Source organism: Parafrankia colletiae (genome assembly GCF_001854655.1).
Taxonomy (GTDB): domain Bacteria; phylum Actinomycetota; class Actinomycetes; order Frankiales; family Frankiaceae; genus Parafrankia; species Parafrankia colletiae.
This window is the reverse complement of sequence record NZ_MBLM01000146.1, coordinates 1-57,671: the sequence shown is the minus strand read 5'-3', so window position 1 is coordinate 57,671 and position 57,671 is coordinate 1. Positions and strand designations below refer to the sequence as shown.

The following is a 57,671-nucleotide window of genomic DNA, read 5'->3' as shown; positions in this document are numbered from 1 at the left end:
CACGGGCGGTTCGCGCCTCACGAGGCCATCCGGATCGCCGGCTCGCTGGCCGAGTTCGAGCCGGGCTGGGTGGAGGAACCGGTACCACCGGAGAATCTCAGGGCGCTGGCCAAGGCCGCCGCCGGGATCAGCGCCCCGGTGGCGACCGGGGAACGCATCCACGACCGCACCGAGTACCGGGAGCTGTTCGACCTCGGCGCGGCCGACATCATCCAGCCCGACATCGGCCACCTCGGCGGCATCAGCGAGACCCGCAAGCTCGCCGCGACCGCGGAGACCCACTTCACGCTGGTCGCCCCGCACAACGTCGGCGGCCCGGTCCTCACCGCCGCCAACCTGCACCTGGCCGCCTGCACCCCCAACTTCATGATCCAGGAACACTTCAACGACTTCGCCGACGAGGAGGTCAAGCTGGCGGCCCCGGGCCTGCCGCCGGTGGTCGACGGCTACTTCGCCCTGCCGACCGAGCCCGGGCTCGGCGTCACGCTGGACGTCGACGTCGTGGCCGCGCACCCCTCCCGCGGTGCCCACTTCGACCTGTACGCCGACGGCTGGGAGCTGCGTGGCTCCCGTCCGGCGCGTCACGGCTGACCGTGGCCGGTCGCGCGGTGTGGATCGACGCACCGGGGCAGCTGGTGGTACGTCCGGCGGAACCGGTCGCCCCCGGCCCGGGTGAGGTGCTGGTCCGGGTGGCCCGGGCCGGCATCTGCGGCTCCGACCGCGAGGTGCTGCGCGGCACCCGGCCCGCCGGATTCGTGCGGTACCCGGTCGTCCCGGGGCACGAATGGTCCGGGACGGTGGCGGCGGTCGGCCCGGCGGGGAACGCGGCGCTCGTGGGCCAGCCGGTGGTCGCCGAAGGCTTCCGGTCCTGCCGGGTCTGCGCCGCCTGCCGGCGCGGGGACACCAACCTGTGCACCGCCCCTTACGACGAGACCGGCTTCACCTGCCCCGGCGCCTGGTCCGACCACCTGGTCGTGCCGGCCCACCTCCTGCACGTCCTGCCGCCCGGCGCCGACCTGCGCGCGGCCGCCGGCCTCGAGCCGGCGGCATGCGCCGCGGCCCTGTGCCTGCACGCCGCCGCCGTGCCGGGTGAGCGGGTCGCGGTGGTCGGCGCGGGCACGCTCGGCCTGCTGGCCGCACAGCTGCTGGCGGCGGGCGGTCCGGGCGAGCTCGTCGCGGTGGATCCCCGCGCTGGCCGCGCCGAGCTCGCCGCCCGGTGCGGCGCCACGACGTTGCTGACGCCGGAGGAGGCCGCCGGTGACCGGTGGGCGCGGCGGTTCGACGTGGTGGTCGAGGCCGCCGGCGCGCCCGGCAGCGCGGCGCTGGCCTGCGGGCTGGCCCGCCGCGGCGGGCGGGTGGTGCTCGCCGGTCTCGCCGCCGACGGCGACCATCCGCTGCGCGCCCTCGACCTCGTGCTCCCGCAGCTCACCGTGCACACCGCCTTCGGGGCACCGTCGCGGGCCTGGACCCACGCAGTACGCGCCTTCGCCGCCGGCCACCTCGACCCGGCGGCACTGATCACCCACGAGCTGCCCCTCGACGACGTGGCCGAGGCGTTCCGCCTCCTCGCCGACGACGCCGGCAACGCCGTCAAGATCCTGCTGCGGCCGTGAAGGTCATCCCGCGGCACACGACCTGCCGCGACACCGCCTCGTGAACGGAAGGAAGGCTGTGGACACCGTCACGACCGACATCGAAGGGCTGCTCGCCACCGCCGCGACGGCGGCCCACCCGTTCGGCACGCTCGCGCCGGCCGTACGCGCGTCGATGCTGCGCGCGGTGGCCGCCGCCCTGGACACCGCGGCCGACGACCTGGTCCCGGTCGCGATGCGCGAGACCCGGTTGCCCGAAGCGCGCCTGCGCAGTGAACTGATCCGCACGACGTTCCAGCTCCGACTGTTCGCCGACCTCCTCGACGACGGCGGGTACCTTGAGGCGACGATCGACCTGCCCGACCCGGCCTGGCCCACGGGGCCGCGCCCCGACCTGCGCCGGATGCTGATCCCGCTCGGGCCGGTGCTCGTCTTCGCGGCCTCGAACTTTCCCTTCGCGTTCAGCGTCGCCGGTGGGGACACCGCCGCGGCGCTCGCCGCCGGCTGCCCGGTGCTGCTCAAGGCCCACCCCGGCCACCCGGAGCTCTCCCGTCGCACCGCCACCGTTGTCGTGGACGCGCTGGCCGCCGCCGGCGCGCCCGCGGGGACCTTCGCCCTGATCGAAGGTGACGAGCCGGCGCGGGCCGCGCTCGTCGACCCGCGCGTGCGGGCCGGTGCCTTCACCGGCTCGGAGCACGCCGGCCGGCTCCTGTTCGACCTCGCCGCCGCCCGCGACGAGCCGATCCCGTTCTACGCCGAGATGGGCAGCGTCAACCCGGTCTTCGTGACCGAGGCCGCCGCCGCCCGGCGCGGCCCGGAGATCTGGGCCGGCTACGTCGACTCGTACACCCTGGGGACCGGCCAGTTCTGCACGAAGCCGGGCCTTCTGTTCGCCCCGGCCGGCTTCGCCGAGAAGGACCTCGTCCGGCTGGTGTCCGCGCGGCCGGCCACCTCGCTGCTGGGGGAGCGGATCGAGGCCGGCTACCGGGACACCCTCGGCGGGCTCACGGGTCATCCCGCGGTGCGGGTGCTGGTTGCCGGGGACGGGACGACGCCCGGAGCGGCGACCGCCGGAGCGGACGGGGCCACGCCGGACGGGGCCACGCCGGACGGAGCGACGCCGGATGGAGCGACGCCTGGCGGGGTCACGCCGACGCTGCTGGCCACCAGCATCGCCGACTGGCTGCGCGACCCGGACGCGCTGGCGGTCGAATGCTTCGGCCCGACGTCGCTGCTCGTCACCTACGCCGACCCGGTCGACCTGCTCGCGGCGGCCCGGGCCCTCGGCGGGCAGCTCACCGCCACCGTGCACGGTGAGGACACCGACGACGGCCTCGCCGCCGACCTGTTCGCCGAGCTGCGGGAACGAGCCGGGCGGGTGCTGTGGAACGGATGGCCGACCGGCGTGTCGGTCAGCCCGGCCATGACCCACGGCGGCCCCTACCCGGCGACCACGTCGCTGCACACCTCGGTCGGGACGACGTCGATCTCCCGCTTCCTGCGACCTGTCACCTACCAGTCGCTGCCCGCGCGCCTGCTGCCCGAGCCGCTGCGCGACGACAATCCGTGGGGGATCCCCCAGCGCGGCCGCGGCGTCTGACCGGTGGCCACCGACCGCCCTGAGCAGATCACCGACCCGGTCGCCTTCCACGGCGAAGGCCCGGTGTGGAGCCCGGACTGGGGTGGGCTGCGCTGCGTCGACCTGCTGGCCGGTGACGTCCTCGCCGTCGACACGGCGACCGGCGCGGTTCGCCGCGACCATGTCGGTGCCGTGGCGGCGGCCCTGCGACCGCGGGCAGCGGGTGGAGCGGTGCTCGCCCTGGAACGGGGCTTCGCGCTCATCGACCCCGCCGGCCCGGACGACCCGTCCGGGCTGACCGCCGGTAGTCGCCGGTATCTCGGCGATCGGTGGGGCGCCGACGCGGGGATCCGGATGAACGACGGTGGCTGTGACCCGGACGGCCACTTCTACTGCGGGTCCATGGCCTACGCCGAGACGGCCGGGGCGGGCTCCCTCTACCGGCTCGCACCCGACGGCACTGTCAGCGTCGTGCTGACCGGTGTCACCGTCTCCAACGGGCTGGCCTGGAGCCCTGATGGCGCGCGGGCCTACTACGTCGACTCCCCGACGTCACGGGTGGACGTCTTCGACTACGACTCGGAGCGGGGCCTGAGCAGCCGGCGGACCCTGGTCACCATCCCCGACGGCGCGGGTGCGCCGGACGGGCTCACCGTCGACGCCGACGGCTATCTGTGGGTGGCACTGTGGGGCGGCGGCGCGGTCCACCGCTACTCACCCGCCGGCCGCCTCGACGGGATCGTCCCCATCCCGGCGCCCCGCGTGACGGCCTGCACCTTCGGCGGCGACCGCCTCGACACGCTCTACGTCACCACTYCCCAGGTCGGCACCGACCTCACCCGGCATCCGGCCGCGGGCGCGGTGTTCGCCTTCGCCCCGGGGGTGCCCGGCCGGCCGGTGCAGCCGTTCACGGGTTAGATCCGGTGGCGGGCGGTTACGTGGCCGGCCCGGGCGGCGGAAGACTGTCCGGTTCCGTTAGCCTGGTGTTGCTTCGCACACCGTTCTCACACTCGTAACGCGCGCCCGGCGAGGTGCCTGTGCCACTGCCCCAGCGGAACGTTCCCGGCGAGGATCGGCTGACGTGGCTGAGTGACCAGCTCCGGGTCCAGGGAGCGGTCACGATCACCGCCGCGGCCGCGGAGCTCAACGTCAGCGAGATGACGATCCGGCGGGACCTGGTCCAGCTGGAGGAACGCGGGGTGGCCCGCCGGGTGCGCGGCGGGGCGCGGTCCGTCGGCCCGCGCAGCTTCGCCCAGCGCCGGGATCGGATGGCGGGGGCGAAGGGGCGCATCGCGGCGAAGCTCGCCGGTCTCGTCCCTGACGGGGGCGCGGTGGCGTTCGACGCGTCCTCGACGGTCATGCGGCTCGCCGGAACGCTGACCAGCGCGGACGATCTGCTTGTCGTCACGAACGGGCCCGACACGTTCGGTGTGTTGCGCGACAGGCCGGGGATCTCGGTCCTGCTGACGGGCGGACGGCTCGATCCCCGGACCGGCAGTCTGGTCGGCCCGCTGGCAAGCCGGGCGGCGGCGGACATCACCGTGCGGCGGCTGTTCGCCTCGGCGGCGGCCCTCGACGAACGGGCGGGGCCGCTGGAGGAGACCCCGGAGGAGGCCGACGTGAAGCGCGCGCTGGCCGTCGGCGCCGAGCAGGTCGTCCTGGCCGTCGACTCCTCGAAGCTCGGCACGCGGGCCGTCGCGCGCTGGCTCGACTGGGAGCGCGTCGACTGGCTGGTGACCGAACTCGACCCGCAGGACGACCGGTTGGCGCCGTACCGGCGGGTGACGCGGATCCGGTGACGCCGCCGCGCCGGCCGGCGTGCGGCTGAGTGTCCCTCCTTCTCGGTTCACGAACGCCCTCGGTTCACGATTGCCGGCCTTGCGAGATTGTGTGACAATTTACAAGATCTCACAGAGGCCGGAGGGGTTGGCGGCCGGAAGGGCTGGCAGCGATGCGGGCATTCAGCCAGACGACAGAGGACCTCGCTCGGCAGGAGATCGAGCTGCCCTCGTGGGCGTTCGGGAACTCCGGGACGCGGTTCAAGGTGTTCACGCAGCGTGGCATCCCGCGTGATCCGTTCGAGAAGATCGCGGACGCCGCGCAGGTGCACCGCCTGACCGGGCTGGCGCCGTCGGTCGCGTTGCACATCCCCTGGGACCTCGTCGACGACTTCGACAAGCTGGGGGAACACGCGCGGGACAACGGGGTCCGGCTCGGCACGATCAACACGAACACGTTCCAGGACGACGACTACATGTTCGGCAGCCTCTGTCACGTCGACCAGCGCGTCCGGGCGAAGGCGATCAGCCACGTCCTCGGCTGCGTCGACATCATGGATGCCACGGGCAGCCGCGATCTGAAGATCTGGCTGCCCGACGGGCTGAACTACCCCGGCCAGGCCGACCTGCGCGACCGCCAGGAACGGCTCGCCGACGCGCTGGGCCAGATCTACGCCCGGCTGGCGGCACACCAGCGGCTCGTGCTCGAGTACAAGCTGTTCGAGCCGGCCTTCTACGCGACCGACGTCCCCGACTGGGGCACCGCCTACGTCCACTGCCTGGCGCTCGGCGAGCGCGCCGTGGTGTGCCTGGACACCGGCCACCACGCCCCGCACACCAACATCGAGTTCATCGTGATGCAGCTGCTCCGGCTGGGGCGGCTGGGGGCGTTCGACTTCAACTCCCGCTTCTACGCCGACGACGACCTGATCGTCGGCGCCGCCGACCCCTTCCAACTGTTCCGGATCATGACCGAGGTCGTCCGGGGCGGTGGCTGCGACGAGAGCAGCGAGGTGACCTTCATGCTCGACCAGTGTCACAACATCGAGGCGAAGATCCCGGGCCAGATCCGGTCCGTGCTCAACGTGCAGGAGATGACGGCCCGCGCGCTGCTCGTCGACCGGGCGGCGCTCGCCGAGGCGGAGCGGGCCGGGGACGTGCTGGCCGCGAACGCCGTCCTCATGGACGCCTTCTACACGGACGTGCGCGCGGATCTCGCCGCCTGGCGTGAGTCGCGCGGGCTGCCCGCCGACCCCCTCGCGGCGTTCCGCGCGAGCGGGTACGCGGAGCGCGTCGCGGCCGAGCGGGTCGGCGGCACCCAGGCAGGATGGGGCGCGTGAGCGGGAACCGGACCGTCGCCGAGCTCCTCGCCCGGTCGAACCGGCTCGGAGCCGACCCGCGCAACACCAACTACGCGGGCGGGAACACCTCTGCCAAGGGCGTCGAGACCGATCCGGTCACCGGCCGCGACGTCGAGCTGATGTGGGTCAAGGGGTCGGGCGGCGATCTCGGCACGTTGACCGAGCCCGGTCTCGCCGTGCTCCGGACGGACCGGCTGCGCGCGCTCGTGGGCGTCTACCCCGGCGAGGACCGCGAGGACGAGATGGTCGCCGCCTTCGACTTCTGCCTGCACGGCCGGGGCGGCGCCGCGCCCTCGATCGACACCGCCATGCACGGGCTTGTCGAGGCCGCGCACGTCGACCACCTGCACCCGGACAGCGGCATCGCCCTCGCGACCGCCGCCGACGGCGAACAGCTCACCAAGGACGTCTTCGGCACGAAGGTCATGTGGGTGCCGTGGCGGCGACCGGGATTCCAGCTCGGCCTCGACATCGCGGCCGTACAGCGTGACAACCCCGGCGCCGTCGGCTGCATCCTCGGCGGGCACGGCATCACCGCGTGGGGCGACACCAGCGAGGAAGCCGAACGCAACTCCACCTGGATCATCGAGCGGGCGCGGCTCCACCTCGAGCGGCACGGGCGTCCGCGGCCCTTCGGGGCCGAGGTCGACGAGCGGCGCGCGCTGCCGGCCGCGCAACGGCGCGCGAAAGCGGCCGCGCTCGCCCCCCATCTGCGCGCGGTGGCGTCGCGCGACCGCCGCATGGTCGGCCACTTCATCGACAGCGACGTCGTCCTGGAGTTCGTGGCGAGCGAGAAGCTGTTCGCGCTGGCACGGCTCGGGACGTCCTGCCCCGACCACTTCCTGCGGACGAAGGTCCGCCCGCTGGTGCTCGACCTGCCGGCCTCGGCGTCACCGCAGGAGTGCGTCGGTCGACTCGCGGAGCTGCACGAGGCCTACCGAGACGACTACCGCGCCTACTACGAGCGCCACGCGACCGCCGACTCGCCGCCGATGCGCGGGGCCGACCCGGCGATCATCCTCGTGCCGGGCGTGGGCATGTTCTCCTACGGCAGGGACAAGCAGACGGCGCGCGTGGCCGGCGAGTTCTACGTCAACGCGATCAACGTGATGCGCGGTGCCGAGGCGGTCTCGTCCTACGCCCCGATCCCGGAGAGCGAGAAGTTCCGGATCGAGTACTGGGCGTTGGAGGAGGCGAAGCTGCGCCGCCTGCCGCAGCCGAAGCGGCACGCGGGCCGGGTCGCGCTGGTCACCGGCGCGGCCAGCGGCATCGGGCGGGCCACCGCGGCGCGGCTCGCCGCCGACGGCGCCTGCGTGGTCGTCGCCGACCTCGACGCGGGCAGGGCCGTGTCGGCGGCGGGTGATCTCGGCGGCGCCGACGTCGCTGTCGGCGTCGGTGCGGACGTGACGAAGGAGGGCGAGGTCGAGGCCGCCGTCGAGGCGACGCTTCTCGCGTTCGGCGGGATCGACCTCGTCGTCAACAACGCCGGCCTGTCCATCTCGAAGCCGCTGCTCGAGACCACCGAGCGGGACTGGGACCTGCAGCACGACGTCATGGCGAAGGGGAGCTTCCTTGTCGCCCGGGCCGCGGCGCGAGCCATGATCGCCCAACGGCTCGGCGGTGACATCGTCTACATCGTGTCCAAGAACGCGTTGTTCGCCGGGCCGAACAACGTCGCCTACGGCGCCGCGAAGGCCGACCAGGCGCATCAGGTCAGGCTGCTGGCCGCCGAACTCGGCGAGCACGGGATCCGGGTCAACGGCGTCAACCCGGACGGCGTCGTGCGCGGCAGCGGCATCTTCGCCGGCGGGTGGGGAGCCCAGCGCGCGGCGGTCTACGGCATCCCCGAGGAGGAGCTCGGCGCCTTCTACGCCCGGCGGACCCTGCTCGGGCGGGAGGTGCTGCCCGAGCACGTGGCCAACGCGGTCGCCGCCGTGTGCTCGGGCGAGCTCAGCCACACGACCGGCCTGCTCGTCCCCGTCGACGCCGGCGTCGCGGCCGCGTTCCTGCGCTGACGATGGCCGCCCGGGTGTTCGCCGCCGTCGACATCGGAGCGTCCGGCGGCCGGGTGATGGCCGGGCTGGTCGAGGGCGGATCGGTGTCCCTGCGGCCGGTCCACCGGTTCGCCAACCCGCTCGTCGAGACCGCGGGATCGCTGCGCTGGGACTTCGACCACCTGCACCGCGAGATGCTGCGCGGGCTGCGCCGGCTGGCCCGGGCCTGCCCCGAGGTGGAGTCGATCGGCATCGACACCTGGGCGGTCGACTTCGGCCTCCTCGACGCCGCCGGTGAGCTGCTCGCACCGCCCGTCGCCTACCGCGACGGCGCCGCGGCGCAGGTCGTCGACGACGTGCACGCCACGGTGCCACCCGAGGAGCTGTTCGCCGTCAACGGGCTGCAGTTCCTGCCGTTCACGACGCTGTACCAGCTCGCCGCACAGCAGCGTGGCCTGCTGTGGGACCGGGCCGCGCACGTCGTCCTGGTGCCCGACCTGCTGGCCTACCGGCTGACCGGGCGGCTGCGTACCGAGCTCACCAACGCCTCGACGACCGGCCTGCTCGACGTCCGGACGCGCCGGTGGTCCGACGAGCTGTTGCGACGGCTGGACATCCCGCGCGGGCTGCTGCCGGACCTCGAGACGCCCGGTACCGTCCGTGGCGTCACGGGCGCCCTCGGCGCGCCGGTCCCGGTGACGACGGTGGGCTCGCACGACACCGCCTCCGCCGTCGTCGGGATCCCGGCGACAACCGACAGCTTCGGCTACGTCTCGTGCGGCACCTGGTCGCTGGTGGGCCTGGAACTGCCGGCGCCGGTCCTCACCCCGGACGCCCGCGCGGCGAACTTCACCAACGAGATCGGTGTCGACGGCCGCGTGCGGTTCCTGCGCAACGTCGGCGGGCTGTGGCTCCTCCAGGAATGCCTGCGGGAGTGGAACAGCCCCGACATCGACGATCTCCTCGCCGCCGCGGCAGCGCTCCCGCCCGGCGGCCCGGTGATCGACGTCGACGACCCGGCGCTCATCGCACCGGGAAACATGCCGGCCCGGATCGCGGCGGCGGTGCGCGACGGCGACAGTGACGGCGGTCGCGGCGGCCGGGTGCCCCGGACGCCGGCCGCGCTCGCGCGCTGCATCGTCGACTCCCTCGCCCTCGCCTACGCACACACCCTGCGGCGGGCAGCGGATCTGACCGGGCGAAAGGTCGAGGGCATCCATCTCGTCGGCGGCGGCTCCCGCAACGAGCTCCTGTGCCGACTCACCGCGAACGAGGCGGGGGTGCCGGTCGTCGCCGGGCCGGTCGAGGCGACCGCGCTCGGCAACGTCCTCGTCCAGGCACGGGCCCACGGCGCCGCGCCGGCCACCCTGGAAGACCTGCGCGAGCACCTCGCGCGCGCATCGACCCTCCGGAGGTACGAGCCGACATGAGCGTCATGAGGCCCCTGGCGACACTGCGTTCCGTCATGCGGTTCGGCCCCGTCGAGACCGACCGCACCGAGCGGCGGCTGGCCCGGGCGGCCTCCGTGCACGACCTGCGGCGGATCGCCCGGCGGCGGCTGCCCGGCGGGGTCTTCGACTACATCGACGGCGCCGCGGAGGACGAGCGCACCCTCGCCGCGAACGAGCGCGCCTACGCCGCCGTGACCTTCCGCCCGCGGGTGCTGCGCGGCCTGCCCGAGGTCACGATCGGCACCGAGATCCTCGGCGCGCCGGCGGCGTACCCGCTCGTGCTCGCACCCACGGGATTCACCCGCATCGCCGATCCGCAGGGGGAGCTGGCCGTGGCCCGCGCCGCCGCCCGTGCCGGACTTCCCTACACGCTGTCCACCCTGAGCACGCGTTCGATCGAGGAGGTCCGCGCGGTCAGCGACGGGCGGCTGTGGTTCCAGGTCTACGCCTGGCGCGACCGCGGCCTGGTCCGGGAGATGATCGAGCGCGCCGCCGCGGCCCGGTACGAGGCGATCGTGCTCACCGTCGACACCGCCGTCTTCGGCCGCCGGGAGCGCGACGTACGCAGGGGCTTCTCCCTGCCGCCCACGATCGGCCCGGGCACGATCCTCGACGGCGCGCTGCATCCCGGCTGGACCTGGCAGTTCGTCCGCAGCGAACCGATCCGGTTCAGCAACGTCGCGGGCCGCGACGTGGGCGACGGCGCGTCACCGGTGACACTGTCCGACTACATCAACACCCAGTTCGACCCCGGCCTCTCCTGGGCGGACCTGACCTGGCTGCGCTCGGTCTGGGGCGGGCGCATCGTCGTCAAGGGCATCCAGACCGTCGAGGACGCGACGCTCGCGGCCGAAGCCGGCGTCGACGCGATCGTGCTGTCGAACCACGGCGGCCGGCAACTGGACGGGGCACCGGCCACGCTGCCACTCGTCGCTCCGGTCGCCGACGCCGTCGGCGGCCGCAGCGAGATCATCTGCGACGGCGGGGTCCGGCGCGGCAGCGACATCGTCAAGGCGGTCGCGGCCGGCGCGAACGCGGCCATGGCCGGCCGCGCCTACCTCTACGCGCTCGGTGCCGGCGGGGAACGCGGGGTCGACCGGCTACTCGCCTGGTTCGCCGCCGACGTCCACCGCACCCTGGCACTCCTGGGCGCGGCCGGCATCGCGGACCTCGGACGCGACCACATCCACGTTCCCTCCGAGCCGGYCACACCGCCGCACGCCATCGCGCTCCCTGCCACCGCGYCCCACCCACCTGCCTGACCGGCCCTGGCCCGCCGCCGGTCGCCGGTCGCCGCTCCCGTCAGAGATCGAGGTCCGATGCCCCCGCACTGGAACGCCGCCTTCATCGCCGCCCCGTCCGACCCGGCCAGGCGGGATCCCGCACCGGCGCCGTATCTGCGCAGGGAGTTCACCGTGGGCGGTGGGCTGCGTTCCGCCACCCTGCACGTCACCGCGCTGGGGCTGATCGAGGCCCACCTGAACGGCGCCCCGGTGGGCGACGAGGTCCTTGCGCCGGGCTGGACATCTTACCGGCATCGCCTGGTCGTGAGCACTCACGACGTCACCGGTCTGCTGGTGGAGGGTGCCAACGCCCTGGGTGCCGTCCTCGGCGAGGGCTGGGCGGTGGGYAGGCTCACCTGGGAGGAGGGTAAGCGGGCCGTCTGGGCGGACCGCCCGGCAGGGTTCCTGCAACTCGAGCTCGACTACGGCGACCGGGTGGAGGTGATCGCGAGTGGCGCCGACTGGCGTGCCGGTACCGGGGCGACCCTGGCGGACAGCATCTACGACGGCGAGACCCACGACGCGAGCCTGGAACCGGCGGGCTGGGCCGAGCCCGGCTTCGACGACACGTACTGGTCGCCGGTCGAGATCATCCCGCGCGACCTGAACACCCTGGTCGCGCCGAGCGCGCCGCCGATCCGGCGGGTCCAGGAGCTGCCCGCCGTCGACATCCTGACGACGCCGGCCGGGCGGACGGTCGTCGACTTCGGGCAGAACCTGTCGGGCTGGGTCCGCCTCACCGTCCGCGGGGCGGCCGGCACCACGATCGTCCTGCGGCATACCGAGACCCTGATCGACGGTGAGGCCGACTTCCGGCCCAACCGGACGGCGCTCGCGACCGACCGCTACATCCTGCGCGGCGGTGGTCCGGAGACGTGGGAGCCGCGGTTCACCTTCCACGGCTTCCGCTACGTCGAGGTGGAGGGATGGCCCGGTCGCCTCGACACCGGGGCGATGACCGCGGTGGTGGTGCACAGCGACATGCGCCGGACCGGCTGGTTCGAGACCTCCGACGAGCTGGTGAACCAGCTGCACCGCAACGTCGTCTGGTCGATGCGCGGCAACTTCGTCGGCGTGCCCACCGACTGCCCGCAGCGCGACGAGCGGCTCGGCTGGACCGGTGACCTCAACGCCTTCGGCCCCACCGCCGCGTTCCTCTACGACGTGCGCGCAGTGCTCGGCTCCTGGCTCACCGACCTCGCCGCCGAGCAGCGCGCGCAGGGGCACGTGCCGCTGGTCGTCCCGGACGTCGGAGGCATGCCGATCACGGCGCCCACCGCGCTGTGGGGAGACGTGGCGGTCAGCCTGCCCTGGACGCTCTACCAGCAGTACGGCGACCGGGAGATTCTCTCCGCCCAGTACGGGTCCATGACGGCCTTCATCGACAGCGTGGAGGCCCTGCTGGACGAGCAGGGGCTGTGGAACTCCGGTTTCCAGTTCGGTGACTGGCTCGATCCGGACGCGCCACCGAAGAACCCGGCCGGCGGCAGGACGGACGCCTATCTGGTCGCCTGCGCCTACCTGTGCCACACCACCCACCAGCTGGCGCAGACCGCCGAGGTCCTGGGCCACACCGGCGACGCAGCCCGGTACACGGCACTGCACCAGCGGGTCCGGGCGGCCTTCCGTGACGAGTGGGTCGCCCCGTCCGGCCTGGTCGCCAACGACACGGCCACCGCCTACGCGCTGGCCATCTGCTTCGACATCCTCGACCCGGCCCAGCAGGCGCGCGCCGGGCGCCGGCTCGCCGAGCTGGTCGCCAAGGCCGATCACCGGATCAGCACGGGCTTCGCCGGCACCCCGCTGGTCGCACACGCCCTGAGCCGCACCGACCAGCTCGACACCGCCTACCGGCTGCTGTTGCAGACCGAGTGCCCGTCGTTCCTCTACCCGGTGACGCGGGGCGCGACGACCATCTGGGAGCGGTGGGACGCGATCCGGCCCGACGGATCACTGCACGACACCGGCATGACGTCGCTCAACCACTACGCCCTCGGCGCCATCGCGGACTGGCTGCACCGCGTCGTCGGCGGCCTCGAACCCCTCGAGCCCGGCTACCGGCGGATGCGGATCGCCCCGCGGCCCGGCGGCGGCCTCACCCACGCCACGCTCACCCACGACACCCCGCACGGGCGGGTGCGAGTCGCCTGGCGCCAGGAACCCGACGGCCGTCGCACCGTCGACGTCGCCGTCCCGCCGGGTGCCACCGCGGACGTCGTCCTGCCGGGCCACCCCGACGAGCTGACCGTCCAGGTGGGGCCGGGCAGCCACCGGTGGGAGTACGACGTCCCGACACCGGAACGGCCCGTGCACACCCTCGACACCCCACTCAGGGAGATCTTCCGCGACTCCGCACTGTGGGCCGCGCTCCAGCCGGTCCTGCGCAGGCACCTTCCCCAGTTCGCCGACGCCGACAGCGGGACGGAACCGTCGCTGCCGAGTCTGCGCGTCCTGCTGGAGTTCTTCCCGGCGCAGGCCCCGGCTCTCGAGGCCGACCTGGTCGCGGTGCTCCAGGAGCGAACCGTCGCCGGCTGAGGTCCGGCTGACGGTACTGCGGTCGAAGTACGGCGGGCCGCGTGTACTGCGTCATAAGTAGGTGGAACTGCCTGCGGTCGGATGATGACTGACAGGCCCTGCTCGGGCAGGATTGTGCTGGGAAGTCGGATTGATGAGCACGGTCGTCGACCAGATACAGAACAACCACTGGTCCTGGTTTGCGTGAAGGGAGCGTAACGACTGTGCGCAACTTCGAGGCAGTGCAGGTCCTCCATGACTCCGAAACGTTCTCGTCCTGCATTTCGGTGACAGGTCCGTTCGCAGCCTGCTGACATGGTGCAATACCAGGAAGGGCGTACGGTTCCCGCCGTGGAGGTGTGCGTCCCCGGTGAACCCCTGTTGCCGCACGAGCCGACCGTCATTGGCCCGTACGTCGTGATGAGCCGGCTGGGTGTGGGCGGGATGGGCGCCGTCTACTACGCGCGCGACCAGCGGGGGCGGCCGGTCGCGGTCAAGGTGATCAGGCCGGACCGGGCCAGGGACCAGGAGTTCCGCCGCCGTTTCCGGCGGGAGGTCGAGGCCGCTCGCAGCGTCGCGTCGTTCTGCACCGCCGGAGTGCTCGATGCCGACCCGGAGGCTTTCGCGCCCTACCTGGTGACGGAGTTCATCGACGGCCTCCGGCTCGACCATGCTGTCACGGGCAGAGGCCCGCTCGAGTCGTCAACGCTCACCGGGCTGGCAGTCGGGGTGGCGACCGCGTTGACCGCGATTCACCATGCCGGTCTGGTGCACCGGGATCTCAAGCCGAGCAATGTGCTCCTCTCGCTGTCCGGACCCAGGGTCATCGACTTCGGCATCGCCCAGGCCCTGGCCAGCACCGGTGGCAGGCCGACCGCCTGGGGGTTCGGCTCGGCGGGGTGGATGGCACCGGAGCAGATCGCCGGTCAGCCGATCGGGACGGCGGCCGATGTGTTCGCCTGGGGTGTCCTCGTCGCCTACGCGGGCACCGGACGGCATCCGTTCGGGGACGGCGGGGATGTCGGTCTCGCCCACCGGATCACCACGGCCGAACCGGACCTGGCCGGCCTGCCCCGGCAGGTGGAGGACCTCGTCCGCTGTGCTCTGACGAAGGATGCGTCCAGCCGGCCTGATGCCCGGGACCTGCTGTTGCGCCTCGTCGAGCGCCGGCCGGGCGAGCAGTCCGTCGGTCCGTCGGTCCGGCTGCTCGGGCTCACCGCGGAGCCCGCGCAGTCCCCGGACAGCACTCCGCACACGGGGCGGCGGCGCCGGGGACGTGGCCGCGTTCCGCTGACCGCCGGCCTGGTCCTGGTGCTGGCGGCTCTCACCGCGATCGGGATGGTGGTGGCGCATCACGATGACGGGACGCCCACCGAATCTGCCGTGCCCGTGGCCAGACCGGTGACCGCCCTGGCCAGGCCGGCGGAATCCTCGGCGACACCGACACCGACACCAACCCCGAGTACCCCGCCCAGCTCGGGCGGCTTCCGGGACGGCTCCCTGCTGTTTGCCGTGGACGGTGTCGAATGCGGGGTCGAGCAGCTCGGCCTCGGGTTCCTGGCCCGCCACCCGGACGGCCAGTTCTGCCTGGTCACCCTGACGATCCGTAACACGGGCACGTCGCCTCGTGCCCTGGAGAACACCCACCAGTACGCGTACGACAGCACCGGCGCCCGGCACGGCGCCGACTACCTGTCACGCTTCTACCTGCCTGGCGAGACCATCTGGAAGACCGCCGATCCGGGTGCTTCCATCCGCGGCAGACTGGCTTTCGACATCCCGCGGGGCGCCACGCTGCGACGGCTGGAGCTCCATGAGACATCAACCAGCGGCGGCGGTTTCACCCTGATGTAGCCGGGACCACTCCGTCACGAAGAGTGGTTCGACGGGCAGGTTCTTGCTCGATCCCTATCGCTCTGCTGTCGACCCGATGCGGCGCTGTCGACGTTCCCCGTTTGTTCGGGGTTCGACTATTCAAAAACAGGAGCCGTTCATGACGGTCACCACGGTGTCGTCCCAGATGGAATCAGAACCAGCCGGCTTCAACGCGCGATATGGCGTTGTTCTGGTAGTCCTGATGTGGGCATCGCAGCTTCTGGGGCTGGTCGGCCTGCTGTCGGGAAATATCCAGGCCGAGATCGCCACACATTTCCACACAACCAGGATCTCGTGGTTCACGCTGATCACGGCGCTGGTCGGCACCTTCGCCACGCCCTTCGCGGTCAAGGCCGCGGCGATACACGGCAAGAAACGTGTGATGGTGGTCATCACCGTTCTCGGCCTGGTAGGAGACCTCATCGCCGCCCTGGCGGCGAACTACTCCATGCTGCTGATCGGACGCGGCATCGCCGGATGCTATGGACCGATCGGGGCCATCGCCTATTCGATGGTCCGTGACGTCTTCCCACGCCGGCTCGTCGGCCCGGCCAGCGGTCTGCTGGGCGGCGGTGTCGGGCTGGTCGCGATGGGGGGCCCGTTCCTGTCCGCGTGGCTCGTCGACGATTTCGGTTTCCGTGGCGCGCTGTGGTTCATGGCCGCCGCCAGCGCGGTCAGCCTCGCCGCGCTCGTGCTGCTTGTTCCCGAAAGCCCCGTGCGCGAGGAACRCACCCGGATCGACTGGCTGGGCGGGCTCCTGCTCGGCGGCGGGCTGACCGCGGTCGTCTACGGCATCGGTGAAGGCGCCGACTGGGGCTGGACCAGTGCCCGCACCTTCGTCTTCGTCGGAGGTGGTCTCGCCGCGGTGGCCGGCTTCGCCGCCGTCGAAAGCCGGGTGCCTCACCCCCTGATCCCACTTCCCCTGCTGCGGCGACGGCCGGTCTGGACCATGCTGCTGACGACGTCCCTGGTCGGAGGCGCGGCGTACGCCGTCGGCACGGTGATGTTCCTGCTCRCCCTCATGCCGGCGATCCCCGGCGTCTCCGACGGCCTGGGATTCTCCGCGACCAGGAACGCGCTGATCAACGCGCCCAGCAGCGTGCTGATCCTCGCGGGGGCGGTCGCGGCCGGGATCTTCGTCCGCAGGTTCGACGCCTGGCTCCTCCTGGCCGCCGGCGGTCTGCTCCTCGCCGGGGGATACGGCCTGATCTCCGCACATCACCAGACGGTGCCGCAGCTGATGCTCTTCGGTGCCGTGGCCGCGGTAGGCATGGGCCTGGTGGTGGCCACGATTCCCCTCCTGGTCATCCAGGCGGTGCATCCCGCCGAGCAGGCACTGGCCAACGGTGCCCAGTCCATGGCACAAGGGGTGACCCAGTCCGTCCTCAGCCAGCTGGCGTTTGTCATCCTCGCCCGGGACAGCCAGGTGGTCCATGGCACCCGTTTCTATCGCGATGCCGGATACTCCCACGGCCTGCTGTTCACCGCCGGAGTCGCCGCGACCGGGGCGGTGCTGGCTCTGATGGTGCGTAGACGCCGTGTGAAGCCGGACATCATCCCGGGGTGAGACAGGGGGCACCTGCTCCCCAGCCATGCGCCGGAGCCGGGGAGGAACCGGCGGCACGGTGATCAGGCCACCGACTGCTCACGGCAGTACGAGCGGTAGGTCGTCGAGGACTGGAGCAGTGAGGCGTGGGTGCCGGCGTCGGCGACCCGCCCGCGTTCCATCACGACGATCTGGTCGCAGTGGCGGATGGTGGCGATCCGGTGGGCGATGACCAGTGACGTCCTCCCGGACAGGAGCCGGTCCAGGGCGTCGAGCACGAGGCGTTCGCTGCCGGCGTCCAGCGCACTGGTCGCCTCGTCGAGCACCACGATGGGGGGATCCTTCAGCATCACCCGGGCGATGGCGAGGCGCTGGCGCTGCCCGCCGGAGAGCAGGACGCCGCGCTCGCCGAGCTCCGTGTGAATGCCGTCCTCCCAGGTGCGTACGAATCCCCAGGCGTTGGCCGCCTCGAGCGCCGCCTCGATGTCCTGGTCGGTGGCGGTCGGCTGGGCGAGCCGTAGGTTGCGCGCCAGCGAGCCGCTGACCAGCACGGACTCCTGGAAGACCACACCCACCGCGGCACGCACCGAGGCCTGGGTGACCTCACGGAGGTTCTGGCCGTCGATGGTCACCCGGCCCTCGGCGGGGTCGAACAGCCGGAGCAGCAGCTGGGTAACGGTGGACTTGCCGGCGCCGGACGGGCCGACGAGCGCGACGCTGCGCCCCGGGGCGATCGTCAGGTCGAAGCCGTCGAGCACCAGGTGCGACTGCCGTCCGGGGTAGGCGAACGAGACCTGCTCGAAGGTGATGCCGCCCCGGGCGACAGCCAGCGCCGGGGCCTTCGGGAGATCGCTCACCGCGGGTCGCTCCTGGAACAGCTTCGCGGCCCGTTCGCCGGCGGCCAGGCCGGCCAGCACCTCGGGGAGGCTGGTCATGACGACGGTCAGCGAACTGGACCCGCGCAGCCAGAAGCCCCAGACGGCGACGACGTCGCCGATGGAGAGCGTGCCCGACGCGCTCCGCCACGCGCCGACGAACAGGAGCAGGAACGGCGCGACGAACGACAGGTGAAAGCCGAGCGGGTCGGCGTAGCGGTGCTGGAGCCGGGCCAGGGCCTCCGATCCGGCCCGCACCCGGTCGGTGCCGCCGCGCACCTGGCGCAGGGCGTCCTCCTCGGCGTTGAACGCCTTGAGGAGCGTGTTCACGCTGAGCATCTCGGCAAGCGTTCCGGAGGTGCGGCCGAGTTCGTCGCGGATGTCGCGGCTGCGGCGGCGGAGCCGCGGGAGCACCAGCAGTGTCCACCCGGCGGCCACCGCGAGCAGGGCGAGCGCCATCAGGGCCATCCAGGCGTCGACCCAGGCGATGAGACCCACCGAGATGACCAGGACCGCCAGCGCCCACCATACCGTCAGGCCCTGCCAGACCGTCACCTCGAGGCGCTCGATGTCCTGGTTGATCGCGGCGGCGACGTCGCCGACCCGCGAGCGGTGGAAGAAGTCCATCGACAGCCGTTGGACGTGCTCGTACAGGGCACGCCGCAGGTTGTTCGCCCATCGCGTCGCGCCGCGGCGGCACCAGGTGTGGGCGAGGTAGGCCGCCACGAGGAAGGTCGCGGAGATGGCGGCCGCCGCCATGACGGGCCCCTGCCARCCGTCGTGAAGAAACTGGCGCGGGTCCTGCTGGATGCGGTCCAGCACGACCCGGAACACCGCGGGCGTGAGACTCTGCGCGACCGCGTCGACGAGGATGAGCGCGTAGCCGCCGACGAGCAGCCGTCTGCCGTCTCCGGCGTGCCTGAACAACGTGCGCAGGGCGTGCGCTCTTTCCCCAGGAGGATGACGAGTCGTCGGACGTCTGTTGCCCACCGTCACGTCCGGGGGGCGTCGTCGAGGAGGATCTGGGAGATCCGCTCACGTAGCGCGGCGAGGGCGTGACCGCCGTCGGTCGCGCCGTCGCCCCCGGCATCGTCCGCGCGTGGAGCAAGGGAGAACCCGGTGTAGAGGACGCGCCGTTCCTCGACGAGGGGCGGGGTCGACTCGTGGAGGGTGCAGGTCAGGTGCACGGTGACGTCGCCCGGCTCGGTTGGTACGGCGACGACGGGCAGGTAAGGCCGGGAACTGGCGATCTCCACCGGCATCAGCACGCGGTGGGATCCGGCGATGACGCGGAGCTGGCCGTTCGTCTCGCCGCTTCCGGTGACTGCGATCCCGGTGACCAGGTTCGAGCAGTTATAGGCGTGGCGGCCGAAGTGGCAGTCGCGGTGAAAGCTCACGTCCGACGCGCCGACCGTGACGCCGATCGGCTTGATGAGCGCTTCGGGACCGCGACCACCCGGACGCTGTTCGAGCAGGTCGTCGCCGGCCAGGACGCCGCGTAGGTGGTCCCAGCGTTCGCCGTGCAGGATCGCCGCGGTCGTGGGGGAGTGGGCGATGAACTCCTGTAGCCGGACACAGTGGCGGCTGCCGTCCTTGACGGTCGCCCACCAGGAACGACCGTCACCCTCGCGGTAGTCGGGGAGCGCCTGGTCGATGTCGGAGGAGATGTCCTTCATGTTCGCCGGGTCCAACCAGTTCCGCAGGTGAAGGTAACCGGCCTCGCGCAGGAAATGTGCGACGTCCTCCGGCTCGTCGGCCGGGGTGAAGACGCGCCCGAGGTCGAGCGGGACTCCTCGGCGATCAACGAACTCGATCGCGTCGTCGACGACCGGCCAGCCTTCGAGCAGCGTCAGCCAGAGCGAGTCCCACACGGAGACGTCCAGTTCGGACCCGCCGCGGTAGCGCAGTTCGCGCGCCGTCAGCATCGCGTTGAACGATCGCTGGTTCTGCGCCCAGTCGGAGAAGTCAGCCTCGTCGAACGTCACGATCAGAGCGCCCCCGACCGTGCCGCGGGAGGCGGCCAGGGTCGTGCCGTCGCTCCCGAACGACCAGGAGGACGCACCGATCTCGATGGCGAGCGGGGGTGCCTGTAAATAGGCGATCCCGCGCGCCACGAGAGGACCGTGGCGCGTGACGAGCCCCGGGAAGTCCCGGGTAAGAAAATCCTCCAGGTCGATGTGGCGCAGGTCGGCATCGCGACGTGTACGGCGATCCAGAGCGATGGGCATGACAGTCCTCCCGTCGGAATATGCCGCCGGCGAGCACTTCGCTGGTATTCTGCGTTTGGGTCGACTCGTGTCGCGGAAAACCGGGACACGCCAACGAGGCTCTGAAGTTCAGATGTCGTCAGGAAACGGCCGGCGGCGACTTGAAATCCGCGGCTGCCCTTGATCGGCGCGGCGCGGTTACAACGGCTCGACAATCGACATGTCTACGGGACTGAACCCTGGCCCTGTGTGACCCTGCGTGCGCCACCGCGGAATACGTGGAATACGTGGAATCTTAGTACAGAGTTACTGATGCGCGCAAGTAGCGAGCCGGACGTCGGCTACGGGCTGACGGATTGTGGAGCGGGTAGGTCGACGTCAGGCATACGTGGGTCGGCGTCGGYGGGAATGACGTCGGTGGTGGCGATCAGCCAGTGCAGCAGTGCCTGGCTCATGCGGTGCTCCACGTCGGCATGTTCCGGGCGGCCGGCGAGATTGTATCGCTCATCGGGATCCTCTGTCCGGTGGTACAGCTCCGGCGGATCGTACAGCCGCCACACATAGGTCCATTCTCTGTCCCGTACCGCGGTGGCCTTGCCGACCAGCTCGGGTTGATCGTGCTGCAGGGCGGTTTTCAGGTCGTAGGGGAAGGGAGATACCTCCAGCTGCGGTTCCTCCTCAACGGTGAAGCCCCCCTCGGTAAAGGCGTACTCGCGGTGCTCGGAGCGGGGGTCGCGCAGAACCGGCAACAGGCTGCGTCCGAAGTGCCGGTGCGGCGCGGTCACGCCGGCCAGGTCGAGCACGGTGGGCAGGACGTCGACGAGTTCCACCATTCCGTCGTGGACCTGGCCCTCGGGCAGCCCGCCACCGGCGATGACCAGAGGATCGCGAGTGATACAGGGGTGCATCGCCGAGGGCCACTTCTCGATCAGGCCGAAGTCTCCGAGATACTCGCCGTGGTCGGCGAAGAACATCGTGACCGTGTTGTCGGCCTCTCCGGTCCGCTCAACGGCGGACAGGACTCTCCCGAGATGGTCGTCCATGCGCGAGACCATGGCGTAGTAGGTAGCGATCACCTCGCGCCACATCTGCGGTGTCACCCGTTCCAGTCCGTGCAGATCGCGGAGAGCCGGAACGTACCGGGGTTCGATCTCGCCTGGCGGAATCGGGTCGGGCATCGCGTCGCGGTCGTACATCGAGAACCATGGCTCAGGCGCGCGGAAGGGGCAGTGCGGGGCGATGATCGGAACGAACAGCACCCACGGCGTGCCCGGCTTGCCGGCCAGCATCTGCTCGGCGGTACGGATCGAGGCCTCGTCCTGGTCGAGGTTGCCAGCCGTCCGGCCGAAGTAGAACAGGCGCGCCCACAGGTCCCCGCCGGGCCAGGTCGCCAGCTCGGGCCGGTAGGCGCTGAACGGAGGCGGTTCGGTGTACCCGTACTCGTGCACACTTTCCTCGGTGACCCCGGGGGCGAACGTGTCGCCGCGACGGCCGGCCCAGGTCACGTGGTACCCGGCGTCCTTGAGGATGCGCAGCAGATTCGGCTCGTGCGACCGCAGCAGGTGGTTCTGGCTGCGATGGCCCGACGTATGGGGGTACCAGCCGGTGAGGAACGACGCCCGACTGGGCACGCACACCGGATGCTGCACATAGGCGTTGGTGAACCGGGTTCCCCGTGCCGCCAGCGCGTCGAGATTCGGAGTGCGGACATGCGGGTTACCGAACACACCGAGCGCGTCCGCACGCAGCTGGTCGGGGATGAAAATCACGAAGTTCGGACGAGTATCCACCGTGGATACGCTCCTCCCGCCTGAAGAGGCACTGGTAAGGGGCTGATCGCTACGCCGTCACTCAGGTGACCTCCGCCGCCGGCGCCCGAGCGAACTGCGCGGCGTAGAGGCGGGCGTAGGCGCCGTCCCGGCCGAGCAGCTCGTCGTGGGTGCCCTGTTCGGCGATGGCGCCGTCGGCCATGACGACGATGGTGTCGGCGTCGCGGATGGTGGAGAGCCGGTGGGCGATGACGAACGCTGTCCGCCCTTCCCGCAGCCGGGCCGAGGCGCGCTGGATGAGGAGCTCGGTGCGGGTGTCGACAGAGCTGGTCGCCTCGTCCAGCACCAGCATCGGGGTCTCGGTCAGGAAGGCTCGGGCGATCGTGAGGAGCTGCCGTTCCCCTGCGCTCACCCCGGCCCCGCCGTCATCGTCGACGAGGGTGTCGTAGCCGTCGGGCAGGGTCCGGACGAACCGGTCGGCATGCGCCGCCGTCGCCGCCGCCACGATGTCGGCACGGGTGGCCCCCGGCCGGCCGTAGGCGATGTTGTCGGCGATGGTGCCCTGGAACAGCCACGGGTCCTGCAGGACCATGCCGATCCGGGAACGCAGCTCGCCGCGGGTCATGGTGGCGATGTCGACACCGTCGATGGTGATCCGGCCGGCGTCGATCTCGTAGAACCGCATGAGCAGATTGACCAGCGTCGTCTTCCCGGCCCCGGTCGAGCCGACGATGGCCACGGTGTGCCCCGGTTCGGCGACCAGCTGGAGATCCTCGATCAGCGGCCGGTCGGGCCGGTAGCGGAACGAGACGTTCTCGAACGTCACCCGGCCCAGCATGTCCGACGCCCCGCGGGGCCCCGCCCCGCCGGACCCCGCCCCGCGGGGCGGCTCGGCGGCGTCCGGGGCCTGTTCGGGGGCGTCGAGGAGCTCGAAGACCCGCTCGGCCGACGCCAGYCCGGACTGCGCCATCCCGGACATGCCGGCCAGGTAGGAGAAGGGCTGGCTGTACTGCCGCGAGTACTGGACGAAGGCCTGGACGCCGCCCACGGTCAGCGCGCCGGCCGCGACCTGCATGCCGCCCACCACCGCGATCAGGACATAGTTCAGGTTGCTCAGGAACATCATCGCCGGCTGGGTCGCACCGGACAGCGACTGGGCGCGGACGGTCGCCCGGCTCAGCTGCTCGTTGCCCTCGGCGAAGGTCTCGGACGCCGCCTGTTCCTGACCGAAGACCTTGAGCAGCGCGTGGCCGGCGAACATCTCCTCGATGTGGCCGTTCAGCTCGCCGGTGTGCCGCCACTGCCGGGCATAGGCCGGCTGGGCCCGGCGGACGACCAGGGCCACGACCAGGACGGACAGCGGCGCGGTGACCAGCGCGATCAGTGCCAGCAGCCAGGAGACCCAGAACATCACCGCGAGCATGCCGACGATGCTCAGGCCCGGCACCACGAACTGGCCGAGCACAAGCTGGAGGGCCTGCCCCAGGTTGTCGAGGTCGTTGGTGACCCGGCTGAGCACGTCACCCCGCCGCTGCCGGTCGAAGTACTCCAGCGGAACCCGGTGGATCTTGTCCTCGACCTCGTCGCGGAGCCGCTCGAGAACCCGTTGGGAGACCACGTTGGCCAGCCACGCCTGGAGCACCCCGCACAGGCCGGCAGCCACGTAGACCAGGGTGGCGGCGAGCAGCATCCGCCCGACCGCCCCGAAGTCCACGCCGTGGCCCGGGGTGAAGGGCACCGTGCCCAGCACGTCCGCGAGCGTCCCGTGGCCTTCGGCGCGCAGTCGCTCGATGGCGCCGTCCGCCGTGGTGCCGGCCTGGAAGCGGCGTCCGAGGGCGCCACCGAGGACCAGGTCGGTCGCCCGGCCCAGCAGCCACGGCCCGGCCGCGGTGAGGGCGACGTTGAGCAGGCCGAAGACCAGGAGCCCGACCAGCATCCGGCGCTCGCGCCCCACGACCCGGCCCAGCCGCCGCGTGGTGGTCGGCCGGCGGGTCGTGACGGGCCGGGGACTCACGCCGCCTCCGCGGCGGACATCTGGGACAGCACGATCTCGCGGTAGGTCGGGTTGCCGGCCAGCAGCTGGTGGTGGGTGCCGTCGCCGACCACGCGCCCCGCGTCGAGCACGAGGATGCGGTCGGCGTCGCGAATGGTGCTCACCCGCTGCGCCACGATGATCACTGTGGCGCCGGCGGTCTCCCGGGCCAGCGCCGCTCGCAGCCGGGCGTCGGTGGCGTAGTCCAGCGCGCCGAACGCGTCGTCGAACAGATAGATCGCGGGCCGACCGACCAGGGCGCGTGCGATGGCGAGCCGCTGGCGTTGACCGCCGGAGACGTTCGTGCCGCCCTGGGTGATCGGTGCGGCCAGTCCCTCGGGCAGCGCCTCGACGAACTCGCGGGCCTGCGCGATCTCCAGCGCCCGCCACAGGTCAGCGTCGGAGGCGTCCGGGTCGGCCAGGCGCAGGTTCGTGGCGACCGTTCCCGAGAACAGGTACGGGCGCTGGGGGACGTAGCCGATCGCCTCGCGCAGCGCGGCACCGCCCAGCGCCCGGACGTCGAGCCCGCCCACCCGCACCTCGCCCTCGGTGACGTCGGCCAGCCGAGGGATCAGGCGCAACAGCAGGCTCTTCCCGCTGCCCGTACCACCGATGACCGCGACCGTCTGCCCCGGTTCGGCGACCAGGTCGACCTCGCGCAGCACGGCCGCCTCCGCGCCCGGGTAGCGGAACCCGACGCGGCGCAGCTCGACCAGGCCGGGGGAGGGCGGCGCCATGACCGGCCGGTCCGGCGGGAGGACGGTCGAGGAGGTGGCCAGAACCTCGTCGATGCGCTGCGCGCAGACCTCGGCCCGCGGCAGCTGCCGCAGCAGGAAGGTGGCCATGATGGCCGCGCCGAGGATCTGCAGCACGTAGCCGAGGAACGCCGTCAGCGCCCCCACCCCGATCGCTCCCGAGTCGACCCGCCCGGCGCCGAACCACACCACGGCGACCCCGGCCAGGCTGCCCACCGCGGTGATCACCGGGAAGATCAGTGCCGTCAGCTGACCCAGCCGCACCGACACGTCGGTGAGCTGGCGGTTCACCGACGCGAACCGCGCCCGCTCGTGGTCCTCGCGGACGAAGGCCCGGATCACCCGCAGACCGGCGAGCTGCTCCCCCAGGATCCGGTTGACCGTGTCGATCGCGCTCTGCAGCGCCTCCGACAGTGGCGTCATGCCCCGCAGGATCAGCCAGATCGCCAGGCCCAGCACCGGTATCACCACGGCCAGCAGCAGCGACAGCACGGCGTMCTCGCCGAGCGCGAAGGCGATCCCACCCACGCACATGATCGGCGCTGTGATCATGAAGGTGAGCGTGAGCTGGACGAGCATCTGGATCTGCTGGACGTCGTTGGTGGCCCGGATGCTCAGGGACGCGGCGCCGAACCGGTCGAGCTCCCGCGCGGAGAAGGCGAGCACCCGTTCGAAGACCTCCGCGCGCAGGTCACGGGCCAGGTAGGTGGCCACCCGCGCACCCAGCACCGCGGCGGCGACCGCGCAGACGAGCTGGCCGAACGACACCGCGACCATCAGTCCGCCGAGCCGCACGATGTAGCCGGTGTCGCCGGCGAGAACTCCGTGGTCGATGACGTCGGCGCTCAGCGCCGGCAGGTACAGGGCGCCGGCTGCCTGGCCGACCTGGAGCAGCAGCACGACGAGAGCCATCCGCCGGTAGGGGCGGAGGTAGCGCGGAAGCAGCCGGATCAGCATGACGTCCCATCACAGTCGGCCGGAGGTGGCCGGGGCGCGCTGACCATAACCCGATCTCGGCGATTGCATCAAGAGTTATGCATCGATGTTGATGTAACTTCGGGGCATGGACGGATTCGAGCTCTTCCAGCTGGGGCGCCAGCTGATGAGGCTGGGCGAGCAGTCGATGCCCGAGATCGGCTTCCGTCAGATGTCCGCTCCGACCCGCGCGATCGTGTTCGACGTCTTCGAGAACCCGGACACCTCGATCTCCGACATCGCCGCCCGCGTCCGCTTCCCCCAGAGCCAGGTCTCGGTGTGCGTCGCCCGGCTGCGGGAGGCGGGCGCCGTCGAGACCGTGACCGACCCGCGCGATCGGCGCCGCACCCTCGTTCGTCTCACCGCGGCGACGCTCGAGCGTGCCGATGCCCGCCCGCCGGCCGAGATCGACACCGCGGTGGCCACGGCGATCGACAGCACCGACCCGGACGACGTCGAGCGGGTGAAGGATGCGCTGCGGGCGCTGGCCGACCTGCTCAGGCCCCGGAACCAGGACTGCGACAGCGGCACGGGGGACGCCTGACCACGGCCATGTCCAGAGCGTCGCGGGCGAACCTCGGCAGCGCGGGCCGCCGCCGCCACCTGCTCCCGGGAGGCGCGCTCGACGCCGGCAGGGTCGACCAGCAACCGGCGACCATGCCGGCTGCTGTCAGCGGGCCCCGGCTGTCAGCGGATTCCGGCCGTCTCGTGCGAGCCCCGCTCGGGGTGGATTGCTGCTGGGGCCGCGCGGTGCAGGGCCGCGCCCTCGACGTCGATGCGGGGGAGCAGCCGGTCCAGCCAGCGGGGGATCCACCACGCCTTGGAGCCGAGAAGGGTGAGGACGGCGGGCACGATCGTCATGCGGACGATGAAGGCGTCCAGCAGGACAGCTGTGGCCAGTCCGAAACCGATCATCTTGATGATCGGTTCGTCGCCGCCGACGAAGCCACCGAAGACTGCCATCATGATCAGGGCTGCGGCGACCACGACGCGGGCGCTGTGGCCGAACCCGGCCACGATCGCCGCGTCGGCGTCCGCGCCGTGGACGTGGGCCTCGCGGATTCGCGAGCAGAGGAAGACCTCGTAGTCCATCGCCAGGCCGAAGACGATACCCACCATGAAGATCGGCATCATGCTCATGATCGGGCCGGTCTGCTCCAGACCGAGGAGGTCGGCACCCCAGCCCCACTGGAAGACCACCACGACCGCGCCGATCGCCGCGAGCACGGAGAGCAGGAAGCCGAACGCTGCCTTGATGGGGACGAGGACCGAGCGGAAGAGGACGAGCAGCAGCAGGAAGGCCAGTCCGACCACGACCGCCAGGTAGGGGACGAGAGCATCCCGCACCTTCTGCGCGACGTCGATGTTCACCGCGGTGGTGCCGGTGACCTGAAAGGTGGCGCCGGTGACGGACTCGGCGGCGGCGCGCTGTGCCCGGATGGCGTGTACGACGTCCGAGGTGTTCCTGTCGCTGGGGGCGCTGGCGGGGATGGCGGTCAGCACGGCGGTGTCACCCGCGTTGTTGTACCTGGCCTCCGACACCGAGACGATCCCGGCGGTGGCTCGGACCCGCGTGGTGATCTCGTTCACCGCGTCGCGGGGTGCCGGTGCGCCGGCGGCGTCGACGACGATGGTCAGCGGGCCGTTGAAACCGGGGCCGAAGCCGTCGGCGAGCGCGTCGTAGGCGCGGCGTTCGGTGGTTGAGGTCGGCTTCGCTTCGTCTCCGGCCGTGCCGAGTTGCATGTCCAGAACGGGGACGGCGATGGCGGCGAGCGCGACGACGCTCAGGAGGAGCACCCCGCGAGGATGACGCAGCACCAGGCGCGCCCACCGGGCACCCAGGTTGACGCGGTCGGCCCGGCCGTTCCGACCGTTGCGGCCACGGCGGCGGTCATCTGGGATGACCGTTGCGCCGTTCATGCCGTTCATGCCGTTCATGCCGTTCATGCCGTTCATGCCGTTGGTGTCGTTGGTGTCGTGGTGGACGCCTGCGGCGGCCGGGCGGGCGGCGCGCCGGGCCCGCCGACGCTCCCGGCGCGGCAGCACGGCGTGCTGGAAGAAGCCGAGCAGCGCGGGCACCAGAGTGATGGCGACCAGCACCGCCACGACTGTCGTTCCCGCCGCGGCCAGGCCCATCTTGGTCAGGGTCGGGACACCGACCACGAAGAGGCCCGCCAGCGCGATGACCACGGTCAGCCCGGCGAAGACCACCGATGATCCGGCTGTCCCGGTGGCCAGTCCCGCGGCCTCCAGTGCGTCGTGGCCCCGCGACCGCTCCTCGCGGTAGCGGGAGACGATGAACAGCGCATAGTCGATGCCGACGGCCAGTCCGAGCATCGTCGCCAGGGTGCCTGTCGTCGCGGACAGCCCCAGGGTGCTGCCCAGTGCCAGCAGCCCGGCGGATCCGATGCCGACCCCGATGAGCGCGGTGAGCAGCGGAAGGYCGGCCGCGGCGAGCGATCCGAAGGTCACGAGCAGGACGACGGCGGCGACGGCGATGCCGAGTGCCTCAGCGGCGCCGCCCGCAGCGGGACGGGTGGTCAGGGCGTCGCCGCCCACCTCGACTGTCAGCCCGGCGGCCTGCCCGTCCGCGACAGCGGCGCGCAGGCCGTCCTTGCTCGCGTTGGTCAGATCCGCACTGGGTACCGAGTAGGTGACGGTGGCGTAGGCGGTTTCTCCGTCAGCGCTCACCGCCCCGGCCTGGAACGGGTCAGCCGCCACGGTGACCTGCGGCCCGTCGGCCGCCCGCGCCAGGACCTCGGCGACCTGGGCGCGGTGATCCGGTGTCGTCAGTGTCTCTCCGGCCGGAGCGACGAAGATGAGCCGGGCGATGGCCCCGTTCGCCGCGGGGCCCGGGAAGCGCTCCTCCAGGAGGTCGAAGGCGCGCTGTGATTCGGTACCGGGAATGGCGAAACCGTCATCGGGCGCGGATGGCGCGAGAACAGCACCGATTCCGGCTGTGGCGAGTACCACGATCCACAGCAGGAGAACGGCCCGGCGCCGCCGGAACGACAACCGGCCCAGCCGATGGAGAAAGGTCGCCACTGAAGGATCTCCCTACTTGTCCGGCGGGGGCGTCGCCGCCGGTCGACGGCTTCTGAATTCGTTCTCAACAATGCCGTCCGTGAGATCCGGTCACGAGGGTGTGCGGTCCCGAATCGATGGTGTAGCCCGCTACACCATCCGCCACGTCCAGGCGGAGTCCAGCCATCTCCGGCCGGACGCCGACGCCTACGCTGGGTGCCATGCGTGAGGCGGTGAGACGGGCGGGCCGGGCCACGGTCTATCTGGCCGCATCCGCCGGTCTGACCTTCGGTTCGTACCTGTTCATCACCGTGCTGCTGTGCACGGTGATCGCCACGGTGGCGGTGGTGGGCGTCGCGATGCTCCCCGAGACGGTGCTGCTCATGCGTCGCTGGGYGGGTGCGAAGCGCACCTGGGCGGGCGCCTGGCGCGGAGAACGGATTCCCGAGGCGTACCTGCCGTTGACGGGGCCGCTGCGGCGGCGGCTACGTCACGCGGTGCACGACCCCGGCACCTACGCCGACCTGCGCTGGATGGTCGCCCAGTACCTTTACGGCTGGCTGGTGTGCCTGGCACTGCCGCTGTGGCCGGTCGGCCTGGCCGTCGACGGGGTGTGGTCCGGGCTGCTCGGCCGGCAGCCGTTCGTCCTCCCGCTGATCGGACGGCTCGCCGACCGGGACGCTGCCTGGTCCGCGCGGCTGCTGCGCCCCACACCGAAGGCCCTGCTGACCGAACGGGTGGAAAAGCTGACTGTTACCCGGGCGGATGCCCTCTCCGCCCACGACGCCGAGCTGCGGCGCATCGAACGGGACCTGCACGACGGCACCCAGGCCCGGCTGGTGGCGTTGTCCATGCGGCTCGGGCTGGCCCGCCGCGCCTACGACGCCGACCCGGCAACGGCGCGCCGGCTTCTCGACGATGCCCAGGACCAGGCCGAGGAGGCTCTGGCCGAGCTCCGACATGTCGTGCGCGGCATCCACCCGCCGATCCTCACCGACCGCGGGCTCGCCGGGGCGCTCCGGGCGTTGGCCGCCGGCAGCGGCCTTTCCGTCGGTATCACCACCGACGCGACAGACAATGCCCCCCGCGCACCGGCAGCGGTGGAGGCCGCGGCGTACTTCGTCGTCGCCGAGGCGCTGACGAACGCGGCGAAGCACAGCGGGGCCGAGCACGCCGAGGTCCGTCTCGCACACACCCGTGACGGCCTGCGGGTGATCATCCGCGACGAGGGGTGCGGCGGAGCCGAGGAGAGTCCGAGCACCTCCGTCCCGCTGGTCGGTGGTTCGGGACTGCTCGGCATGCGCCGCCGGGTCGCCGCGCTCGACGGCACAATGACCGTGACCAGCCCCGTCGGCGGGCCGACCGTGATCGATGTGGAGCTGCCGTGCGTGTGGTGATCGGCGAGGACAACGCCCTGCTCCGTGAGGGCCTCGTCCTGCTGTTGACGTCCGCCGGCCACCAGGTGGTCGGCGTCGCCGACGACGGACCGGCGGTGGTGCCCACGATCATCGAGCGCCGACCGGACATCGCCGTGCTCGATGTGCGGATGCCGCCGGGATTCCGGGACGAGGGCCTGCGGGCCGCGCTCGCTGCCCGGGCAGCGATACCCGGGCTGCCGGTTCTCGTGCTCTCCCAGTACGTGGAGGCGTCCTACGCGACCGAACTGCTCGGCGCCGGCGCCGGCGCGATCGGCTACCTGCTCAAGGACAGAATAGGCCGCGTCGAGGAGTTCCTCGACGCGCTGGACCGGGTCGCCGCCGGCGGCACCGCACTCGACCCGGAGGTGGTCACCGAGCTGCTCACCCGCCGCCGCGACTCGCCGGTGGACTCCCTCACCCCACGCGAGCGCGAGGTCCTCGCGCTGATGGCCGAGGGCCACGACAACACCACCATCGCCGCGACCCTGGTGGTGACCGAACGGGCGGTGAGCAAGCACATCGGCAACGTGTTCCTGAAACTGGGCCTACCCGCCACCGACGGCGGACACCGTCGAGTGCTCGCGGTCCTGGCCTACCTGAACAACGCGTAACGCGCCCGCCCTGCTTGGCCGCCCGGCGCCCGGCACCCGGCACCCGGCACCCGGCCGAGCAGCATCTCGTTACCTGGCTCAGCTGGTCTCACGTTGGACCAGAGTGGGTTCCACAACAGTGCGAGAGGTAGGCGCAGGCCGCTGTTCGACACTGCGCAGGACGAAGTCGGCGAACCTTCGCCCCAGAGCGACCGTGTCGATGCGGATGGTGCTCAGCGCAGGTACGAACATCGCCGCGATCGGAGAGTCGTCGTGGCCGATCACCGCGAGATCATCGGGCATCCGGAGGCCTGCGCGGACCGCGCCGCTGGCGACGGCGGCAGCGACGTCGTCGTTGAACGCGACGACTCCGGTGATGCCGGCGTCGAACATTCGGCGAATGGTCTCGTCGGTGGAGGCGCTGCGGTAGTTGATCTCCTCCAGAGTGAGTGCCGCGAGGCCCAGCGAACGGGCCCGCTCGCTCGCGGCCTGAAACCGGGCAGCGATCATCGAGGACGCGTGTGCCTCCACCGCCGCGGCATAGACCAGGTTCCGGTGGCCGCGTTCGTGGAGGTGGTCGACCTGCAGCCGCGGGCCTGCGCTGAGCGCGAGGGATGCGTCGATGGGCTCAGTACGACCGGGGTTCGGATGGATCTTCCTGACACCGCAGGCGAGCATGGAATCGACGTCGGGCGGGCTGAACGGGATGGTCCCGACCACCAGGTCGGGGCTGAGGGATTCCCACAGCGGCCGGGCCGTCTGGTCGGCGTGGCGAGTGTAGGTGACCAGGGAGTACCCGGCCCGGTCGAGCGCGAGGGAAGCCTCGTCGAGATAGTTGCGCATCCGGAACTCGATCGGCCAGTCGGGCAGCACCAGCAGGATGATCCGGCTGCGGCCGCTGGCCAACGTGCGGGCGGCGCTGTTGGGTCGGTAACCGAGGCGTTCGGATGCCCGTAGCACCCGTTCACGGGTGTCCTTCGGGATGGTCTGACCTCGCGTGTTGTTCAGGACGAACCCGACGGTCGCCCGCGACACCCCCGCTTCTCGGGCGACGTCGACGGCGGTCACCCGCCGACCGGCTGCCGGCTCCGACACGGTCACCGCCTTGTCCTCCTCCGCTGGCCTGAAGCAAGTCGGACTTGTGCGCGCTAGTGCTCGATGCTAGCTTGCGTGCACGCCACTAGCCCCCGCTAGTGGCGTCAGCCACGGATCAGATCGCCCCCAGGCTCGCCGCGGGGTCCTACCTGCCGTCGGCTGCCATCGCTGATGACGGCCTGCTTGGCACCCGATCAGGAGAGCTCGATTGATCCGCACATCGTTCAACGACGGCTGGTCGTACCGCCGGAAGCCCGACGCCTTCCAGGCTCTGCTCGGCAGGGCGAACGAGGGCTGGGAAGCGGTGCGGTTGCCGCATGACGCGATGGTCCGCCGCGAGCGGAGCGGTACCGATCCGGAGGCTGGTCACCGGGGCTACTTTCCGGCGGACGGCTATGAGTACAGGAAGACCTTCTTCGTTCCGGAGGACTACCAGGACTGCCGGGTGACGTTCGAGTTCGAAGGCGTCTACCGCCATGGCCGGGTCTACATCAACGGCGACCTTGCCGGGCAGTGCGCCAGCGGCTACTCCACCTTCCTGATTCGCGCCGATCACCTGCTGCGGTACGGGGCGGACAACGAGGTACGGGTCGAGGCCCGCAGCCAGGACGACAGYCGGTGGTACACCGGCGGTGGCATCTACCGCGGCACGAGCATCATCGTCGCCGGGCTGCTGCATCTGGCTCTCGACGGCGTGCGGATCACCACTCCTGTCATCGAGAGCGATGCGGCGCTCGTGGCCGTGGCGACCGAGATCCAGAACGAATCGGCGGTGAYACGGACCGTCGAGGTTCGCAACGACATCGTGGGCGCCGATGGCGAGATCGTCGCCAGCGACGTCGCACCGGTCACCGTGTTCCCCGGTGACAGTGCTCTGCTGCGCCAGCGGCTGGTCGTTCCCGAGCCCCGGCTGTGGGGTGTGGAGCACCCCGATCTCTATACCTGCCGAACCTCCGTCACCGCCGGAGGCGAGCGACTCGACGAACAGACGACGCGCTTCGGCATCCGCACGTTGACCGTCGACGCACGGCGGGGTCTTCGGATCAACGGTGAGGGCGTGAAGCTACGTGGCGCCTGTATTCACCACGACAACGGTGTGCTCGGAGCGGCGACCATCGATCGGGCCGAGTGGCGCCGGGTGGAGATCCTCAGGCAGGCCGGCTTCAACGCGATCCGCAGCGCCCACAACCCGATCAGCCGGGGGCTCCTCGACGCCTGCGACGAGCTCGGAATGATCGTGATGGACGAGCTGAGTGATGTCTGGACCCGGGCGAAGTCCGCGCACGACTACGCCGGCGATTTCGCCGGCTCGTGGGAGGCGGACATTCGTGCGCTGGTCATGAAGGACCTCAACCATCCCAGCGTCGTCTTCTTCTCGATCGGCAACGAGATCCCGGAGGTGGGCACCGCCCCTGGCGCGGTACTCGGTCGCCGGCTCGCCGAGAAGGTCCGCGAACTCGACGACACCCGGTTCGTCACCAACGCCGTGAACGGCCTGCTCGCCGCGGGACCGGATCTCTTCTCGACCATGACCGCCGGCCRGGAGAAATCCGCCGAGGACGGTACCGCGGAGGCCGGCACCGCCGGCACCGCCGGAGACGAGACCGGCGACGTCAACGACGTCATGACCCGCCTGCGGGAGTTCATGCCGACGTTGATGACCTCGGAGCTCGTGACGACGCGCACCGCGGAGTCCATGGCCTACCTGGATGTCGCCGGCTACAACTACCTCGAATCCCGCTATGAGCTCGACCGGACACTGTTTCCCAACCGGGTGATCGTCGGCACCGAGACCCACCCCTCGGACATCGACCGCAACTGGCGGCTCGTACGGGACAACGATCACGTCATCGGAGACTTCACCTGGACCGGCTGGGACTATCTGGGCGAGCCAGGAATCGGCAGGGTCGAGTACCAGAGCGATCCCACGGCGCAGGCCAGTGGCACGCCTGGCCATCAGGGGGCCTACCCGTGGCTCACAGCCTGGTGTGGTGACATCGACATCACCGGTCATCGGCGCCCGGCCTCCTACTACCGGGAGGTCGTCTTCGGGCTGCGAACCACGCCCTACATCGCCGTCCATCGCCCCGAGCGGCATGGTGAACCGGTCCGGCTGGCGACCTGGTGGTCGTGGAGCGACTCGATCTCAAGCTGGAGCTGGAGCGGTCACGAGGACAGGCCGGTCCGGGTCGACGTCTACTCCGCCGCGGACGACGTCGAACTCCTGGTCAACGGCCGCTCGGTCGGCAGGGCTCCGGCGGGGGAGAAGCACCGTTTCACCGCCTCCTTCGACACCGTCTTCGAGCCCGGCTCGCTCACGGCCGTCGCCTACACCGACGGCCACGAGACCGGCCGGACCGCCCTTCGCTCCGCCACCGGCGAGGTCCGGCTCGACGTCATCGCCGACCGGGAGCAGATCACGGCCGACGACCGCGATCTGGCCTTCGTGTCCATCACCCTGGTTGACGCGGACGGCAGTCTGTACAACACCGCCGACCGCAGGGTCTCCGTCGAACTGACCGGGCCGGCAGTGCTGCAGGGCTTCGGCAGCGCGAACCCGCGGTCGGAGGAGAACTTCTTCGACACGGTACGAACGACGTTCGACGGGCGGGCGCTCGCCGTGATCCGTCCGACCGCGCCCGGTTCGATCACGCTGACCGTCACGGCCGACGGCTGCCCACCCGCGGCCGTCCAGGTCGAGGCAGTGCCGGCGGAGCAGACCGGGGAACTTCGATGACCGGCCTGTCCTCTGTCCTCGAGGGTCACCGCTCCTCTCTGTCCACTGCCACCGTCAGCGACGCCTTACCTGCGTCACCGACAACCCTCCGAAAGTAGGCCAACGGTGTCCGACCTGTTCGGGTTCCGGGCAACGCCCGCGGACCCGGGGTGCTCATGAGCGCTCCCGATGCTCCCCCTTCGGGGACCRTGACCTCCGTGGCCGGGTTAGCCGCCGGGCTGATCGACGCRGAGGCGGAGCGGCAGGAGCGACAGGCCCAGGATCAGCGCGAAGAGCTGTTCGCGRACAGTCTCCTGCCGGGTGTCGGTGGCGAGCCCCTGTCACTGCGTGAGGGGCTGGCCGCGGGTGGGTCACTGACGTTTCTGATTCTRGTGCTGTTGAACGCGCTGGACGAACTGGAGTCGGCGGCGCTGTCGGTCCTGGCCCCGGACATCCGGGACTCCTTCGGGCTGTCCGACGGCGCGATCGTGTTCATCTCGGCGGCCGCCGGCGCCTTCCTGGTGCTGGGCGCGCTGCCGATGGGATATCTGGCCGACCATTTCCGGCGCAGCCGGGTGATCGGCTGGGCGGGCGTCGCCTTCTCGGCGATGGTGCTCGCGTCCGGCCTGGCCGCAAGCGCGTTCCTGTTCTTTCTGGCCCGGTTCGGTGTCGGGATCGCGAAGTCGAGCAACAACACGGTGCACGGATCGCTGATCGCTGACGCTTATCCGATCGGCGTGCGTGGGCGGCTTTCCGCCTCGATCTACGGTGCGGCGCGGGTCACCGGCGCGCTGAGCCCGCTGGTCGTCGCGGGCATCGCGACCTGGGCGGGTGGCGAGGACGGCTGGCGGTGGCCGTTCCTCGTCCTCGGCCTGCCCGCGCTGGTCGTCGCCATCATCGCCTTCCGGCTGCCGGAGCCGGCACGGGGCCAGCAGGAGATGAAGTCGGTTCTCGGCGAGGTGGTCGAGGACGCGGAGGCGATGCCGATCTCGGTGGAGGCGGCCTTCGCGCGGCTCATGCGGATCCGGACCGTGAAGACGGCGGTCACCGCGTTCTCCGCGCTGGGGTTCAGCCTGTTCACCACGAGTGTGCTGGCGAACCTGTGGGCTGAGGACCACTACGGGATGTCGACGTTCCAGCGTGGTCTGATGGGCTCGCTCGGCGGTGCCGCACTGGTTGTCGCGCTGCCGATTGTCGCGCCTCGCTACGACCGGCTCTACCACCGCGATCCGGAGCGTGCGGTCAGGCTGYTCGGGGTGTGCGTGCTGCCGGGTGCGGTGCTGCTGCCGATCCAGTGGTTCATGCCGGGCTGGGTCGCCTTCATGCTGCTGAGCGTTCCGGGTGCGGTGTTCGCGTCGGTCGCGTTCGCGATGGTCGGCCCGGTGGTGCAGTCCGTGACGCCGTACMGCCTGCGCGGGCTGGGCATGGCGCTGGCGGCGGTCTACATGTTCTTCGTCGGCGCCACCGGCGGTGCGGTCCTGTCCGGGCTGATCAGCAACGCCTACGACCCCCGGGTCGCCGTGCTCGTGATCGGGATCCCCGCGACCCTGGTCGGCGGGCTGATGATGATCCGTGGCGCGTCGTTCGTGAAGAGCGACCTGTCCCTGGTGGTCGCGGACCTGCGGGAGGAGCTCGCCGAACGCGACCGGCGGAACGCCGACCCGGAGAACATCCCGGTTCTGCAGGTCAACAACATCGACTTCTCCTACGGCAACGTGCAGGTGCTGTTCGATGTCGCCTTCGAGGTCCGCCGCGGCGAGACCCTGGCGCTGCTCGGGACGAACGGCGCCGGCAAGTCGACCATCCTGAAGGTCATCTGCGGACTCGGCACCCCGTCCCGCGGAGTCGTGCGGCTCGGCGGGCGCACGATCACCTACGTCGCGCCGGAACAACGCGGGAAGTACGGCGTACACCTGCTGCCCGGCGGCAAGGGCGTGTTCGCCGACATGACGATCCGGGAGAACCTGGAGATGGCGGCGTTCCGGATGCGCCGCGACCGGGCCGACCGCGACCGTCGGTTCGCCTACGTCCTCGATCTGTTCCCCGATCTCGCCAGCCGCGAGTCACAGCTGGCCGGCTCGTTGTCCGGCGGTCAGCAGCAGATGCTCGCGCTCGCGATGGTGCTGCTGAACGACCCCGAGGTCCTGCTCATCGACGAGCTGTCCCTGGGCCTCGCGCCGGCCATCGTGCAGGACCTGCTGGCCATCCTCGAACGGCTCAAGGCCGACGGGCTGACGATCGTCGTCGTCGAACAGTCCCTGAACATCGCCCTCGCCGTCGCCGACCGGGCCGTGTTCCTGGAGAAGGGCCAGGTCCGCTTCACCGGCCCGGCCCGTGAGCTCGCCGAACGCGACGACCTGGCCCGCGCCGTGTTCCTCGGCCGGGAAGGCGGCTGACCACCATGCAGATGCCCACCGCACAGCTGCTGTTCGACGGCGCGGTCACCGGGCTGGTCATCGGCCTGCTCGCGATCAGCATCGTCCTGGTTCACCGATCCACCCGGGTCATCAACTTCGCGGTCGCGAACATGGGCCTCATCGGCTCTGCGCTGTTCGCGCTGTTCGTCGTCCGCTGGGGCGTCCCCTACTGGGTGGCACTGCCGCTGTCGCTGATCGTCGGCGCGGCCTTCGGCGCGCTCGTCGACCTCACGGTGATCCGCCGCCTGTTCCGGGCACCCCGGGTGATCCTGCTCGTCGCCACCATCGGCGTCGCCCAGCTCGCCCTGACCGTCGTCACCGGCCTGCCGGACCTCGATGACTACTCGACGGAGTACTACCCGGTGCCGTGGGATGGCGCCTGGTCGCCCTCCTCGGACCTGCGGATCACCGGCGCCCAGCTGAGCGTCCTGGCCACGGTTCCCGTCGTCGCYCTGCTGCTCGGCCTGTTCCTGAGCCGCACGGTGCTCGGCCGTACGGTCCGGGCGTCGGCCAGCAATCCCGAACTCGCCCGGTTGCAGGGCATCAGCCCGAAGGCCGTCTCCACCGCGATGTGGGCGCTCGCCGGACTGGTCGGCACGCTCTGCCTGATCCTGATCTCGGCGCAGAACAAGTCGCTGAACCAGCTCACCACTCTGGGCCCCACCACCCTCGTCCGGGCGCTGGCGGCGGCGGTGATCGCCCGCATGGTGTCGATGCGCGTCGCGATGCTCGCCGGGGTGCTGCTGGGTCTGCTGCAGTCGTTCATCCAGTTCAACTGGCTCGACGAGCCGGGCCTGACCGACCTGGTGATCTTCCTGCTGGTCCTGGCCGCCGTCTTCGTGGTCAGCCGCGGCCGCGACGCCGAGACCTCGGCGTTCTCGTTCGCCCCGAAGGTCCGGCCCGTCCCGGAACGGCTGCGTGACCTGTGGTGGATCCGCCACCTGGAGCGCGTCCCGTTCCTGCTCCTCGGCGTGCTCGCCCTCGTCCTCCCGCTGCTGGTCCACCAGTCCTCCCGGCAGCTGCTGTACACGATCATTCTCGGCTACGCCATCTGCGCGGCGTCGGTCACGATTCTCACCGGCTGGGCCGGGCAGCTCTCCCTCGGCCAGATGGCCTTCGCCGGCCTCGGCGCGCTCACCGCCGCGGCGCTCAACCGCGGCCTGCGGATCCCGCTCGGGGGCAGTACCGTCAGCCTGAACGCGCTGCCCTTCCCCGTGTCCGTGCTGATCGCGAGTCTCGTCACGGCCGCGATCGCCGCGGTGGTGGGTGCGGGGGCACTACGGGTCCGCGGCCTGCTGCTCGCGGTCAGCACCTTCGCCTTCGGGATCGCCGCCGAACAGTTCCTCTACCGGCGCGATCTGTTCCAGGACGAGGGAGCGCACACCGCCTCGTTCCCCCGCAGCACCGCCTTCGGGATCGACATCACCGACCAGCGCAGCTACTACTACCTCGTCCTGGTCGTCCTGGCCGTCGTGCTCGCAGTCGTCGCCCGGCTGCGCCGCTCGGGCGTCGGGCGCACCACCATCGGCGTCCGGGACAACCCGTGGACGGCGGCCGCCTACACCGTCCGGGCAACGCGGGTGAAACTGCGCGCCTTCGCGCTCGCCGGCGGCATCGCCGGCCTCGGAGGAAGCCTCCTGGCCGGCGCGGTCCAGAACGTTCCCTACTCCGACAGGTACTTCCTGTCCGCCGACTCGCTCGCCCTCGTGTCCATCGTGGTCATCGGTGGCCTCGGCTCGGTGTACGGCCCCGTCCTCGGCGCCCTGTGGGTCATCGGCCTGCCCGCGATCTTCCCGGACAACGACATCGTCCCCCTGCTCACCTCCAGCCTCGGCCTCCTCGTCCTCCTCCTCTACTTCCCCGGCGGTCTCGTCCAGATCGGCTACAGCGCTCGCGACGTCCTCCTGCGTGCCGCCGAGCGGCGCCTGGGATCCCCACCAGCCCGCGCGCCGCAGGCGGCGCCCGCCAGGGTGCTGAGCCGGACCATCGAACGCGAGCCACTCCCCGCCGAGCTGGCGGTCCTGCGAACCACCGACCTGCGCGTCCGGTTCGGCGGCCTCACCGCCGTGGACGGCGTCTCCCTCCAGGTGAAACCAGGCGAGATCATCGGCCTGATCGGCACCAACGGCGCCGGCAAGTCCACCCTCATGAACGCCATCGGCGGCTTCCTCCCCGCGGGCGGCACCGTCGAGCTCGCCGGCCAGGACATCACCGGCGCCAGCCCCGCCGCCCGCGCCCGCGCCGGCCTCGGCCGCACCTTCCAGACCGCCACGCTCTTCCCCGAGCTCACCGTCCGCCAGACCGTCCAGATCGCCCTGGAAGCACGCGGCCGCACCGGACTCCTCAGCACCGCCCTCCACCTTCCCCACACCTTCCGCCACGAACGCGCCCAACGAGCCGCGGCCGACGACCTCATTGGCTTCCTCGGCCTCGGCCGCTATACCGACGCGTTTGTCGCCGACCTGTCCACCGGCACCCGCCGCATCGTCGAACTCGCCGGCCTCCTCGCTCTCGACGCACGCCTGCTCTGCCTCGACGAACCGACAGCGGGAGTCGCCCAACGCGAGACGGAGGCCTTCGGGCCACTAATCCAGGAAATCCGCCGCGAACTCGACGCAGCCATGCTCGTCATCGAGCACGACATGCCACTGATCATGGGGATCAGTGACCGCGTCTACTGCCTGGAAACCGGGCGGGTGATCGCCGACGGAGAACCCGACCAGGTACGCAACGACCCGAAGGTCATCGCGAGCTACCTGGGCACCGACGAACGCGCCATCAGTCGCAGCGGCAGCGTGCCCGGCCCGGCGGCAACCGGCCCCGAGGTCATCAGTGCGTCGTCCACGTAGGCGAAGCGCCCAAAAGCTCCACCGAGATCCAGCCTGTCCGCTCAGTCGCCCTCTTTCTGGAGTTCTGAAAGATGACCGCACCCCGCCGCGCCCGCCGATACGGCTCTTTATTACTTGCGACAGCCACCGCACTCACCCTCGCCGCCTGTAGCGTCGAGTCGGACGACGACAACGACACGCCGGGCACCGGCGGGACAGCCGCGGAGGTGTATCCCGCCCCGCCGGCACCGGCAACCGCGACCGGGGTCACCGCCGACAGCATCAAGATCGGCTTCGTCTATCCCGACCTGGAGAAGGTCAAGCAGTACGTCGACGTCGACCATGGCGACTACCAGGCCGTCTTCCAGGCGTTGGTCGACGAGGTCAACGAGGACGGCGGTATCGCAGGTCGCAGAATCGAGCCGGTCTACGGCGCGGTCGACGTGCTGTCCCCGGCGGGTGCCTCGGAGACCTGCGTCAAGCTGACCGAGGACGAGAAGGTCTTCGCCGTCCTCGGCAGCCTCAACGCCGAAGATGTGACCTGTTACGTGCAGACCCACAAGACGCTCGTCGTCGGTGGTGACCTCACCGCCGAGCGCTACGCCAAGGCCCAGGCGCCCTGGGTCTCCGACCTGCGCGGCGGCGACGAGCTCGGCGAGGGCCTCCAGCAGTTCATCGACAACGGCGCCCTGTCCGGCAAGAAGCTGGCGGTCGTCGCCTACCGCGACGACCAGGCGGTCCTGGACAAGGTCGTGCTGTCCAGCCTGCGCGCCAAGAACATCCCCGTGACCGAGACAGGTGTCCTGGACGCCGACACCACGGACCCGGCCGCCGTCTCGTCGCAGCTGAACGTCTTCATCCAGAAGTTCCAGTCCGCGGGTGTGGACACCGTGCTCCTCGTCGGCGGCTCCCAGGCCCAGTTCCCCGCCGAGATCCAGAAGGGCAGCTACCGGCCCCGTCTGCTGTTCGCGAATGCCTCCACGGCCAGTTCCTACGTTCTGGGCTCCCGGGGCGGCGATCTGAGCGCGCTGGACAACGCCCTCGCGCTCGGGCAGGCCACCAACTACGCACCGGCCAACAACCCGTGCGTCAGCACTGTCGAGGCCGCGCTGCCCCAGACCCGGGGAAAGATCATCGAGCCGGCGCTCACCCCGAGCGGGGAACCAGCCTGGGGCACGTCCGAGGCAGCTGCCTGCCGTTACCTGACCCTGTTCAGGGCCATCGCCGAGAAGGCGGGCAAGGACCTCACCTACAAGTCCTTCCAGGACGCCGCGTTCTCCCTCGGCGACTTCCGCCTGCCGACGGTCGTCGACGAGGCGACGTACAGCCGCGAGTCGCCGGCCGGCAACATCCCACCGCGGATCCTGCCCTGGAACCCGGAGCGGAAGGCGTTCCTCCTCAGCAGCTGATCGGCTGCTGTCCGGCGCTGCCCGACCGGCTGACGCCGGCCGGGCAGCGCCACATCACCGGACGAGCCGCGGCGCGAAGAGGAGACCCCGTCTTGACCGTCACCACACTGACCCCCGAGAAGGTCGCGGACCTGGTCTCCCAGCTCACCCTGGAGCAGAAGGTCGCCCAGCTCACGGGGTTCGCCGTCACCGATCTCGTCGTGCGTCCCACCAGCCCCGGCCCGGGCGGGGCGGACCCGCGGAAGACCAGCCCGGCCATCGACGTCAGCCGGCTGCCGGCGCTGCGGCCCCACGGTGTGGGGCACCTGTCACTGGCCTGGTTCCTCGGCCACGACGCCGACAGCCTGCGGTCCGATCTCGCGCGGGTCCAGGCGGCGGTCCGGGAGACGACGCCGTTCGGGATCGGGGCGCTCATCCACTTCGAGGCGATCAGCGGCCTGCTGCACAGCTCGGGCCCGCAGTTCCCGACCTCCTGGGCGCAGGCGGCCACCTGGGATCCCGCGCTCGTGACACGGGCCGCGGCCGTGAGCGCCGCCCACATGCGCGCAGCCGGGATCCAGCATGCGCTCTCCCCGGTCATGGACCTCGCCCGCGATCCACGCTGGGGCCGCGTCCATGAGACCTACGGGGAAGACCCGGAGCTGGCCGCACAGTTCTCCGTCGCCTTCGTACGCGGCATCCAGGGCGCCGACGGCGAGTCGGGAGTGCTGGCCTGTGGCAAGCACTTCGTCGGATACGGCGCCTCCGAGGGAGGCCTCAACCAGGCCATCACCCAGCTCGGCCGGCGGGCCCTCGTCGACGAGTACGCCGAGCCGTTCCGCCGTGCCATCGCCGAGGCCGACCTCGCGACCATCATGAACTCCTACAACGAAATCGACGGCATCCCCTGCGCCGCCGACCGCTGGCTGCTCACCGAGCTGCTGCGCGAGCAGCTCGGCTTCACCGGCCTGGTCGTCAGCGACTACGACTCCGTGACGCTGCAGACCCGCTTCTTCAACACCGCTGTCTCACCGGCGCACGCCGCAGTCCAGGCGGTCAGCGCAGGCCTCGACGTCGAGCTCCCCGGCGACACGAACTACTCCCAGCTGGTGGAGGAGGTCAGCAGCGGCCGGCTCGACGAGAAGATCATCGACATCGCCACCACCCGYGTCCTCGCTGCGAAGGCCCGCGCCGGCCTCATCCCCGGCCTGTCGGCGCGCGGGTCCGCTCCCGCGACCGGAACACCGGAGCGCGCCGAGCCGGCGACGGTACGCCGCGCCATCGCCGAGCGGGGAATGGTCCTGCTCGACAACGACGGCACCCTCCCGCTCACGCCCCACGGCGGCCGCATCGTCGTGGTCGGCCCCGCAGCCGACGAACTGCGCATCCACTTCGGCGCCTACACCTCGGTCTCGAACGCCGAGGTACCGCTGGGAATGGTCGCGGTGATGACCGGCCAGGTCCCGGGAGTCGACCCGGCGACCTTCGTCTTCACCGACATCTTCCAGCCCCGGATGCCCGGGATGGACGAACGGTTCGAGGCCGAGGCACGCAGACTCCACCCCGACGCGCCCACTGTGCTCGACGCACTGCGGCGGACCGACTCGTCCATCGCGTACGCCCCGCTCGGGCGGTTCGAGGCTGACGCCGAACACCCCCTGGACGGCGCCGATGTCGAGCAGGCCGTGGCCGATGCCGACATCGTCATCGCCGTGGTCGGCGAGCGGACCGGCTGGGTCGGCAACAACACCGCCGGTGAAGGCCAGTCGACCGCCTCGCCCACCCTGCCGGGCGACCAGGAGGCGCTCATCACGCTGCTGGCCGCCACGGGGAAGCCGCTGGTGACCGTGGTCGTCTCCGGACGACCGTTGCTGCTCGGCCCGGTCGCCCAGGCGTCGAACGCCGTCCTGCTCGCACCGCTGCTCGGCGAGGAGGCCGGCGCGGCGATCGCCGACACGGTCTTCGGCACGGTCAACCCCAGCGGCAAACTGCCCAGCACCTTCCCCCGCCACCTCGGCCAGGTGCCCCTCTACCACGGACATCACCACGGCAGTGGCTACGGCCACCCCACGGGCTCCCGGCACGGCTACAACGACCTCGCCGACAACGGACCGCTCTACCCCTTCGGCCACGGCCTGTCCTACAGCACCTTCGACATCGCCCTCGACGACTCCGCCGGGGCAGCCGTCGAGGAGGTCGACGGGGTCATCCGAGCACGGCTCGTCGTGACCAACGCCAGCGAGGTCGACGGTGAGACCGTCGTCCAGCTCTACGCCCGCGACAAAGCCGCGATGGTGGTCCGCCCCGTGCGACAGCTGATCGGTTTCACCCGGCTCACGCTGGTGGCGGGCCAACGCACGACCGTCTCGCTCGACGCCCCCGTCGAGCGCCTCTTCTACACGATGGTCGACGGCTCCCGGGGTGTCGAGGCCGGCGAGGTGACCCTGCTCGCCGGGTTCAGCAGCGATGACATCCGCGCCACCGGGACGATCACCATTCCCGCGCGCAGCGCCTGAGCTCCGGTCCCTCCCGGTTCCGGGCCGCGTCCACCCCGCGGCGCCTGGCGGGAGACCAGCATCGATCAAGGAGAACGCAGCATGTCGCATGGTCAGGGTCACCGTGCCCACTGAGCATGGCGAGGAGCGAACCCTCACGCCTTTCGCCGGCTGGGTCCGCTGCCTGGAGACAACACGTCCCGAGGTGATAGCCGAGCGGATACCGGCTGGTCCGGACACCGCGGCCCTCACCGCCCACTACCCCGAACTGGCCCGGGTCGAGGTCCGTGACGTGACCATCGACGGCGCCGGACGGATGCCGGCCCGGCTCTACCGCGAGCCGGGCCGCGCGACAGACGCGGCGCTGGTCTGGGCGCACGGTGGCGCCTTCGTCACCGGTGATCTCGACGGCGCGGGCACCTGAACGAACCGTTCACGCCAGCGGCCGAGCGCAGCCTGGACCGGATCACGGCGTGGCTGACCTCCACGACGGCTCCGCACCGGCCCCTGCCCGCCGGCGACTGATCGCCCAGCCAGCCAGCGAGAACGAGGGAGCTCAGGCCAGTGAACGTCAATCCGATCCTGCCCGGCTTTCACCCGGACCCGACGATCTGCCGGGTCGGTGACGACTACTACCTGGCCACGTCCAGTTTCGAGTACTTCCCCGGGGTGCCGATCTTCCACAGCACCGACCTGACCGCCTGGGAGCAGATCGGCAACGTGCTCACCCGCCCCAGCCAGCTGAAGGTGTCAGCCGGCCTGGCCGGTGCGAACGCGGGCATCTACGMGCCGACACTGCGGCACCGCGACGGCCGGTTCTGGCTGATCACCACCAATCGCACCGACGTCCTCAGAGGCCACCTGATCGTCCACACCGCGGACCCCGCCGGGCCCTGGAGCGAGCCGACCTACGTCGGCCGGGCGATCGGTATCGACCCCGACCTGGCCTGGGACCTCGACGGGACCTGCTACGTCAGCTGGACCCGCCCGGACGCGGGCATTCTCCAGGCGGCCGTCGATCCCGAGAGCGGCAAGCTCCTGACCCAGCCGCAGACGTTGTGGCGTGGGACCGGGCTCGCGCATCCCGAAGGCCCGCATCTGTTCCACCGTGACGGCTGGTGGTATCTCGTCATTGCCGAAGGCGGCACGGAGCGGGGCCACGCCGTGACAGTGGCGCGGTCACGCGCCATCACTGGGCCGTTCGCCGGCAACCCCGCCAATCCCATCCTGACCCGGGCCGGCACCGACCACGCGGTGCAGAACACCGGCCACGCGGATCTGGTCGAGCGTCCCGACGGATCCTGGGCCATGGTGCACCTCGGGGTCCGGCCCCGGGGCACGACGCCACAGTTCCACGTCAACGGACGGGAGACCTTCCTGGCCGGCATCGACTGGGCCGACGGCTGGCCCACCGTCGTCGAGGACCGGTTCGCACCCGCGCCGGCGGTGACGTCCTTCGACGACGACTTCTCCGCCGCGGCCCTGCATCCCCGCTGGATCTCGCCCGGCACCGACCCCGCCACCTTCGTCCGGCGCCGCGCCGGAGGCGGGATCACGCTCGCCGCCGGCCGCGCCGCCGACGCACGCGAGGCACGGCATCTGCTCGCGACCTGTGCCCGGGACGCGCAGTGGCAGGCCACGGCACTCGTTCCCGACGGAGACGCCAGCCTGACCGTGCGCGTTGACGACGCCCACTGGGCCGCCGTCCAGCGGCAGGGCCGGACCCTGCGCGTCCGGGTGGTGATCGGCCCTCTCGACCAGACACTCGCGGCGCAGGACGGGATCGCCGCGGAGCATCTCCTCGCCATCCGCGCGGTCACCTACCCCGAAGGTCCCGGTCTCAGCCAGGGCCCCGACCTGATCGAGCTCGGCTGGGTCCGGGACGGCGCCTTCCAGGCCCTCGCCGCTGTCGACGGCCGGTACCTGTCCACCGAAGTCGCCAGTGGCTTCACCGGCCGGGTCATCGGTGTCGAGGCGGTGGGCAACACCGACGCCACGCTCGCCCGTTTCGCCTACCAGGCGATCGGGTCGAGCTGACCCGGCACAGCACCGACACCCTGTCGCGCGACGGCGCTGCGCCGCGCGTCGCCACGAAGATCAACATCACTCGAAACCGGACGGATCCGTCCAGTTGTCGGCGGAACCGGCGCCGGGGTGGACGGCCGACGGCTATCTGTTCGGTGGCCAGTCCGTACCTCCTGGTGGGCGCCCTCGTCTGAGAGGGCTGGAGGCTGCCCGATGATCAGTGCTCCTGCCGGCGGTTGACCAAAACTAGACGCCATCGTACGTTTTATGTCGTCGTTCCACACCGGCCCGGTACCTTGGAGACAGCTGATGCCGCACTTCACCAAGCCCGTCGAGGGCAGCTGGACGGAGCACTTCCCCGATCTGGGAACCGATTTCGTCTCGTTCGATGATTCGATCTCGCCGGAGCACTACGAGCTGGAACGCAAGGCGATCTTTGAGCGGAGCTGGCTCAGTGTCGGCCGCGTGGAGCAGATTCCGAAGCGGGGAGACTACTTCACCAAGGAGATCGCCGCCGCCCGTACCTCGATCATCGTCGTTCGTGACAACGAGGACCAGATTCGTGCCTTCCACAACGTCTGCCGCCACCGCGGCAACAAGCTGGTGTGGAATGACTTCCCGCACGAGGAGGTCGAGGGCGCCACGCGCCAGTTCCAGTGCAAGTACCACGCCTGGCGCTACGGGCTCGACGGCGCCTGCACCTTCGTCCAGCAGGAGTCGGAGTTCTTCGACCTCGACAAGTCGAAGCTCGGTCTCGCGGCAGTGCGCTGTGAGGTCTGGGAAGGCTTCATCTTCATCAACCTCGACAACGAGGACAACACCCCGGTGCGCGAGTACCTCGGGCGGTTCGCGAAAGGCATGGAAGGCTACCCGTTCGACCAGATGACCGAGGTCTACCGGTACCGGGCGCCCGTCAGGAGTAACTGGAAGCTCTATATCGACGCGTTCGCCGAGTTCTACCACGCGCCCGTCCTGCATGCGAAGCAGTACGTGGGCAACGAATCCCGCAAGCTCATGAGCTACGGCTACGAGGGGCTCCACTACGACCTCGACGGCCGGCACTCGATGCAGTCCGCGTGGGGCGGTATGTCACCGCCCAAGGACCTCTCCATGGTGAAGCCGATCGAACGCATTCTGCGCAGCGGCAACTTCGGACCCTGGGACCGTCCCGACATCACGGGTCTCGACCCGCTGCCCGAGGGCGTCAACCCGTCGGGCCACCGGGCATGGGGCAACGACTCGTATCTGTTCTTCCCGAACTTCATGATCCTGATCTGGGCGCCGGGCTGGTATCTCACGTACCACTACTGGCCGACTGCGTACAACCAGCACATCTTCGAGGGGACGCTGTACTTCGTCCCGCCGAAGAATGCGGCGGAGCGTCTCCGTCACGAGCTGGCCGCGGTCACGTTCAAGGAGTTCGCGCTGCAGGACTGCAACACCCTCGAGGCGACGCAGACCATGCTCGAGTCCCGCGCGGTCCGGGATTTTCCGCTCAACGACCAGGAGATCCTCATCCGTCATCTCCACAAGTCCGCGAACGACGCCGTCGCCGCCTACCAGGCCGCGACGAAGTAACCCCGGCGGGGAGACACGGCCAGCAGAGAAAGAAGGGGCCATGGGTATCACCGGAAATAAGATCACGCCGAACACCGGGACAGTGTTCACCGGACTCAGGGGCTAGACAGCTTGTCGACCCGGACGTCGCCGGGGCCACTCTGATGGCACTCGAGGAGACCGGCGTCGTCGTCTTCAGCGAGGCCAGCATCGACGACGAGGACCTGATTGCCTTCGGTCGGCTGCTCGGCAACGTCCTGCCACTGCCGATGGGCGGCCACAAGTACAAGGAGATCCAGCGGATCACCCGCGACGCGTCGCAGAGCAGGCTGGCGGCGTACCGCGAGGCCACGTTCCACTGGCACATCGACGGGACCACCGGCGAAGTGCCGGACAAGGCCACCCTGCTCACCGCGCGACAGGTGACCGACGACGGCGAGGGCGACACCGAGTTCGCCAACACCTACGCCGCCTACGAAGCACTTCCCGAGGCGGAGAAGGCCGAGCTGGCGGATCTGTCTGCCCTGCACAGCTTCGCCGCGTCCCAGCTCGTCGCCATTCCCAACCCCTCACCATTCCCAACCCCTCACCTGAGGAACGGACGCTCTGGGACCGCAACCCGACCCGGAAGCAGCCGATCGTCTGGACCCGCGGCAGTGGCCGCAAGTCGCTGCTCGTCGGCTCCACCGCGGGCGAGGTCATCGACCAGGTTGATGCACCGTGCATCACTGGCCGGAGAGGAAGCTGTCGCGTAGTTCTGCTTCGCGCGGGGTCTGCGCCCGTGAACCGCTGCCGCTGCGGTTCACGGCGCGTGCCACCCGATCACTGGCAACGTCGCATCGCCTCCCGCGGCCCGGCGTGACACCTAGACGATGATCGGCAGCTTCTCGTAGCCGCGGACGGTGCTGGTGTGCAGGCGCACCGTGTTGTCATGGTCGACGTCCCAGGTCGGGAACCGGCGCAGGGTCTCCTCCAGGGCGATGCGTCCCTCCATGCGGGCGAGGGAGGCGCCGAGGCAGAAGTGGACGCCGCGGCCCAGGGAGAGGTGGCGGTCGAACGTGCGCCGGGTGTCGTAGCGGTCCGGGTCGTCGTACTTGCGATCGTCACGCCCGGCGGAGCCGGTGAGCAGCAGGATTTTGGACCTGGCGGGGATCGTGGTACCGTGCAGTTCGACGTCGCGGGTGAGAACACGGCCCTGGACGGGAGACGGCGCCTCGTGGCGCAGGGTCTCCTCGACCGCGCCCGGCAGCAGCGACGGGTCGGCGGCCAGGGCGGCCCGCTGGTCGGGGTGGGCAGCCAGCAGGACGCCGGCCCAGCCGAGCAGCCGTGCGACGGTCTCCGTGCCTGCCGAGACGAGCAGCCCGGTGAAGTCCGAGGCCTCGCGGAGGCTGAGCCGGCGGGTGCCGTCCTCGGTGGTGATCTCCGCCTGGATGAGCGCGGTCATCATGTCATCCCGGGGGTTCCGCGCTCGTTCCTCGAGCTGCCCCGTCAGGTAGGCGTGGAACTGGGCGGTGGCCGCCATGGCGGTCTCGTTGAACATGCCTTTTTCCGGGTCCAGATAGAACGTCCCGTCGATCATCTTCCGGACGTCCTCCCGGTCGGCGGGGTCGACGCCGATGAGCTGGGAGATGACCAGGGAGGGGAGCTGGGCGGCGAAGTCCTGGACGAAGTCGAACCCGCCGCTGCCGATCTGACGGTCGAGCAGCTCGGCGGACAGGTCACGGATGACGCCCTCGAGGCCACCGACGCGGCGCGGGGTGAAGGCCCGGGAGACCAGGACGCGCAGGGTGGTGTGCGCGGGCGGGTCCATGAAGATCATCTGGCCGGTGTCCCACGGTTCCGGCTTCATCAGCTCGAGGACCGTGCCGTACTTGGAGCTGTAGGTCTCGGGATCGAGGTGGGCCGCGTCGACGTCGGCGAAGCGGGAGAGGGCGTAGAAGTCGAACTTCTCGTTGCGATAGACCGGTGCGTCGTCACGCATCCGCTTCCACAGCGGGTGGGGGTCGACGTCGATCTCCTTGTCGAACGGGTCCCAGTACAGATCGTCCGTCACAGGATGAGTCCTTTCGTTGGTGCCAGCGGGATGAGGCTCAGGCCGTGCGGGGGCAGGGCCCTCACCCGGACTCCCGGATGACCAGGCGTGGCCGCAGGGCAGCCTCCATGTCCGGATCAAGGTCGTGGCCGTCGAGGAGCCGTCGGATCGAGGACGCGACCACCCGCGCGATCTCTGGCACGACGAAGCTGGTGGTGGTGAGTGCGGGCCGCAGCGCGGCGCCGAGCGGATCGTCGCCTGAGCCGACCACCGCGATGTCTTGGGGGACTTCCAGCCCAGCCTCGAGCAGCTTGTGGATGAGCAGGATGGCGAACTGGTCGTTGCTGGCGTACACCGCGTCGGGGCGGTGCGCCGGATCGCGCCATCGGCCGACCACCGGCGCGATGCTGTCTGAGGACAGTTCGCAGTCCACCCGTTCAACCGGCACGTTGTCAGCTGCCGCGACCTGCACCACAGCGTGGTGACGCCGCGCGGAGACCTCCGCCAGCGCCCCACCGGGCACCAGGCAGGCGAGGCGCCGACTGCCCCTCGTGAGCAGGTGCTGCGTCGCCAGACGGGCCGCCGCGGCGGGATCGAGTGGCACGGTGGGCGCGTAGGTCACGCTCGGGACGCCGGTCAGCAGGATCGCCTGCACGCCCGCCCGCCGCAGCAGCTCCACGGCGGCCGGGGTACCGCGGGACACATCGAGGTACACCGCGGCGGGGCGAAGTTCGGCCCAGGCGTGGGCTCCCCGTGCGCCGTTGGTGGTGCGGTCGCCGTGCATCAGCAGGACCAGGTCGCGGTCGGCCAGTTCCCGATCGAGGTTCTCGAGGAACTCGTCCTGACCGGGGATGACTGCGGACCGTGACATGGGCACCAGGACGATGTTGCTGCGTCCGGCGCGCAGCGCCCGGGCCGACGCGTTCGGGGCGTACTGCAGCTCCTGTGCCGCCGCGAGGACCCGCTGCCGGGTCCGTTCGCTGACCGGGTGGTCGGTGCTGTTGAGGACGTGGGAGACCGTTGCCCGCGACACGCCGGCACGCCGTGCCACATCAGCGCTGGTGGGCCGCGCCGGCGCCGCCGGCGCCACGGTGGGGCCCGACCGCCCCTCAGATTTGTCGATCATCGACCGGCACTGCATCGACCACCCGTCCGTTACCTGCATCCCGGCTGTCCACTTGTGCGCGTACTTTACACGTGTAACTATGGCCTCACATTACACGTGTCACACGTGGATCAAGGTGTCGCGTGAGACACCGTTGCCGCCGGCCTCCGGGCGGCGGAGCAGAGCCGCGACGGCGCCCGGCTGTGGTGCCCTCTGGAGAATGGGGTACGTATGGCATTTCGCTGGGGTATCGCGGGCACCGGGGCGATCGCCAGAGGTTTCGCCGACGCGCTGAGTCGCCTTCCGGAGGCTCAGCTGGTCGCCGTCGGTTCCCGCAGCCGGCAGACCGCCGACGAATTCGGTGAGAAGTACGGCATCGCCCCGCACCGCAGGTACGACTCGTACGAGCTCCTTGCCGCCGACGACGGTATCGATATCGTTTATGTGGCCTCCCCGCACTCGCATCATCACGAGCACACCCTGCTTTTCCTGAAATCCGGGCACGGGGTGCTGTGTGAGAAGCCGTTCGCGCTCAACGCCGGCCAGGCCGCCGACATGGTCGCCATGGCCAGAGCGCACGGAAGGTTCCTGATGGAGGCGATGTGGAGCCGATTCCTGCCCGCCTACGCCACGCTGCGTGAACTGGTGACGGCCGGTGAGATCGGTACCGTGCTCTCGGTTGAGGGTGACTTCGGATTCCGGTTGCCGATGACACCCACCCACCGGCTGTTCGACCCTGCCCTGGGCGGCGGTGCGCTGCTGGACCTGGGCGTCTACCCGGTGTCGCTGGCCAGCATGCTGCTCGGTGAGCCGAGCCGGGTCGCGGCGTTCGGGCAGCTCGGCGAGACCGGTGTCGATGAGCACCTCGCCGTCCTGACCTCCTACGACAGTGGCGCGATCGCCATCGCCAAGGCCTCGCTCCGTGCTGGCCTGACATGTACCGGCCGGGTCACCGGCACCGCCGGAAGCATTGAGCTGCCGGCGTTCATGCACTGCCCGGACGAGCTCGTCGTGCAACGGGGGAGTGGCACCGAGCGTCTGCACCTGCCGGCCGCCCGGGACGGCGACGGCGACGGGACGGCCGGTGGAGGCCTGCATCACCAGGCCCGTCATGTACACGAACGGTTGCGGTCCGGGCACCTCGACAGCGACATCATGCCGCTGGGCGAATCAGTCTCGATCATGCGGACGCTCGACGCCGCACGCGCCCAGATCGGTGTGCGCTACCCCGCCGACAACGCCTGACGCCGCGCCGCCTGAAAACCTCACGGTTCTTTCTCGGATCCTCACATCACGCTTCCYGTTCCTGGGGCGTGSGCTGCCATGATTTTTGCGTAGAAGCAAAACATGAACATGTGTGACGGTGTCGACCTGATGTCGATCATTTCACTCGTGATGCTCTGGAGGAAAAATGAGAATGCGCGGTACTGCTGTCGCGGCGCTGGTTCTGGGGGTGCTTACGGTCTTCACCACCGCACCGTCCCAGGCCGCCTCCGGCCCTGCATAAACGGGCGGCCCGGAGGCCGGTTCCCCGTTGGGTGTCCTACCCGAGCACATCCGCCAGCTGCCCTTACCCGAGGGGGTCGGCGCGGCAACGAAACCCCAGTTTTCTCCCGACGGCCGCAGCCTTTTCGTGATTGACGAGAACGGCGAGGTCTGGGATTATCGGCTCGACCGTGGCCACGGCACCGACCGGCGGCCAAAGGCCACGAAACTGACCGGGAGCTTCGCCCCGAAGGTACTACGGGCAACCCCGCTCACCAACGGTGATCTCGTCCTGTGCGCACCAGCCGACGCCACCGGCGGGCGCATCGACGGGAAGATCTGGCTGATGCAGCGCCCGCTCGGGCAGAGGCCGCCGGTGCCGCTCAACCAGTCGTGCTGGGAGGGCATCGCCGTCTCGCACGCACCCGGTTCCATGACGATCGCCTGGGTCCGTTCCCAGTACGACTTCTACGACCCCGACCGGGATATCCAGACCGCCCAGTCCCAGATCTTCACCGGCCGCATCAGCTATGACCGCCGCGGTACGCCGTCGCTGGTCGACGCGACCAAGATCGTCGATCGCGACGACTTCCCCGGGCCGGTGCTGTTGGAGTCCCAGGACTTCCGCTCCGTGCGAGGCCGGCACGGCACCGACCGTCAACTTCTCTTCACCATGTACGGGTACCAGGGCTCCGAGGTCATGAGCATCGACCGCGTGACCGGGCAGATCGTCAACCACTCCCGCTCGCCCTGGTACGACGAGGCCGAGGGCATCGACCCGGCCGGCCGCTGGATCCTCGCCGAACGGGATGTCACCAGCACCCTGGGGCCGATCAGCATCGACCTCTGGCGGGTGCCCCTGGACGGCGAGGCGACGTGGGAACGCCTCACCTACTTCACCGAGTTCGACGGATACGGCGCCAACCAACCTGTCGTATCACCGGATTCCCGGTGGATCGCCTTCACCCTGAAGGACCCCAACGACGATCATGGTGAGGGCTCCGCGCTCCTGCTCTTCGACCTCGAGAAATGGGACAGGAGCGGGCAGGGCCATGCGTCGGTCGAAGCGGACCGACTTCCGCCCTACTCGCCGCAACCAGCCACCTGACCCCCGCTTCGTCGGTCCCGGGCCGCGCTGGTCGCGCGGCCCGGGACCGTGGCTTCTACCCGTCGGCCGCAGCGAGTTCTTCGGCGATCGCGGGCAGGAGCTCGCGCGGGACGGCACCTGAGGCGGAGATGGTGAGGGTGAACAGTGAGGCACTCGGGGCCATCCGGAGCAGCGGGCCGTCGAACAGGATTCCCAGGCCGTGGTCACGGACGATCTGCTCGGCCTTCGGATCGTCGGCGAGCTCGCCGATCGGCGTGTGCACGCTGAGGCGCCCGGTGGGGTAGTCCTCGGCACGCGGCGGCGGCGCGGTGGCCGCGGCGGCGATGCGCTGGCGTTGAACGCGCACCAGCAGGTGATCGGCGGTCACGGGCCCGGTGATCGGTAGGCCCAGGCGCTCGAACTGCGACGGCGGTGCATCCGAGGTGTGCAGGAGGTCGACGAGCAGGCGGGTCATGCGCAGTTCCAGCTCGTCGTCTTCCAGGGGGTGCTCCTGCGCGGGATCGGTCTGCAGGTCGAACAGCAGGCTGCCGAAGGAGTTCGGGTTGGGTAGCGCCATACCCGGAGTTCGGAGCACCGGGGCCTCCTTGGTGAACGCGAACGTGCCGGGCGGCAGCAGTTCGGCGTCGCGGAGCTCCTTCGGCGAGAAGCGGGCCTGCATGTGCGTCGGCATCAGAGTGTGCTCGTAGAGCGGCCGGTTCATCGCGGTCGCTGCGGCCCGCATGTAGACATAGCGGCCGTCGGTGACACTCACATGGCCGCCGAACAGGCCGAAGAGCGCCGCCTCGCGCACCGGTGTGTCGTCGGCGACCGTCGGCCCCAGCGGAGAACCCATCATGTCCGGGGTGCGGTCGACGCCGAAGAACTCCAGCACGGTCGGGCCGAGGTCGATGGTCTGGACGAGCGACTGTCGGTGTTGCGCGGTACGGCGGCTGCGCGGGTCCCAGATGAACAGCGGGGTGTGAATCGTCTCGTCGTACCACGGCTGGACGTTCTTTCCCCACCAGCCGTGCTCACCGAGCAGGAAACCGTGGTCGGTGCAGACGATGAGCATCGTGTCGTCCCACAGCTCATGCTCGTCCATGGCGTCCAGAACACGGCCGAGATTGCGGTCGCACATGGACAGCAGCGCGGCGTACTCATAGCGGACGTGCTCGACCTGTTCGGGCGTCTCGCGGACTGTCTGGTAGTCGGGCCAGTCGAAGCGCGGGCCGTCGTAGTCGTGCGGGTACAGCTCCTTGTAGTGGTCCTGGGTGAAGAACGGTTCGTGGGGATCGAATGTCTCGATCTGGAGGAACCAGTGGTTCTCGCCGTGGTTGGTCCGGATGAACTCCAGACCGGCGTCGAACGTCAGGGTCTGCGGCTGGTCGGCCTCGGTGGTGAGATAGCCGCGGTTGATCCAGTCCTGCCGCCACGCCTCCCCGCGCCGGGTCCGGATGCTCTCGGGGATCTCGGGTTCGGCGACATGGCCCTTCCAGGGGTCGCCTTCCTGCCCGCGCAGCAGCTCGAAGGTCCGGAATCGGTTGTGGTAGGTGGCGCCGCCGTCCGCCCAGTAGTAGGGGTGGTCGGTGACCAGATGCGTGTACACACCGTGGTCGCCGAGCAGCTCAGGGCACGAGTCGTCGAAGGGTTCCAGAGGGCCCCAGCCGCGGTGCAGGAAGTTGTAGCGGCCGGTGTGCAGTTCTCGGCGCGCCGGCATGCACGGCATGCTGCCGGCGTAGCAGGTGTCGAAGGTGACCGTGCGCTCCGCGAGCCGGGTGAAGTTCGGCGCATGGACCCAGTCGGGTCCGCCGTAGGGCGGCAGAAACCGTCGGTTGAGAGTGTCGAACATCACCATGATCGCCTTCATGCGAGTCCCTCCCGGCGCGGCCGCCGCGATGTGTGGCAGTGATTACTATGTTCGTGAGAACATATAGTGCGGTAATGGCGTGAACAAGCCGAAGAGGTGTGGGCGGGGGGTTGGATGTCCGTGCAGGGGCCGGCCGATGGGACACCGAGCTGTTGCGCACCGCCGCGTGGCAGCGTCGCCGAGCTGTCGACCGCAGCGCGGCCGCCGACCACCGCGCGGCCGCCGACCACCGCGCGGCCGCCGACCACCGCGCGGCCGCCGGACGACGAGCGGACCGGCCACGGCGCGGCGCCCGGCGAGATGGTGGTCGTCGCGGGCGGAGAGTTCCTCATGGGTACCGAGGACGCGGACGGTTTCCCGTCCGACGGTGAGGGGCCGGTACGTCGGGTCCGGGTCGACTCCTTCGCCATCGACGCGCACGCCGTCACCAACGCCCGGTTCGCTGCCTTTGTGGACGCGACCGGCTATGTCACGGAGGCGGAGCGTCTCGGCTGGTCCTACGTGTTCGCGGGCTTCCTGCCCGCGGCGTTGCGGCGCGGCGCCCCCCGCCCCGCGCGCACGCCCTGGTGGTGCGGGGTGACCGGGGCGAACTGGTGCCGTCCGGAAGGGCCGGGCAGCTCGACGGCCCAACGGCAGGACCATCCGGTGGTCCATGTGTCGTGGAACGACGCCGCTGTGTTCTGCCGGTGGGCGGGCACCCGCCTGCCCACCGAGGCGGAGTGGGAGTACGCGGCACGTGGGGGTCTGGAACAGCGCCGTTTCCCGTGGGGCGACGAGCTGGACCCGGCGGGTGAGTATCGATGCAACATCTGGCGCGGGAACTTCCCCACCAGGAACCTCGCCACCGACGGCTACCGCGGCACCGCGCCGGTCGACGCGTACGAGCCAAACGGTTACGGGCTGTACAACATGTCGGGCAATGTCTGGGAGTGGTGCGCCGACTGGTGGACGACCGACCATGGCGATCCGGCGTCGGTCGCGATCAACCCGGCCGGGCCGGCGAAGGGCCGGGACAAGGTGATCCGCGGCGGATCACACCTGTGCCACGACTCCTACTGCAACCGCTACCGGGTCGCCGCGCGCACCGCGAACAGCGTTGACAGCTCCAGCGGTCACGCGGGGTTCCGCTGCGCTCGCAGTCTCGACCGGCCCACCAGGTGAGAGCCGGGAAAAGTACCGAGGAACATAGGTGGCGCTGACCGGGCGCTCCTCGGTGGCCCGGCGTCCGATCCGCCCGTCGCTCGGGGACGGAGACCCGGGGGCGACCCAGAGGCGACCCGTGGGGACGGTCTGTAGACACTGATCTGCGCCAACAGCTCCGGGCGGGAGGACGGCCGTGCACCTCGATTTCGTGATCCTCGGCATGCTGGCCATGCGTCGTCTCTCCGGCTATGACCTCCGACGTGGGATGGAGGGGCCACTGCGGTTCATCGGCTATGGCGTCCAGCTACCGCAGATCTACCGCCGGCTCGGTCGACTCACCGACCAGGGCCTCGTGGAGTTCGAGGTCGACCCACGCGACGGACGACCCACCGCGAAGGTGTACACGCTGACCGAGGCAGGCCGCCAGCATCTGGTGGCGTGGGCGCGTTCACCCTACGAACCCTCGACGCGGCCCATGGACCCCGACTTCATTCTCCGCTTCGTCTTCGGCGGCCAGATCGACCGCCAGATCGCCGTTGACGTGGTCCGCACCGAACTGGAGTACCGACTCGCGAACGTCAGCCCGGACGGTCGGATGCAGCAACCGCCCGGCGATCTCGAACCCCAGATTCCCGACGTCGATCCGGCGTTCGCGCGGGAGATCTACCTCCTCGCCCACGAGTGGGGTTATACGTCCGTCCGCGCGTACGTCACCTGGCTCCAGCTCACCCTGATCCGGCTTGAGGAGTCGGGTCGCGCCGACGGATCTCCTCGCCGGCCGGCGCCGAACAGCCCGCCGACCGACTGCGATCACCCGGCCTGACCGGGACTCGCGGGATGGCCACCGCCAGCTCGAGCGAGTACTCGGGTGAGCCAGTGTTCGCGGGCCGCGAGAGTGTCGACGGTGAGAGCGGCTCTGGGCGCGTAGCCCTCGTAGCCGTGGTACCCGCCGCGCCAGACGTGGAGTTCGGCGTCGCCGCCGCCGGCCCAGATCGTCGAGGCGAAGGCGACGGCCTCGTCGCGGAAGAGATCGACCGAACCGACGTCGATGAAGGTCGGGGGGAGCCCGCTCAGGTCGGTCGCCCGGGCGGGCGCCGCGTAGAGGGACACGTCGTCCGTGCCGACGCGATCCCCGAGCAGCATGCGCCATCCGGTCTCGTTGCTGGTCCGGCTCCACGGCAGGGCGCCGGTCATATGGGCCGAGGCGGTGTTCATCCGGTCGTCGAGCATCGGGGACGACAGCAGCAGCCCGGCGAGGCCGGGCCCACCGTCGTCGCGGACGCGCAGCGCCGTGCCTGCGGCGAGCCCACCGCCGGCGCTGCCGCCGGCCAGGATGAGCGCCGCGGCGTCGATTCCCAGCTCGCCGGCGTGATCCGCCGTCCAGCGCAGTGCGGCGTAACAGTCGTCAACGGGTGTGGGAGCAGGATGCTCCGGAGGGAGCCGGTATTCGACGGACACGACCACGGCGGCGGCTGCCGCCGCCAGGCGAAGAGCCGGCTCGACCATGAAACGATGCCCGGCGACCATGCCGCCGCCGTGTATCCACACGATTCCCGGGCCGGCGCCGGCGTGATCCCGAGAGGTGAACACCGAGACGGTGATCTCCGCGTCCGCGTCCGAGACCGGGACCGCGCGCTCCTGCTCGGTGATGGGGAACTCCCCGAGTACCATTTCGGGCTCTCCGCAGTCGGCTGGAGGGCGTGCCCGGCCATGAACTGTGCGTGACGACCTGGGGTGACGGAATGTAGTCACGCTTTGGTTCGGGGAATGTGGGGCACCCGCCCGCTGAAATGATCGCTCTTACCAGAGAAGA

39 protein-coding genes (1 of these 39 running past the window's edge) are annotated in these 57,671 nt (G+C 70.6%); 28 read left to right on the top strand and 11 right to left on the bottom strand.

The genetic code is table 11. The features are described from left to right. The 12 genes from CC117_RS26045 to CC117_RS25990 form a co-directional block, all read left to right on the top strand. Nucleotides 1-591, top strand: partial view of a mandelate racemase/muconate lactonizing enzyme family protein gene (locus CC117_RS26045; RefSeq protein WP_071088662.1) — the 3' portion only. The gene continues 573 nt to the left of window position 1, outside the view; only the last 591 of its 1,164 coding nucleotides appear in the window; its start codon lies beyond the left edge, outside the window; the stop codon is at nucleotides 589-591. Between the two features lie 2 nt (nucleotides 592-593). Further along, nucleotides 594-1,613 (top strand): zinc-dependent alcohol dehydrogenase, encoded by a 1,020-nt coding sequence (locus tag CC117_RS26040; protein ID WP_084132811.1) that lies wholly within the window; start codon nucleotides 594-596, stop codon nucleotides 1,611-1,613. Nucleotides 1,614-1,671: 58 nt separating this feature from the next. Further along, complete coding sequence (locus CC117_RS26035) at nucleotides 1,672-3,192, top strand: aldehyde dehydrogenase (NADP(+)) (RefSeq protein ID WP_071088660.1); 1,521 nt, start codon at nucleotides 1,672-1,674, stop codon at nucleotides 3,190-3,192. 3 nt (nucleotides 3,193-3,195) lie between these two features. Further along, a complete protein-coding gene (locus CC117_RS26030; protein WP_071088658.1) occupies nucleotides 3,196-4,089 on the top strand; it encodes an SMP-30/gluconolactonase/LRE family protein in 894 nt (297 codons plus the stop codon). A gap of 119 nt (nucleotides 4,090-4,208) precedes the next feature. Next, nucleotides 4,209-4,970, top strand: coding sequence for a DeoR/GlpR family DNA-binding transcription regulator (locus tag CC117_RS26025; RefSeq protein WP_241830430.1), 762 nt, complete (start codon nucleotides 4,209-4,211; stop codon nucleotides 4,968-4,970). A gap of 152 nt (nucleotides 4,971-5,122) precedes the next feature. Then, nucleotides 5,123-6,289, top strand: coding sequence for an L-rhamnose isomerase (rhaI, locus tag CC117_RS26020; protein WP_071088656.1), 1,167 nt, complete (start codon nucleotides 5,123-5,125; stop codon nucleotides 6,287-6,289). Then, a complete protein-coding gene (locus CC117_RS26015) occupies nucleotides 6,277-8,325 on the top strand; it encodes a bifunctional rhamnulose-1-phosphate aldolase/short-chain dehydrogenase (RefSeq protein ID WP_071088654.1) in 2,049 nt (682 codons plus the stop codon). Before rhaI ends, CC117_RS26015 begins: the two co-directional genes overlap by 13 nt. Nucleotides 8,326-8,327: 2 nt before the next feature. Next, the gene (locus CC117_RS26010) at nucleotides 8,328-9,734 is read left to right on the top strand and encodes a rhamnulokinase (RefSeq protein ID WP_071088653.1); all 1,407 of its coding nucleotides are present in this window, start codon (nucleotides 8,328-8,330) and stop codon (nucleotides 9,732-9,734) included. A 5-nt stretch (nucleotides 9,735-9,739) separates the two neighbouring features. Further along, nucleotides 9,740-11,017, top strand: a complete 1,278-nt coding sequence (locus CC117_RS26005) for an alpha-hydroxy acid oxidase (protein WP_071088650.1) — start codon at nucleotides 9,740-9,742, stop codon at nucleotides 11,015-11,017. A gap of 57 nt (nucleotides 11,018-11,074) precedes the next feature. After that, nucleotides 11,075-13,573: a glycoside hydrolase family 78 protein gene (locus tag CC117_RS26000; protein ID WP_071088648.1), complete on the top strand. Its 2,499-nt coding sequence runs from the start codon at nucleotides 11,075-11,077 to the stop codon at nucleotides 13,571-13,573. 294 nt (nucleotides 13,574-13,867) lie between these two features. Then, the gene (locus CC117_RS25995) at nucleotides 13,868-15,406 is read left to right on the top strand and encodes a serine/threonine protein kinase (protein ID WP_071088646.1); all 1,539 of its coding nucleotides are present in this window, start codon (nucleotides 13,868-13,870) and stop codon (nucleotides 15,404-15,406) included. A 139-nt stretch (nucleotides 15,407-15,545) separates the two neighbouring features. Further along, a complete protein-coding gene (locus CC117_RS25990; RefSeq protein ID WP_071088644.1) occupies nucleotides 15,546-16,994 on the top strand; it encodes an MFS transporter in 1,449 nt (482 codons plus the stop codon). 62 nt (nucleotides 16,995-17,056) lie between these two features. On the opposite strand, the gene CC117_RS25985 is transcribed toward CC117_RS25990, so the two are convergent. The 5 genes from CC117_RS25985 to CC117_RS25965 form a co-directional block, all read right to left on the bottom strand. After that, nucleotides 17,057-18,775, bottom strand: a complete 1,719-nt coding sequence (locus tag CC117_RS25985) for an ABC transporter ATP-binding protein (RefSeq protein ID WP_241830428.1) — start codon at nucleotides 18,773-18,775, stop codon at nucleotides 17,057-17,059. Between the two features lie 65 nt (nucleotides 18,776-18,840). After that, nucleotides 18,841-20,076, bottom strand: a complete 1,236-nt coding sequence (locus CC117_RS25980; RefSeq protein ID WP_071088640.1) for a phytanoyl-CoA dioxygenase family protein — start codon at nucleotides 20,074-20,076, stop codon at nucleotides 18,841-18,843. A 320-nt stretch (nucleotides 20,077-20,396) separates the two neighbouring features. Further along, nucleotides 20,397-21,845, bottom strand: coding sequence for a sulfatase-like hydrolase/transferase (locus tag CC117_RS25975; RefSeq protein WP_071088638.1), 1,449 nt, complete (start codon nucleotides 21,843-21,845; stop codon nucleotides 20,397-20,399). A 61-nt stretch (nucleotides 21,846-21,906) separates the two neighbouring features. Continuing rightward, complete coding sequence (locus tag CC117_RS25970) at nucleotides 21,907-23,838, bottom strand: ABC transporter ATP-binding protein (protein ID WP_071088636.1); 1,932 nt, start codon at nucleotides 23,836-23,838, stop codon at nucleotides 21,907-21,909. Beyond that, nucleotides 23,835-25,568: an ABC transporter ATP-binding protein gene (locus CC117_RS25965; RefSeq protein ID WP_071088634.1), complete on the bottom strand. Its 1,734-nt coding sequence runs from the start codon at nucleotides 25,566-25,568 to the stop codon at nucleotides 23,835-23,837. The genes CC117_RS25970 and CC117_RS25965 overlap by 4 nt, the downstream gene beginning before the upstream one ends. 106 nt (nucleotides 25,569-25,674) lie before the next feature. Between CC117_RS25965 and CC117_RS25960 the strand changes: the two genes are divergently transcribed. Continuing rightward, the gene (locus CC117_RS25960; protein ID WP_084132805.1) at nucleotides 25,675-26,130 is read left to right on the top strand and encodes a MarR family winged helix-turn-helix transcriptional regulator; all 456 of its coding nucleotides are present in this window, start codon (nucleotides 25,675-25,677) and stop codon (nucleotides 26,128-26,130) included. 143 nt (nucleotides 26,131-26,273) lie between these two features. On the opposite strand, the gene CC117_RS25955 is transcribed toward CC117_RS25960, so the two are convergent. Next, nucleotides 26,274-28,631 (bottom strand): MMPL family transporter, encoded by a 2,358-nt coding sequence (locus CC117_RS25955; protein WP_071088632.1) that lies wholly within the window; start codon nucleotides 28,629-28,631, stop codon nucleotides 26,274-26,276. A gap of 200 nt (nucleotides 28,632-28,831) precedes the next feature. Here CC117_RS25955 and CC117_RS25950 point away from each other — a divergent pair, with 200 nt between their 5' ends. Together CC117_RS25950 and CC117_RS25945 are read left to right on the top strand one after the other, a co-directional pair. Next, complete coding sequence (locus CC117_RS25950; RefSeq protein WP_071088630.1) at nucleotides 28,832-30,007, top strand: sensor histidine kinase; 1,176 nt, start codon at nucleotides 28,832-28,834, stop codon at nucleotides 30,005-30,007. Further along, a complete protein-coding gene (locus CC117_RS25945; protein WP_071088627.1) occupies nucleotides 29,995-30,639 on the top strand; it encodes a response regulator in 645 nt (214 codons plus the stop codon). Before CC117_RS25950 ends, CC117_RS25945 begins: the two co-directional genes overlap by 13 nt. A gap of 78 nt (nucleotides 30,640-30,717) precedes the next feature. Here CC117_RS25945 and CC117_RS25940 read toward each other — a convergent pair whose 3' ends face one another. Then, entirely contained in the window at nucleotides 30,718-31,719 is a 1,002-nt protein-coding gene (locus tag CC117_RS25940; RefSeq protein ID WP_071088624.1) for a LacI family DNA-binding transcriptional regulator, read from the bottom strand. A 202-nt stretch (nucleotides 31,720-31,921) separates the two neighbouring features. Here CC117_RS25940 and CC117_RS25935 point away from each other — a divergent pair, with 202 nt between their 5' ends. The 9 genes from CC117_RS25935 (at nucleotide 31,922) to CC117_RS25895 (ending at nucleotide 47,894) form a co-directional block, all read left to right on the top strand. After that, nucleotides 31,922-34,450 (top strand): glycoside hydrolase family 2 TIM barrel-domain containing protein, encoded by a 2,529-nt coding sequence (locus CC117_RS25935; protein ID WP_071088622.1) that lies wholly within the window; start codon nucleotides 31,922-31,924, stop codon nucleotides 34,448-34,450. Between the two features lie 155 nt (nucleotides 34,451-34,605). Next, on the top strand, nucleotides 34,606-36,825 hold the full coding sequence (locus tag CC117_RS25930) for an ATP-binding protein (RefSeq protein WP_071088686.1): 2,220 nt from the start codon (nucleotides 34,606-34,608) through the stop codon (nucleotides 36,823-36,825). 5 nt (nucleotides 36,826-36,830) lie between these two features. Further along, the gene (locus tag CC117_RS25925) at nucleotides 36,831-39,695 is read left to right on the top strand and encodes a branched-chain amino acid ABC transporter permease/ATP-binding protein (protein ID WP_071088620.1); all 2,865 of its coding nucleotides are present in this window, start codon (nucleotides 36,831-36,833) and stop codon (nucleotides 39,693-39,695) included. Nucleotides 39,696-39,766: 71 nt separating this feature from the next. Continuing rightward, nucleotides 39,767-41,083: an ABC transporter substrate-binding protein gene (locus CC117_RS25920; protein ID WP_071088618.1), complete on the top strand. Its 1,317-nt coding sequence runs from the start codon at nucleotides 39,767-39,769 to the stop codon at nucleotides 41,081-41,083. 92 nt (nucleotides 41,084-41,175) lie between these two features. After that, nucleotides 41,176-43,578 (top strand): glycoside hydrolase family 3 N-terminal domain-containing protein, encoded by a 2,403-nt coding sequence (locus CC117_RS25915; protein ID WP_071088616.1) that lies wholly within the window; start codon nucleotides 41,176-41,178, stop codon nucleotides 43,576-43,578. A gap of 103 nt (nucleotides 43,579-43,681) precedes the next feature. Then, the gene (locus CC117_RS25910) at nucleotides 43,682-43,981 is read left to right on the top strand and encodes a hypothetical protein (RefSeq protein ID WP_241830427.1); all 300 of its coding nucleotides are present in this window, start codon (nucleotides 43,682-43,684) and stop codon (nucleotides 43,979-43,981) included. Between the two features lie 140 nt (nucleotides 43,982-44,121). Next, nucleotides 44,122-45,594 (top strand): glycoside hydrolase family 43 protein, encoded by a 1,473-nt coding sequence (locus tag CC117_RS25905; protein ID WP_071088611.1) that lies wholly within the window; start codon nucleotides 44,122-44,124, stop codon nucleotides 45,592-45,594. A gap of 297 nt (nucleotides 45,595-45,891) precedes the next feature. Continuing rightward, nucleotides 45,892-47,160, top strand: coding sequence for an aromatic ring-hydroxylating oxygenase subunit alpha (locus CC117_RS25900; RefSeq protein ID WP_071088609.1), 1,269 nt, complete (start codon nucleotides 45,892-45,894; stop codon nucleotides 47,158-47,160). Between the two features lie 143 nt (nucleotides 47,161-47,303). Beyond that, complete coding sequence (locus CC117_RS25895) at nucleotides 47,304-47,894, top strand: TauD/TfdA dioxygenase family protein (protein ID WP_241830426.1); 591 nt, start codon at nucleotides 47,304-47,306, stop codon at nucleotides 47,892-47,894. Between the two features lie 110 nt (nucleotides 47,895-48,004). Here CC117_RS25895 and CC117_RS25890 read toward each other — a convergent pair whose 3' ends face one another. Next, nucleotides 48,005-49,192 carry a cytochrome P450 gene (locus CC117_RS25890; protein WP_071088607.1) on the bottom strand — a complete coding sequence of 396 codons (1,188 nt, stop codon included), beginning with the start codon at nucleotides 49,190-49,192 and terminating at the stop codon, nucleotides 48,005-48,007. A 61-nt stretch (nucleotides 49,193-49,253) separates the two neighbouring features. Continuing rightward, on the bottom strand, nucleotides 49,254-50,297 hold the full coding sequence (locus tag CC117_RS25885; RefSeq protein WP_071088684.1) for a LacI family DNA-binding transcriptional regulator: 1,044 nt from the start codon (nucleotides 50,295-50,297) through the stop codon (nucleotides 49,254-49,256). A gap of 210 nt (nucleotides 50,298-50,507) precedes the next feature. Here CC117_RS25885 and CC117_RS25880 point away from each other — a divergent pair, with 210 nt between their 5' ends. Further along, nucleotides 50,508-51,521, top strand: coding sequence for a Gfo/Idh/MocA family protein (locus CC117_RS25880; RefSeq protein ID WP_084132803.1), 1,014 nt, complete (start codon nucleotides 50,508-50,510; stop codon nucleotides 51,519-51,521). 388 nt (nucleotides 51,522-51,909) lie between these two features. Next, nucleotides 51,910-52,869 (top strand): TolB family protein, encoded by a 960-nt coding sequence (locus tag CC117_RS37595; protein ID WP_071088605.1) that lies wholly within the window; start codon nucleotides 51,910-51,912, stop codon nucleotides 52,867-52,869. A gap of 55 nt (nucleotides 52,870-52,924) precedes the next feature. On the opposite strand, the gene CC117_RS25870 is transcribed toward CC117_RS37595, so the two are convergent. After that, complete coding sequence (locus CC117_RS25870; RefSeq protein WP_071088603.1) at nucleotides 52,925-54,715, bottom strand: sulfatase; 1,791 nt, start codon at nucleotides 54,713-54,715, stop codon at nucleotides 52,925-52,927. A gap of 300 nt (nucleotides 54,716-55,015) precedes the next feature. Here CC117_RS25870 and CC117_RS25865 point away from each other — a divergent pair, with 300 nt between their 5' ends. Both CC117_RS25865 and CC117_RS25860 read left to right on the top strand, forming a co-directional pair. Further along, nucleotides 55,016-55,876, top strand: a complete 861-nt coding sequence (locus CC117_RS25865) for a formylglycine-generating enzyme family protein (protein WP_071088681.1) — start codon at nucleotides 55,016-55,018, stop codon at nucleotides 55,874-55,876. A 175-nt stretch (nucleotides 55,877-56,051) separates the two neighbouring features. After that, on the top strand, nucleotides 56,052-56,681 hold the full coding sequence (locus CC117_RS25860; RefSeq protein ID WP_071088601.1) for a PadR family transcriptional regulator: 630 nt from the start codon (nucleotides 56,052-56,054) through the stop codon (nucleotides 56,679-56,681). Here the strand turns inward: CC117_RS25860 and CC117_RS25855 are convergent. Continuing rightward, nucleotides 56,669-57,529 (bottom strand): alpha/beta hydrolase fold domain-containing protein, encoded by an 861-nt coding sequence (locus CC117_RS25855; protein WP_084132799.1) that lies wholly within the window; start codon nucleotides 57,527-57,529, stop codon nucleotides 56,669-56,671. The two genes, CC117_RS25860 and CC117_RS25855, sit on opposite strands and share 13 nt — an antisense overlap. Nucleotides 57,530-57,671: the final 142 nt, after the last annotated feature.

Coding starts and splice junctions, on each gene's coding strand:
- CC117_RS25870 (WP_071088603.1), bottom strand. CDS start 54,715: ATGAAGGCGATCATGGTGATGTTCGACACTCTCAACCGACGGTTTCTG.
- CC117_RS25880 (WP_084132803.1), top strand. CDS start 50,508: ATGGCATTTCGCTGGGGTATCGCGGGCACCGGGGCGATCGCCAGAGGT.
- CC117_RS25995 (WP_071088646.1), top strand. CDS start 13,868: ATGGTGCAATACCAGGAAGGGCGTACGGTTCCCGCCGTGGAGGTGTGC.
- CC117_RS25855 (WP_084132799.1), bottom strand. CDS start 57,529: ATGGTACTCGGGGAGTTCCCCATCACCGAGCAGGAGCGCGCGGTCCCG.
- CC117_RS25980 (WP_071088640.1), bottom strand. CDS start 20,076: ATGCCCATCGCTCTGGATCGCCGTACACGTCGCGATGCCGACCTGCGC.
- CC117_RS26015 (WP_071088654.1), top strand. CDS start 6,277: ATGGGGCGCGTGAGCGGGAACCGGACCGTCGCCGAGCTCCTCGCCCGG.
- CC117_RS26010 (WP_071088653.1), top strand. CDS start 8,328: ATGGCCGCCCGGGTGTTCGCCGCCGTCGACATCGGAGCGTCCGGCGGC.
- CC117_RS25900 (WP_071088609.1), top strand. CDS start 45,892: ATGCCGCACTTCACCAAGCCCGTCGAGGGCAGCTGGACGGAGCACTTC.
- CC117_RS25895 (WP_241830426.1), top strand. CDS start 47,304: ATGGCACTCGAGGAGACCGGCGTCGTCGTCTTCAGCGAGGCCAGCATC.
- rhaI (WP_071088656.1), top strand. CDS start 5,123: ATGCGGGCATTCAGCCAGACGACAGAGGACCTCGCTCGGCAGGAGATC.
- CC117_RS25865 (WP_071088681.1), top strand. CDS start 55,016: ATGGTGGTCGTCGCGGGCGGAGAGTTCCTCATGGGTACCGAGGACGCG.
- CC117_RS25960 (WP_084132805.1), top strand. CDS start 25,675: ATGGACGGATTCGAGCTCTTCCAGCTGGGGCGCCAGCTGATGAGGCTG.
- CC117_RS25885 (WP_071088684.1), bottom strand. CDS start 50,297: ATGATCGACAAATCTGAGGGGCGGTCGGGCCCCACCGTGGCGCCGGCG.
- CC117_RS25920 (WP_071088618.1), top strand. CDS start 39,767: ATGACCGCACCCCGCCGCGCCCGCCGATACGGCTCTTTATTACTTGCG.